Below are 55,329 nucleotides of genomic sequence, written 5' to 3' on the forward strand. Positions count from 1 at the left end.
TCGTACGGGTTGTACTCGACGTCGAGCGCGGGCGGCAGCGTCCAGCCGTCCGCCGTCCAGGTGCCGCCGTGGCTCACGAAGTACGCGGCCTGCCGGGCGCCCGACGACTTGTCCGGCAGGGCGAAATGGTACGCGCCCCGCCTGATTCCGGCCTCGCGCGAGCCGTTGTACTGCTGGTCGAAGTACGGGTTGCGGTAGGTGGTGGACTCGGTGGCCTTGATGTAGACGAACCTGGCGCCCTTCGCCCGGGCGCCCGGCCAGTCGACGTTCTTCTGGTGCGAGGAGACGTCGTGCCCCTTCGGCGGGCTCGCCGCGGACGCGGGGGTCCCGGCGAACGCGGACGTGGCGGTCGCGAGGGCGAGCGCCGCCACGGACGCCGCGAGGACGCGGACGCGGATGTGGACGCGGTGGCGGTGGCGGTGGCGGTGGCGGTGGCGCGACGGTGGTATACGGTCACGGGCCATGTTTCCCCCCGGAATGGCGACGTACAGGAAAAATCGTCCAGAGATTATGGGAAGATCGGCGTATTCTCGGCGATCTTCGGCCAAGCCTGGCCGAGCCGGGGAATGGCCCTCTCTGTGGTGGTTTGCGCTCTACTGGATTCGGGACGTCCGGCCTAAAGTGCCCTGCCGTGCGGGCCGGTTGGGGCGTCGCCTGACAGGATCGGGCCATGGCTGAACAGCGGCGGGACCAGCGTGGCGGACGGGATGGACGGGCCGGCGCACAAGGTGTGTCGGAGCCGCGAAGGCGCGATGCGCGCGCGGAGGAGGCGGACGCCTGGCTCGAACTCGTCGCCACCGCCCGCCGCACGGTCTCCGACGGGCTGGTCGTCGGCACCTCCGGCAACGTCTCCGTCCGCGTCGGCGACACCGTGCTGGTCACGCCGTCGGGCGTGCCCTACGACCGGCTCGGTCCGCACGACGTGACGGGCGTCGACCTCGCCGGCCGCCGGGTGCTCGGCACCCGGGTCCCGACCAGCGAGCTGCCGATGCACCTCGCGGTCTACGCCGGCACCGACGCCGGAGCCGTCGTCCACACCCACGCCGTCCACGCGACGGCCGTCTCCACGCTCGTCCCCGAGCTGCCGGCGATCCACTACATGTCCGCCGCCCTCGGCGGCGCGGTCCGGGTGGCCCCCTATGCGACCTACGGCACCGACGAGTTGGCCGAGAACATGCTCCGCGCCCTGGCCGGCCGCTCCGGCTGCCTCCTCCAGAACCACGGCACGATCACCTACGGCGCCACCCTCACCCAGGCCTACGACCGCACCGCCCAGCTGGAGTGGATGTGCCGCCTGTGGCTGACGGCGTCCGCGGTACCGGGCCTGACCCCGAGCCTGCTCTCCCCGGACCAGGTGGCCGAGGCCGGCGAGAAGCTGAGGGGATACGGGCAGACGGAGGGGTGAACCCCGGCCGGGCGGGAAGGCGGACCCAGTGGCTTCGTCGATTTCTCACTCCTCCACTGGCCGCCGCCGATGTCCGCCCCGACACTGGACAGGTGCGCCCAGTCAAAGTCACGGCCGCTGCCGTCGGTGCCGTACTCGCCGCCGGTGCGGCCGGCGTGGCCGCGGGGCGGTTCGCGAGTGACGCCGCGCTGAAGGCACCGCCCGGCCGGCCGCTGCCCACCGAACCCCGGCTCACCGTGCACGGCACCGCGGCCGGCCGCATCACCCTCACCCGCGACCTCGCCTCGCTGCGCCCCGGCACCTACGGGCTGGCCGGTGACGGCTCGCACGCGGTGGTCGGCGCCGTCCTGGAATCCGCCGCGAACACCGCCGACACCGTCGTACGGCGACTGGAGCGGGTGACCCACGGCACCTTCGAGACCGGCGACCGGGCCTGGCTCACCGCCAACGTCCACGTCGGCAACCCGGGCACGGCCCTGGGCCTGGAGTACGCCGACATCGACCTGCCCGGCGAACTCGGTCCGCTGCCCGCCTGGTTCGTGCCCGGCCACCGGGACACCTGGGTGATCGCGGTGCACGGCCTCGGCACCACCCGTGAGCTCGCCATGAACGTCATGGCGTTCCTGCACGCCCGGCGCCTGCCGGTGCTCGCCCTCGCCTACCGCGGCGACCTCGGCGCCCCGCGCCCGCCGGACGGGCTGAACCACCTCGGTGAGAGCGAGTGGCGCGACCTGGACGCGGCGATCCGCTACGCCGTCCGCTACGGCGCCCGCCGCGTCGTCCTGCACGGCTGGTCCACCGGCGCCACCATGGCGCTGCGCGCCGCCGCCCACTCGGCACTGCGTGAGCGGATCTCCGGCCTCGTCCTGGACTCCCCGGTACTCAGCTGGGAGGCCACCCTGCGTGCCCTCGCCCAGGCCCGGCACACCCCCGAGCCCCTGCTGCCGCTCGCGGTGCGCGCCGCCCAGGGCCGCGCCGGCCTGCACGCCGACCAGGTCGCCGACCCCGTCGCCCCGGACCGGCTCACGGTGCCCACCCTGATCGTGCACGGCCCGGACGACGCGGTGGCCCCCTGGGCGTACTCCCGCTGGCTCGCCGAGCGGCGCCCCGACCTGGTGGCCCTGCACACCGTCCCGGACGCCCCGCACGGCGCCATGTGGAACGCCGACCCGGAGGAGTACGAGGAACGGCTGCGTCGGTTCCTCACGCCCCTGATGTGATGCGCCCCGGCGCGTCCCCTCGGGGGCGCGCCGGGGGAACGCGCGCCGGTGCGAGCGTCCCCTGGCGTCCTGTCGGCGCCCCCGATGTGATTCTTCCCGCACCCGCCGGTCCTTCCCCTCCGCGTCCCGGGCCGCCTCCCGCCCCGAGCCGGTCACCCCGGTTCCAGCCGGTTCCGGAGGTTCCGTTTAACGCCGTACCACTGGCCTGAACGTGCCTCCTCGCCTCCCCTCGCACCCCGTGCGTTGGCCAGCCCCGTCGCCCGCCGTGACATTCCGTTTGGGTTTTCGGACCGTCAACCGGAAGACTGCACCCGTGACGTCCCGTATCCCGCGCGACTCAAGGCTTCGACTCGTCCGAACGCGACCCCTGGCCGCCGCCCCCCGAGCGATGAACCAGCGGCCCGCGCGCCGCCCCGCACCACGCCCGCCGGAGGGCACCCCGGCCCCCGCCGAGCTGGCCAGAATGGCACGCTCCGGCCTGGCCGGCGCGGCCCGCGTCGCCCACTGGGCCGACGCGGCCCTCGGACCGGGCAGCGACGGCGCGACCGCCGACGGCAAGGCCACGCTCTCCGACGCGTCCGCCGAACGCGCGTCCGAGGACCTGGGCCTGACCACCGCTCAGGTCCGCGCCGACTGGGACACCGCCCGCCTCGCAGGACTGGTCGAGGTGCACGGGGACAGCGCCCGCCCCGGCTGGCGCCTGCGCGCCTGGGACCGCGACGACAGCGCCGTGCTGCGCGGCTGGGTCGCCCTCTTCGACGCCTGGTCGCTCGCGCACCCGGAGCCCCCCGAGTTCGAGCCCGCGGCCGTCGCCGAGGTCGTCTCGGCCATGCCCCAGGTGCTCTCCTTCCTCCAGCTGTCCGCCGGTCCCGTCCCGGTCGAGCAGCTCCTGGACCTGCTGGGACAGCGGGTCACCGAACTGCGCACCGAGCGCTGCGAGGTCCCCTACGACACGGAGCACGGCACCGGGACCGCCCGCCCCCTCGCCGCCGTGCGCTCCGCCGACGCCGACCCGGCGGAGCACACCCCGGCCGAGGACCCGGCCCCCGCCGACGAGGCCGAGCTCGCCCCCCTCCTCGACTGGGCCCTGCACGCCCTCGCCTCCGTCGGCGCGCTGACCTACGGCGACGGCCAGGCCACCCTCACCCCGCTGGGCAGCTGGGCGGTCTGGGTCAAGCTGGAGCAGATCTGCGTCGCCGCGCAGAGCCCCGCGGGCAACATCGAGGTCGCCGCCGAGGAGATGCTGCGCGGCTGCGCCCAGCTGCGCCCCAACGCGGCCCGCGCCGAGTACCGCGCCTGGCTCGCCGCCCGCCCCGTCGGCAGCGCCGTCACCGAGCTCGTGGACGCCGCCCGCGGCGAGGACGCCCTGCTGCGCGGCCTCGCCTTCGAGGCGCTGCGCGTCGTCGGCGCCCCCGCCGAACCCGACGTCCGCGCGGTCGTCGACGAGCCGACCCTGCGGCCGTACGCCCTGCTGTGGCTGGCCGAGCACGACGGGGTCGACCCCGAGGACGCCCATGAGGTGCTCACCCGGGAGGAGGCCACCTGGCTCTGGGTGGACACGGCCGCCGCGGTCGCCGACCACGGCGAGGCACCGCTGCTCGTCCGCCACCTGGAGGCGGCGCTGCAGCCCACCGTCCCCGCGCTGCTCGACGAGGTCCGCGCCGTCGGCCATCCGCGCACCGTGCAGGTCCTGGTCGCGCTCGCCGCCGCCCACCCCGACCCGGCGCTGGCCAAGGCCGTCCGCCGGGCCGCCTTCCAGGTGCACACCGGAGGCTGAGCGCGGCCCTGGAAGCGCCGCGAGCTGCCGCGTGCCGCCGGTCAGCCGCGGTGCCGTCGTGGCTGGTCGCGCAGTTCCTACCGCCGGTCTTCGGCCGGGGGTGACTCAGCGCCCCTTGCGGGGCGCTGCCCGAACCGCTCAGGCGGCTATCTCCGGGGCGTACGTGCCGAAGCTCCAGATGTTGCCCTCGACGTCCCGTGCCATGTAGTCGCGCGAACCGTAGTCCTGGTCGGTCGGGGGCATCAGGATCTCGGCGCCGTGGTCGACGGCGCGCTGGTGGTGTGCGTCGACGTCGTCCACGACGATGTACACGCCGGTCGGACCGCCGCCCTCCATCGCCGCGTCGAACCGGCCGCCGCGGCCCCTGGAGCCGAGCATGACCGCGCCGTTGCCCTGCACCAGCTCGGCGTGGAGCACCATCCCGTCCTCGCCCTCGTACACCGACAGTTCGGTGAAGCCGAAAGCCTCCGTCAGCTGCTTGATCGCCGCCTTCGCGTCCGTGTAAAGCAACGACGGATAGATGCTCGGTCGCCCGCCACTCGTGCCCGCCATCCCGATCACTCCCTCGTGCGTCGGTCCCCCGAAAGCCGTCGTTCCGGCCTGGTCCCCAGTCTTGCACCCGGCACTGACAACGCCCCCGGCTCGTGCCGTCGTTGCAGGTCAGCCGCTCACCCGAAGGTGTCGCAGCGCGCCATGCCGCCGCCCCGGCCTTCGTGGTCGTGGCGTGGTGCGCCCACACCCGGCGCAGCAGTCGGACTGCAGTTCCAGCTGCACCGAATTGCTGTGCGCACCCGCCAGGTTGGACCGCGACCCGCGCAACGTGCCCATCAGGTCCTGCACATGCTGCCCGTACCCGTGCGCCACGACGTACGCCTGTCGTGAACGGTCCGCTGCTCGCGCCGAACCCGGACCGCAGCCCGTCGAAGAACCCGAGGTCCGGACAGACACCGTGCGGCACCCGCGCCGCCACGTCGCGCCGATGGCCGGACCGACGCCCGAACGGGCGACCTCCGGCCCCGCCCCCGCGTCACGCCCGTCCGCCCGCCGCGGGCGTGGCTACGCTCTGCGCCTGACCCGTGGCACAGGGGGCCCGGCCGGGCACCGAGGTGGGAAGGAGTGGCCGTTCTGCGGCACAGGAGAACCGCGCCACCCCGCACCGGAGCCCTCCTGGAGCAGTCCGCCACGGCCCGCCGGGAGCGGCCCCCGGCCACCTTCCCGCACCGGCCTGCGAGCGCCCTCCCGAGGACGCCCCCCGCCCGCCGGCCCGTCAAGCGCCTCCTCGCCCTCGCCCTGTTCCTGGCCGCCGGGGTGCTCGCCGTCGCCCACCAGATCCGCCCCGCCCCCTACGGCGACCACCTCACCTCCGGCCCGCCCGCGGACACCGCACGCGCGCGTGGCGGCGTCGTCGAGGCGTACGACGGGCGGACCCTGCGCTGGCGGTACGCGCGCCCGGGCCGGCGCCCGCTCAGCGTGCTGCCCACGCGCGGGCAGACGATCACCGTCTGGGACGACGGACTCGTCACGGACACCGACGGCCGCTCCGTGCGCTGGCACCGCGCCCTGCCCGCGGCGACCGACTGGCTGCGCGCCCGGGGCGGCACCGGCGTCCTGCGCCCCCTGGGCCGCGGCATCCTCGCGGTCGTCACCCCGTCCCGGATCGCCGCGTACCGCACCGCCGACGGCGACCTGCGCTGGGTGCTGCCCGCCCGCACGGGCTGCGCCTTCCGCCCCGAACGTGCCGTACGTCACGGCCACGCCCTGCTCGTCGCCCAGCCGTGCGCGCGGGGCGCCTGGACCGCGCAGCTCGTCGCCGTGGACGACCTGGGCGGAATCGCCCCGCACCGCACTCCGCTAGGCAACGAGCCGCCCCGCGCGGGGCGCACCGAACACCCGCGCACCGAAAAAGCGCTTGCGCCGCCCCGTTAGACTTGGCCCATGGCCATTCTCCTCGCGCATTAGACGGCGGGAACGTCCTCAGCCGCCCACCCGTCACTATCCGTACGCTCTGGAGTCTGTCCGTGATCTCCGCCTCCGGTATCGAGCTGCGCGCCGGTGCGCGCATCCTCATCGAGAACGCCACGTTCCGTGTCGCCAAGGGCGACCGCATCGGTCTGGTCGGCCGCAACGGCGCCGGCAAGACGACCCTCACCAAGGTGCTGGCCGGTGACGGCATCCCCGCCGCGGGTACCGTCACCCGCTCCGGCGAGGTCGGCTACCTCCCGCAGGACCCCCGCACCGGCGACCTCGACGTCCTCGCCCGCGACCGCATCCTCTCCGCGCGTGGTCTGGACGTCCTGATCCGCAAGATGCGCGAGAACGAGCAGCGCATCGCCAACGGCCAGGGCGCCACCCGGGAGAAGGCGCTCAGGCAGTACGAGCGCCAGGAGACCGAGTTCCTCACCAAGGGCGGGTACGCCGCCGAGGCCGAGGCCGCCACCATCGCCGCCGCGCTCAACCTGCCCGACCGGGTGCTCGGCCAGCCCCTGCACACGCTCTCCGGCGGTCAGCGCCGCCGTATCGAGCTGGCCCGCATCCTCTTCTCCGACGCGGACACGCTCCTGCTCGACGAGCCGACCAACCACCTCGACGCGGACTCGATCGTCTGGCTGCGCGACTACCTGAAGACCTACCGCGGCGGCTTCATCGTGATCTCCCACGACGTCGACCTGGTCGAGACGGTCGTCAACAAGGTCTTCTACCTGGACGCCAACCGCTCCCAGATCGACGTCTACAACATGGGCTGGAAGCTCTACCAGCAGCAGCGCGAGGCCGACGAGAAGCGCCGCAAGCGCGAGCGCGCCAACGCCGAGAAGAAGGCCGCCGCGCTGCACTCCCAGGCCGACAAGATGCGCGCCAAGGCCACCAAGACGGTCGCCGCGCAGAACATGGCCCGCCGCGCCGACAAGCTGCTGGCGGGCCTGGACGCCGTCCGCGTCTCCGACAAGGTCGCCAAGCTGCGCTTCCCGGAGCCCGCGCCCTGCGGCAGGACCCCGCTGACCGCCGAGGGCCTGTCGAAGTCGTACGGCTCGCTGGAGATCTTCACCGACGTCGACCTGGCCATCGACAAGGGGTCGAGGGTCGTCATCCTCGGGCTCAACGGCGCCGGCAAGACCACCCTGCTGCGCCTCCTCGGGGGCGTCGAGAAGCCCGACACCGGCGAGGTCATCGAGGGCCACGGCCTCAAGCTCGGCTACTACGCGCAGGAGCACGAGACCCTGGACCCGGACCGCACGGTCCTGGAGAACATGCGCTCCGCGGCCCCCGACATGGACCTCGTCGAGGTCCGCAAGGTGCTGGGCTCGTTCCTGTTCTCCGGCGACGACGTCGACAAGCCGGCCGGTGTCCTCTCCGGTGGCGAGAAGACCCGCCTCGCCCTCGCCACGCTGGTCGTCTCCGCCGCGAACGTCCTGCTCCTGGACGAGCCGACCAACAACCTCGACCCCGCCAGCCGCGAGGAGATCCTCGGCGCCCTGCGCACCTACAAGGGCGCCGTCGTCCTCGTCACCCACGACGAGGGTGCCGTGGAGGCGCTGCAGCCCGAACGGATCATCCTGCTGCCCGACGGCGTCGAGGACCTGTGGGGCGCCGACTACGCGGATCTGGTCGCCCTCGCCTGAGAATCGAGCCCGTCGCCGTGCTGTGATCGAATGCCTGATCCACTGGCTATGGATCATTCGGCCTATCGGTGATCCATCATCTGTGTGAGATCTCCTCGTATCGAGGTGTGTCCTACACCGATTTCGCGGCCGATCCCTTTGTCGACAAGGGATCGGCCCTTCTGCGCGCCTGACCTGGCACTTCACTGAAGAACCCGTTCGGGCTCACGGACGGCCCGTGGCGGAATCACATATTCCGCATGTGGGGATGCGCTCCTGTCGTCACAACGATGTCTCACGGACCTTGCCGAATGGGTGGCCATCACGCCCCGGAGGGGTGATCATGAGGGGACCAGAGCGCACTTCCCATGAGGAGGCACGGGTGGCCGAGACTCTGAAGAAGGGCAGCCGGGTGACCGGCGCCGCGCGCGACAAGCTCGCGGCAGACCTGAAGAAGAAGTACGACTCCGGTGCGAGCATTCGGGCACTGGCCGAGGAAACCGGCCGCTCGTATGGCTTCGTCCACCGGATGCTCAGCGAGTCGGGTGTCACGCTGCGTGGGCGTGGCGGGGCGACGCGGGGCAAGAAAGCCGCGTCCTGACCCCGGGCGGCCCATCGGCTTCGATGGTGGCCACCCGGTCGGTCGAGTGATCGGCCGGGTGGTTACTGTGCAGTCACTTAGCATGCCGTACGGCAATGCGTGATGACCGCACACATCGGAGGCGCCCCATGGCTTCGCCCGACCAGGACCTCGCTCCTGTTCTCGACAAGGACGGCGTACGGCTCACCGTCGACGACGCACTCGCCACGGTGACGCTGACCAACCCGGCCAAGCGCAACGCCCAGAGCCCCGCACTGTGGCGGGCGTTGGCCGAGGCCGGGCGGTCGCTGCCGGGGTCGGTCCGGGTGGTCGTGCTGCGCGGTGAGGGACAGTCCTTCTCCGCGGGCCTCGACCGGCAGATGTTCACGCCGGAGGGGATCCCGGGCGAGCCGACCTTCATCGAGCTCGCGCGCCGTGACGACGCCGAACTCGACGCGTCCATCGCCGAGTTCCAGGAGGCGTTCACCTGGTGGCGGCAGAGCGACATCGTGTCGGTCGCCGCCGTGCAGGGGCACGCCATCGGGGCCGGCTTCCAGCTGGCCCTCGCCTGTGACCTGCGCGTCGTCGCGGACGACGTGCAGTTCGCCATGCGCGAGACGAGCCTCGGGCTGGTGCCCGACCTGACCGGCACGCACCCGCTCGTCTCCCTGGTGGGCTACGCCCGCGCGCTGGAGATCTGCGCGACCGGACGTTACGTCCAGGCCGAGGAGGCGGTGGCCTCCGGGCTGGCGAACGTCGCGGTACCGGTCGGCGAACTCGACGCGGCGGTACGGGACCTGGCCGGGGCGCTGCTGGCCGCGCCGCGGGACGCCGTCGTGGAGACCAAGGCGTTGCTGCGGGGGGCGAGTGGCCGCACGTACGACGAGCAGCGGGCCGCGGAGCGGCAGGCGCAGGCCCGGCGGCTGCGGGACCTCGCGGGTGTGGGCGAGTAGTTCCCCGCGCGCGGGTGGTGGGCTGGTCGTGCGGTTCCCCGCGGGCCGGTGGGGGGTGGTCGCGCGGTTCCCGCGCCCCTGACGGGGCGCTTCAGCTGACGTGCGGCACCAGCACAGCCTCCCCGCGCCCCTGACGGGGCGCTTCAGTCCACGTGCGTCACCAGTACCGACACCGTGGGCCGGTCCTCCAGCGCCTCGCCGACCGCCGTACGTACCCCTCGGGCCACCTCCACGGCCCGCGGGCCGGCGGACAACGCCACCTCCACCCGCACGTGCCGGCGCGGCAGCGCGGCGTCGAAGTGGACCTCCCGGCTCAGTGCCCCCGTCACCCGGGCCACGCCCGGCACCGCCAGCGCCGCCGCCGTCACCCGGGCTCCCTCGGGATCCGATCCCTCCCGGACCGACGGTGGTCGAGGGGTCTGGACGGCCTCCGTCACCGCCGGCTCCTCCTCCAGCAGGTCGGTCACCCGCAGATCCACCTCGGTCACCGCCAACCCCAGCCGTTCCGCGGCCGCCGCCAGTGCCCGGCGCAGCCGGGACGCCGTCGCCGGCAGCGGCTCGGCGGCCGTCGCCGCGAACTCCGCCGACAGCCGTAGCGGCCCCGGCGGCACCGCTCCGGGCGGCGCCGGTACGACGGCCTCCGCCACCTCCGCCGGATCCGCCAGAGCGATCCGCACCGCACCGAGCCGCACCCCCGCCACCCCGGCCGCGGCCCGCCGCAGGACCGCGTCCGCCGCCGACTCCGTGAGCCACGCCCCGTCCTGCGGCCCGCCCAACGGGAGAAGCCTGCCCGGGTCCAGCAGGTGCCGCAGCGTCTCTGTCCGTCGCTCCGCCGTCATTGCTTCAGCCTGCCGCATCTCCGGGGCAGGACAGGACGTCCGCACGTACCGTGGTCGCAGGACGACGACGGGAAGGGACGCACGGCGATGACCGAGATGGCGGCGGAGCCCGAGAAGGACCCGACGGTGGCGACCCGGAGGACGGTCAGGCGCGGCGGCGGCGACCCGGCGGCCCGGGGGCGGACGACGATCGCCGACGGAGTCGTGGAGAAGATCGCCGGACTGGCGGCCAGGGACGTGGTCGGCGTGCACGCGATGGGCAGCGGTCTCGCCCGCACCTTCGGCGTGGTGCGCGACCGGGTGCCCGGCGGCTCCAAGTCCGTGAGCCGGGGCGTGAAGGCGGAGGTCGGCGAGGTGCAGACCGCGCTGGACCTGGAGATCGTCGTGGACTACGGCGTATCGATCGCCGACGTGGCCCGCGCGGTCCGGGAGAACGTGATCGCCGCCGTGGAGCGTATGACCGGTCTCGAAGTGGTGGAGGTCAACATCGCGGTGAGTGACGTGAAGCTTCCGGAGGAAGAGGAAGAAGAGCCGGAGTCCCGGCTCCAGTGACCGCCGACCGGGACCGCTGAGGGGAGCGCACCATGAGTTTGGCCGTCGTCGGCATGATCGCCGGCATGGCGCTGGGCTTCGCCGGGTACTTCGGTGGGTTCGGCGCCTTTCTGCTGGTGGCGGCTCTCGGGGCCATCGGGTTCGTCGTCGGGCGGTTCGCGGAGGGGGACCTGGAACTCGGCGACTTCTTCCGCACCCGTGACGACCGGCGCGACCGCCGGCGATGACCCCCGCGAACGGTGGGACGCGTGGCGGCCCGACGGCCGTGGCGCCCGGCGAGCGGGGCGCCGTCCGGATCGCCGACCGGGTGGTGGCGAAGATCGCCGCGCAGGCGGCCCGCGAGGCGCTCGGCCCCCTCCCGAAGGACGCCGTGCCTCCGCACGCCACCGTGGTCACGCACCACGACACGGCCCGCGTCCGCATCCACCTCGAACTGGACTACCCGTCCGACATCGGTGCCCGGTGCGCGGCCGTGCGTCGACATGTGGTCGAGCGGGTACGCGCGTTGGTGGACATGGACGTCCGGGAGGTCGCCGTCCAGGTCGAACGGCTGCACCCGGACCGGACGCAGGGGAGGGCGTGATGAGCACGGAGCAGACACCGGTCATCGAGAAGCCACCGGCACCGGCCGCCGCACCGCCGGCCGGCCGCGAGCCCCGCTTCTGGTCCCCGCGCCGCGCCCCCGCCATCCTGGTCGCGGTGGTCGTCCTGGTGACCTCGGGCGCCTTCCTGTACGACATCGGCGCCGTACGGGCCCGCCACCCCGCCATGCACTGGCGTCGCCAACTGGCCCGTCAGCTCGCGACGCAGCCGCTCGACGCCACCTGGGTCCTGGTGGGCGCGGGCATCGCCGCGGCCCTCGGCCTGTGGCTGCTCGCCCTGGCCGTCACGCCCGGCCTGCGGGACCTGCTGCCCATGCGCCGCACCCACCCCGACGTCCGCGCCGGGCTGCGCCGTGACGCGGCCGAGCTGCTGCTGCGCGACCGGGCCATGGAGATCTCCGGCGTGCGCCGGGTGCGGGTACGGCTGCACCGGTCCCGCGCCCATGTCCTCGCCGTCTCCCACTTCCGCGAACTCGACGAGGTGCGGGACGACCTGGAGGCGGCCCTGACCGATGCGATCCGCGCCATGGGGCTGGCCCACGCACCCGCCCTGAACCTGCAGGTCATCCGACCCGGCCGGAAGGGGTGACGTCGTGCTCGGCACCGTCAACCGCGTCCTGCTCGCCCTCGCGGGCCTCCTGCTCCTCGCCCTCGGCGGCTCCGTCCTGGCCGTCGGCCTCGGCGCCCCCTCCCCGTCCTGGTGGATCCACCACGGCCGCCACGACGTCCTGCTCACCACGGCCGAGCGCACCCACTGGCGCGCCGAGGGCTGGTGGTGGCCGACGGTCCTGGCCGCACTGGCCGTGCTGTTCCTGCTCTCGCTCTGGTGGCTGACCGCCCAACTGCGCCGGCGCCGCCTGACCGAGGTCCTGGTGGACACCGGAGACGGTGAGGACGCGCTGCTGCGAGGCCGGGCCCTGGAGACCGTCCTGGCGACGGACGCAGCCCACCAGGAGGGCGTCTCCCACGCCCAGGCGGTCCTGAGGGGCACGCGCACGGCCCCGGAGGTACGGGTGTGGCTCCAGCTGGAGCCGGACACGGCCCCGGAGCAGGCCCTGGACGCCCTGACGGCTCAGGCCCTCACCCACGCCCGGGACTCGGCGGCCCTGCCGAAGCTTCCCGCGGAGGTCCGGCTGACCTCGGTGAAGCACCGCGCGGAACGGGTGACCTGACAGGCCGTCCGGGGACGCGCGCACACGGCGGGCGGCTTGCCGTCCGTTCCGCGGGTTTGCGCGGCCTGCTCGTGAACAGGCCGCGGCCCGCGTCGGTCGACCCGCGGCAGGGTCAGAACCCGTGCCGCATCCCCCCGTCCACGGGCACCATGATCCCCGTCAGGTAGGACGCGGCCGGAGACAACAGGAACGCCGCCACCCGCCCGAACTCCTCCGGAGTCCCGTACCGCCGCAACGGAATCCGCGACTCGTGCTCGGCCCGCGTCGCCTCCGGGTCGGCGGACATCGTGTCCAGCTCCCGCACCCGGTCCGTGTCGATCCGGGACGGCAGCAACCCCACCACCCGGATCCCGCGCGGCCCCAGTTCGTCCGCCAGCGACTTGGCGAACCCGGCGAGACCCGGCCGCAGCGCGTTGGAGATCGTCAGCCCGGGAATCGGCTCGTACACCGACGCGGACAGCACGAACCCGATGACGCCGCCGTCCCCCAGCTCGGCCGCGGCCGCGCGGGCGAGCCGTACGGCCCCCAGGAACACCGACTCGAACGCGGCCTGCCACTGCTCGTCCGTGGTGTCGGCGACGAACCCGGCCGGCGGGCCGCCCACGCTCACGAGGATCCCGTCGAACCCTCCGAAACGCTCACGCGCGGCCGCGATCAGCCGCTCCGGCGCCGCCGGGTCCGCGTTGTCGACGCCCACGCCCACCGCGTTCGGCCCCAGTTCGGCCGCCACGTCGGCGGCCCGCTTCTCGTCGCGGCCGGTCACCACGACCTTCGCCCCGTCCGCGACCAGCTCGCGCGCGGCCGCGTGCCCCAGCCCGCGGGTCGCTCCGGTGACGACGTACACCCGGTCCTTCAGTCCAAGATCCATGGCCCCTATCCTGCCTGCTCGCCGCCGAAGAGCGTGACGGCGGTGTTCACCAGTCCGATGTGACTGAACGCCTGAGGGAAGTTGCCCAGCTGACGCCCGGTCTCCGGGTCGTACTCCTCGGACAGCAGCCCCACGTCGTTGACGAGCCCCACCAGCCGTTCGAACAGTTCCTTCGCGTCGTCGGTGCGGCCCGTCATGTGCAGCGCGTCGGCGAGCCAGAACGAGCAGGCGAGGAAGGCGCCCTCGCCGCCGGGCATCCCGTCGACGCCGATCGCGTCGGTGTCGTAGCGGCGCAGGAACCCGCTCTGGCCCAGGTCGTCGCGGATGGCGTCCACCGTGCCGACCACCCGGGGGTCGTCCGGAGGCAGGAAGCCGACGCGCGGGATCAGCAGCAGGGCGGCGTCGAGTTCGCGCGAGCCGTAGTACTGCGTGAAGGTGTTGCGCTTCGGGTCGTAGCCCTTCTCGCACACCTCCCGGTGCACCTCGTCGCGCAGCGCGCGCCATCTCGTCAACTCGCCCTTGAGCTCCGCGTGGTCCTCCAGGGTCCGTACCGCCCGGTCCGCGGCCACCCACACCAGCACCTTGGAGTGCACGAAGTGGCGGCGGCCGCCGCGCACCTCCCACAGCCCCTCGTCCGGCTGCCGCCAGGCCTTCTCCAGGAACTTCATCAGCGCGCACTGGATGGCCCACATGTGCGGCTTGGTGGGCAGACCGGCGGTGCGGGCAAGCGACAGCGAGTCCATCACCTCGCCGTACACGTCCAGCTGGAGCTGGTCGACGGCGCCGTTGCCGACGCGCACCGGTCTGGAGCCGGCGAAGCCGGGCAGCCAGTCCAGTTCGAACTCGGGCAGCCGGCGCTCGCCCGCGAGGCCGTACATGATCTGCAGGTCCGCCGGGTCGCCGGCGACCGCTCGCACCAGCCAGTCGCGCCAGCGCTCGGCCTCCTTGTGGTAGCCGGCCGCGAGCAGGGCGCCGAGGGTGAGGGTGGAGTCGCGCAGCCAGCAGAACCGGTAGTCCCAGTTGCGCACCCCGCCCAGCTCCTCGGGCAGTGAGCTGGTCGCCGCGGCGACGATGCCGCCGGTCGGCTCGTAGCTGAGCGCCTTGAGGGTGATCAGGGAGCGCACGACCGTGTCCCGGTGCGGGCCACGGTAGGTGCAGCGGGCGGTCCAGCGCCGCCAGCCGGTGACGCTGGACCGCAGCGCCTCGTAGGGGTCGACGAGCGGTGGCCGCTGCTGGTGCGAGGGGTGCCAGGTGAGCACGAACGCGACCCGCTCGCCCGCCGCGACGGTGAACTCCGAGTGCGTGCCGAAGTCCTCGCCCCAGGTCCGTACGGACGGTTCGCTGCGCAGCCACACCGAGTCGGGACCGGCGACCGCGACCCGGTGAGCGCCGGAGCGGCGCATCCACGGGATGACCGAGCCGTAGTCGAAGCGGAGCCGGAGCGTGCTGTGCACGGTGACGCGGCCGCTGACGCCCTCGACAATGCGTACGACGTCGGGCGCGTGCTCGCGCTGGGGCATCAGGTCGGTGACGCGGACCGTGCCCTCGGCGGTCTCCCACTCGGTGTCCAGGACCAGGGTGTCGGGCCGGTAGCCGCGCCGGGTGCAGGTCGTGGCGCCGCTGGGGGCGATCCGCCAGTGGCCGTGGTCCTCGTCGCCCAGGAGTCTGGCGAAGCAGGCGGCCGAGTCGAAGCGGGGCAGGCACAGCCAGTCGATGGAGCCGTCCCGGCCGACCAGGGCAGCGGTCTGCTCGTCGCCGATGAGCGCGTAGTCCTCGATGCGTCGGTCCACGGGTGGCGGTTTCCCTGCCGACCGGGGGGCCAATCAGGGGGTGGGCCGGGGGAGTGACGCGGTACGGAGCTCAGACGGCGGCCGGTTCGGCCGCCTCGGCCGTCTCCTGCTCCGCCGCCTCCGCACGCGTGCGTGCCTCCCGGCGGGCCAGCACGAAGAAGCCGTAGGGGACGCCCGCCGCGAACAGCCACCACTGGATCATGTACGCATAGTTCAGCGGCGCGTCTTCCTTGCCCGGGTCGGAAATCTGTTCCGGGGTGTCGCCCTTGGGCTCGGGCGCCGTCTGCTGGATGTAGCCGCCGAGCACCTGCTTGCCGAGCCGGCGCGCCTGCTCCTCGCTGTTGATCAGCATGATCTGCCGGTCGGGCAGGCCCTTGAGGTCCTTGATGCCGCTCGCCGCGGTGGTCTCGTCGGGCATCAGCCGGCCCTGGACGGTGACCTTGCCGGCCGGCGGCGCCGGGACCTTCGGGAAGGTGGTCTGGCTCGGGGCGTCGGACGGGATCCAGCCCCGGTTGACCAGCAGCACCTTGCCGTCGGTCAGCACGAAGGGGGTGAGAACGTGATAGCCGACCTCGTCGTCCGAGTTGGTACGGCGGCGCACGACGACCTCGTCGGCGGTGTCGAAGGTGCCGGTCGCGGTGACGGTGTGGTACCGCTCCTTGCGGGTCACGGCGTGCCCCGGCTCGGTCACCTGTTCCACCGGTACCGGCTTGGCGCCGAGGGCGTCGGCGACCAGCTGGTTGCGGGCGCTGCGCTCCTCGTACCGGTGCTTCTGCCAGATCCCGAGCCGGATCATCGTCGGGATCAGAAGCAGCGAGATGAGGGTGAGGATCACCCACTGCCGAGTCAACAGGAAGCGGTACACCCCACGACCGTACAACTCGGTCGTGGGGCGCGTTCGGGCGGGTACCGGGTCAGACGCGGTCGACGATGCCCGCCTTCCCGGCCTCCCGGGCGCAGTGGGCGCCGCAGAACCACTGGTTGTCCGCCTCCACGCCCTGGCCGATGATCGAGACCTTGCAGTGCTCGCAGAGCGGTGCCATGCGGTGGATCGCACAGGAGAAGCAGTCGAAGACATGGACCGCGCCCTGCGCGTGCACCTCGAAGGTCATTCCGTAGTCATTTCCGCAAACTTCACATTTCGCCATGCGCCACAGGGTGGGCGGTCGGCCGCGCGCGGGCGAGCGGGCGCCGGGCGAGTCGTGCGGCAATCACCCGTCCGTACGGCCCCCGCGGACTGATGTACGGACCGCGCGGGCGGTCACTGCTCCGTGGCCGGCGCCACGTCCCGCAGCAGCTGCCCGAAGGCCGCCTCGTCGACCACGGGCGTCCCGAACCGGCGGGCGTTGAGGACCTTCGAGGTGCCCGAGTCCGGGTCGTTGGTGACGAGCAGGCTGGTGAGCCGGGAGATGCTCGTCGAGACGTGCAGACCGGCCTCGACGGCCCGGTCCTCGAGGAGCTCCCGCTCGATCGAGGTGTCCCCGGAGAACGCCACCCGCATACCCTGCTTGAGCGGCCCGCCGTCCTCGTACCGGCCCGGGTTCGGGTAGGGGCACGCCGGGCGCCTGCGGGACGGCCGCCAGCCGCCGGGCCGGTAGCCGGCGTACCCGCCGCTCGCCTGGGGCCCGATCCGGGGGGTGTCGGACCACTCGGTCAGGGGGCGGCACTCCAGGAGCGGCAGCCGTACGTTGCCCGCCGCCGCGGCCCGCAGACTGGGCCGGAACGCCTCCGCGAGCACGCGCGCGTCGTCCAGCGCGTGGTGCGCCCGCCGCTGCACGACACCGAAGTGCGCCGCCAGGGTCTCCAGTTTGTGGTTGGGCAGCGGCAGGTCCAGCTCCTTGGCGAGCGCGATCGTGCACAGCCGCTGCCGCACCGGGGCCTCGGCCTTCGCGCGCGCGTACTCCCGTGCGATCATCTGCCAGTCGAAGACCGCGTTGTGCGCGACCAGCACCCGGCCGTCCAGCTGGGCCGAGAACTCCTCCGCGATGTCGGTGAAGAGCGGCGCGCCTTCGAGCACCTCGCTCGTCAGGCCGTGGATCCACACGGGACCCGGGTCGCGCTCGGGGTTGACCAGCGTGTACCAGTGGTCCTCGACCTCGCCGCGCTCGTCCAGCCGGTAGACGGCCGCGCTGATTATCCGGTCGTCCCGGGCCAGTCCGGTGGTCTCCACGTCGACGACGGCGTACCCCTCGGGGTACGCGGCCGGCCACGGGGTGCCGGGGGACACTGCGGTCGTACGGTCTTCGAGCATGGTCATTGAGGATACGGGCCCGCACCGACAGCCCGGACCGTCAGGCCGCCCGTCGTGGCCGCCCGTTCGCACGTCCTGATGCCTCGTCCGTCCTGACGGCCCGTCGCACGGCTGCGGATTTTGTCCGGATCGCCCTTCGCGCGGCTATGGACCTTTTCGCCGCCCGGTGCAAACGTGCTCCCCGCCATGAGCACGGACGGCCGACGGAAGGGCGGTACGGCGGATGGCACACGTACGGTACGGCGCTCGGACCGGGGCGGAGATCGCAGCCGCGCGCACCACGAAGCTCCCGGACGTCTGGTCCACCGGGGTGGTGGCCGTCTGGGAGACCGACCCGGACGCGGTCGCGGCCGTCCTGCCGCCGCCGCTCAAGCCGGCCGGCCGGCCCCTGGCCCGGGTCAGTGTCAGCAAGGTCGAACTGCCCGGATACCCGCTCGGCGCCGGCTCGTTCGCGGTCGCCGCCGCGCACGGCGCGGTCGAGGGCTGGTACCCGCTGGTCATGCCGATGACCCATGAACGCGCCCTCACCGGCGGCCGTGAGGTCTTCGGCGAGCCCAAGAAGCTCGGCGAGGTGACCGTCGAGCGGGAGGGCGCGCGGATCCGCGCGGTCCTGGCCCGGCACGGCGTCGCCTTCGTCGAGGTGCGCGGCACGGTGGACGGCCCGCTGCCGCTGCCCGAGCCCGCCCCGAAGACCGATTTCTACTTCAAGTTCCTCCCGGCGGTGGACGGTTCGGGCTTCGACGGCGACCCGCTGCTGGTCCACTGCGTCCGCGAGGAGAAGGTCCGCAGGCTGGAGCGCGTCACCGGCGAGGTGATCCTCCGCGAGTCGGCGTACGACCCGGTCGCCGACCTGCCGGTGCTGCGCCTGCTGGACCTCACCCTCGGCGAGAAGACCAGCGGCCAGCGCGGCCGGATCGCCGAACGGGTCGACGCACAGGCCCTGTTGCCGTACGTCCACCAGCGCTACGACGACCCGCGCCAGGTCCACGACGCGCCCCCGCAGGACAGCGAGGGGAGCGGGTCCTGATGGAGCTGCGCGAAGGTCAGGTCGCCGTCGTCACCGGCGCGGCGAGCGGCATCGGACTCGCGATGTCCCGGCGGTTCGCCGCCGAGGGGCTGAAGGTGGTCCTCGCCGACGTGGAGCCGGCCGCCCTGGAGAAGGCCGCCGCCGGACTGCGCGCGGAGGGCGCCGACGTGCACGCGCGCGTGGTCGACGTCGGCGTCCGCGAACAGGTCCTGGAGCTGGCCGAGTCCGCCTACGACACCTACGGCGCGGTGCACGTCCTCTGCAACAACGCCGGGGTCGGCTCGGGCGCCGAGGGACGTATGTGGGAGCACGAACCGAACGACTGGAAGTGGGCGTTCGAGGTCAACGTGTGGGGCGTCTTCCACGGCGTCCAGGCTTTCGTGCCCAGGATGATCAAGTCGGGTCAACCCGGTCATGTGGTCAATACGTCCTCCGGCGACGGCGGTATCGCCCCGCTGCCCACGGCTTCCGTGTACGCGGTCACGAAGGCGGCCGTCGTCACGATGACCGAGTCCCTGTACGCCCACCTCAGGGCGGAGCACGCGCGCGTGGGCGCCTCGGTGCTCTTCCCGGGGCCGCACATGCTGCGCACGGGCCTGTGGGAGTCGCACCGCAACCGCCCCGACCGCTACGCCAAGCAACGGCCGCGCCGGACGCCGTACCGCAGCCTCGACCAGTGGGAGGCGGCGATGCGGGCGGCGGGCAAGGAGGTCGCCTTCACGCCCGTCGAGGAGGTCGCCGGCTTCGTCGTGGCGGGCATCCGCGCGGACCGCTTCTGGCTGCTCCCGGAGAGCGGGCACAGCGACGCCCAGATCCGGGCCAGGGCCCGCTCGATGCTGGACCGGACGAACCCCTCGTACCTCGAAAGCTTCATCCTGGACTGAACGGACTGCACAGGGGGCAGTGGTGACCGCGTACGACGACCCGTACCTGATCATCTCCTCCGACTGCCACGCCGGGCTGCCCACCGAGGAGTACCGGCCCTATCTGGACGCCCGGTTCCACCGGGACTTCGACGAGTTCCTCGCCGGGCGCGAGCGCCGCCGGGAGGAGATGACCCGGCTCGGCATCCGCAACGAGGCGTTCGCGGCCAAGTGGTTCCAGGACAACGAGGAGGGGCTGCGCGGAGGCTGGGACGCCGGGCAGCGGGTGAAGGAGCTGGACGGCGACGGGGTGGCCGCCGAGGTGGTCTTCCCGGACGCCGACGCGGTGGACAGCCGGACCGCCGCGCCCTTCGGGGTCGGCCTCGGCCTGTCCGGGGACCACGACCCGGAGCTCGGCATGGCCGGTGCGCAGGCCCACAACCGCTGGCTGGCCGACTTCGTGTCCGAGCACCCCGAACGGCACTGCGGGGTGGCCCTGCTGCCCGTCACGGCCCCGGCGGACCGTGTGGTCGCCGAGGTGCACCGTGCGAAGGAGTCCGGCCTCGGCGCCCTGATGATCCCCGCCCTGTGGGTCGACAAGGAGCCGTACCACGACCGGCGTTACGACCCCGTCTGGGCGGCCGCCGCCGAGTGCGGGATGCCGGTCCTCACCCACTCCGGCGCGGCCCCGCGCCACGAGTACGGCGACCATCTCGGCATCTACGTCAGCGAGGTGACGTGGTGGCCGGCCCGCCCGCTGTGGTTCCTGCTCTGGTCCGGCGTCTTCGAACGCCATCCCGAACTGCGCTTCGGCATCGCGGAGTCGGGCTGCTGGTGGCTGCCGAACCTGCTGTGGTTCATGGACCGCCTCTACCTCGGCGCGCACGGCGGCAAGAAACTCTCCCCCTTCGAGGAGATGAAACGCCCGCCGCACGAGTACCTGGACCGGCAGGTCTTCGTCTGCGCCACCAACACCAAGCGCCGCGAACTCGCCCAGCGCTACGAGATCGGCGTCGACAACATCCTGTGGGGCAGCGACTTCCCGCACCCCGAGGGCACCTGGCCCGACACGCGCGCGTGGCTGCGCCGCACGTTCCACGACATCCCGGTGACCGAGACCCGCCGGATGCTCGGCCTCGCGGCGGCCGAGGCCTTCGGCTTCGACGTGGACCGCCTGACCCCCCTGGCCCGGCGCATCGGCCCCACTCCGTCGGACCTCGGCCAGCCGGCCGACCAGGCGGCCGTGGCGGCGTCCTGGGCGCGCTCGCGCGAGGTGGGCCGCCACTGGCTGACCGGCCACGACTTCCCGGCGCTGGGGGTGACGTCGTGAGCGACGACCGCTACACGGTGATCTCGGCCGACTGCCACGCGGGGGCGGATCTCCTCGACTACCGCCCCTACCTGGAGAAGCGGTACCACGACGACTTCGACGGCTGGGCGGCGACGTACGTCAACCCGTACGAGGACCTGCTCGCCGACTCGGCGGACCGGAACTGGAACTCCGCGCGGCGGCTCGCGGAGCTGGAGGAGGACGGGATCGTCGCGGAGGTGATCTTCCCGAACACCATCCCGCCGTTCTTCCCGTCCGGTTCCCTCATGGCCCCCGCGCCGACGGCGGCGGAGTTCGAGCACCGCTGGGCGGGCCTGCGGGCCCACAACCGCTGGCTTGCCGACTTCTGCGCCGCGGCGCCGGGGCGCCGGGCGGGCGTCTTCCAGATCCTCCTCAACGACGTCGAGGAGGCGGTGAAGGAGATCCGGTGGGCGGCCGGGGCGGGCCTGAAAGGCGGCCTGATGCTCCCCGGCACCCCGCCCGGCTCGGGCCTGCCCGAACTGCACGCGCGCGTGTACGACCCGATCTGGGCCGTCTGCGCGGAACTCGGCGTCCCCGTCAACCACCACGCGGGCTCCGCCTCCCCGCCGCTCGGCGACGAACCGGCGGCCCGCGCGGTCTTCATGGTCGAGACGACCTGGTTCTCGCACCGCGCGCTGTGGCACCTGGTCTTCGGCGGCGCCTTCCGCCGCCATCCGGAGCTGAGACTGGTCCTGACCGAACAGGGATCCGGGTGGATTCCCGGGGTCCTGGCCATGCTCGACTACTACCACGGCCGCCTGCTGGCGGCGGCGCGGGCGACGACCGCGGAGGCGAAGTTCGGGGCCGGCCTCGCGGAGGCGACGGGCAGGCCGCCCTCCGAGGTGTGGCACGAGAACTGCTTCGTCGGCGCCAGCTTCATGCGCCCGCACGAGGTGCCGCTGCGCGACCGCATCGGCCTGGACAAGATCATGTGGGGCAGCGACTACCCGCACGACGAGGGCACGTACCCGTACACCCGGGAGGGCCTGCGCTTCGCCTTCGCCGGCGTCCCGCAGGACGAGCTCGCCGCGATGCTCGGTGGCAACGCGGCCCGCGTGTACGGCTTCGACCTGGACCTCCTGGACCCGATCGCGGCGAAGGTGGGACCGACGGCGGCGGAGATCGCCGAACCGCTGCCGGACCCGCCGGCGGACGCGACCAGTCCGGTGTTCGCGCGAGGGGCCTCCGTCCGGGTCTGGTGACGTCGGTGCGGCGCCGATCGGCCCCGGGGTGCGATCCTCCCTGCTGTGACCGAACCTACGCACGACGACGAGGCCCACGGGGGAGCGCTCGGCTCCCGGCTGAACTGGCTGCGGGCGGCCGTCCTGGGCGCGAACGACGGCATCGTGTCGACGGCGGGCATCGTCGTCGGCGTCGCGGGCGCCACCGCCGACCGCAACACCCTGCTGACGGCGGGCCTGGCGGGCCTGCTCGCCGGATCCATGTCGATGGCGGCGGGGGAGTACGTCTCGGTGTCCACCCAGCGTGACTCCGAGCTCGCCGCGCTGGCGCTGGAGAGGCGGGAGCTGAAGGAGCAGCCCGAGGCGGAGCTGGAGGAGCTGACCGAACTCCTGGAGCGCCGCGGCCTGTCCCGGGAGGTGGCCCGCGAGGCCGCGGTCCAGCTGACGGAACGCGACGCCCTGAGGGCCCACGCGAGGGTCGAGCTGGGCATCGACCCCGACGAGCTGACCAACCCCTGGACGGCGGCCCTCGCCAGCTTCCTGGCGTTCACCGTGGGGGCGCTGCTCCCGCTGCTCGCGATCGTCCTGCCGCCCTCCGACTGGCGGCTCCCGGTGACGGTGGGCTCGGTGCTGGCGGCGCTGGTCCTGACCGGCTGGGCCAGCGCCCGCCTGGGAGCGGCCGCGGTGGGCCCGGCGGTGCTGCGCAACGTCCTGGGCGGAGCGCTGGCCATGGGGGTCACGTACGCGGCGGGCAGGCTGCTGGGGGCGGCCGGGGTCTAGCCCGTTGGCGGAGATCGCCAACAAGCAAGCGCATACCGACGGGAATACTTGTGGGTAACAACGTCTAGCCGCGGTCGACCGACGGTTCTACGGTGCCCACATGCCGAACCTGCCCGATGTCGTGACGTGGTCGATACCCGCCTTCGTGCTGCTCACCGTGATCGAGGTGATCAGCTACCGCATCCATCCCGACGACGACGAGGCCGGGTACGAGGCCAAGGACGCGGCCACGAGCATCGGCATGGGACTGGGGTCGCTCGTCTTCGACTTCGTGTGGAAGATCCCGATCGTCATGATCTACACGGCGGTGTACGAACTGACCCCGCTGCGCGTCCCCGTCCTGTGGTGGACGGTCCCGCTGATGCTGCTCGCGCAGGACTTCTTCTACTACTGGTCCCACCGCGGTCACCACGTCATCCGCATCCTGTGGGCCTGCCACGTCGTCCACCACTCCAGCAAGAAGTTCAACCTCTCCACCGCGCTGCGCCAGCCATGGACCTCGCTGACCGTCTGGCCGTTCTACGTCCCGCTGGTGGCCGTGGGGGTGCACCCGGCCGCACTCGCCTTCTGCTCCTCCGCCAACCTGGTCTACCAGTTCTGGATCCACACCGAACGCATCGACAAGATGCCCCGGTGGTTCGAGTTCGTCTTCAACACGCCGTCCCACCACCGCGTGCACCACGCCTCCCAGGGCGGCTACCTGGACCGCAACTTCGGCGGGATCCTGATCGTCTGGGACCGGCTGTTCGGGTCCTGGGTGGCGGAGACCGAGCGGCCCGTGTACGGGTTGACCAAGAACATCAACACGTTCAACCCCGTCAAGGTGGCCACCCACGAGTACGTCGCGATCGCCAAGGACATCAGGGCCGCGCGCACCTGGCGGGAGCGGGCCGGGCGGGTGTTCCGGGGGCCGGGCTGGGCGCCGGCGCCCGCCGTGGCGCAGACCGAGGAGTCCGTGGCCGCGTGAGGGCGTCCCGGGAGCTGCTCGCCGCCTTCGCCCTCGCCCTCTTCCTCGACCTCGCCTTCCTGGCCCTCGGCTTCCGCACCGGGCACGTCGTCGCCAAGGTGCTCCTGATGCCCCTGCTCGCCGCGTCCGCCGCCCGCGCGGGCGCCCCGCGGCTCCTCGTCGCCGCCCTGCTGTGCGGCTGGGGCGGCGACGTCCTGCTCCTCTCCGGCGCCGACCCCGCCTTCATGGCGGGCATGGCCTCCTTCGCCGCCGGGCACGTCTGCTACCTCGTCCTCTTCCGCCGCCAGGGCCCGCCACACGCGCGTGCGCGTCTGCTCGGCCTCGCCTACGCGGCAGCCCTCGTCACCCTGGTCGCCCTGCTCTGGCCCGACCTGCCGGCCGGCCTGCGCGTCCCCGTGGCCGGCTACAGCACCCTGCTCACCGCCATGGCGTACACCGCCGCCACCCGGCTCGGCCCGGCGGCCGCCCTCGGCGGCGCGCTCTTCATGCTCTCCGACACGCTGATCGCGACCGGTGTCGCCGACTGGCCGCAGCTGCCGCGCCCCGACTTCTGGATCATGCTCACCTATGCGGCGGCACAGTTCCTGCTGGTCCGTGGCACCCTCGACGCGCGCCCAGTCCCGGCCGCGGCGTACCGTGAAGTGCGCTCGACCACCCCCTGAGCGCACCCACGCCACCGCACGAGAAGGACCCTCGCCATGCGCGCCACCACCATCCACGCCCCGTTCGACATGCGCGTGGAGGACGTGCCCGAGCCCGTGGTGCAGCTGCCCACCGACGCCGTCGTACGGGTACTGCGCGCCTGCATCTGCGGCAGCGACCTGTGGGCCTACCGGGGCGAGGCGGCCCGGCAGCCGGGGCAGCGCATCGGCCACGAGTTCCTCGGCGTGGTCGAGGAGACCGGCTCCGAGGTGGGCACCGTGCGGCGCGGCGACCTCGTGGTCGCCCCCTTCATGTGGTCCGACGGCGTCTGCGACTACTGCCGCGAGGGCCTGACCACGTCCTGCGAGCACGGCGGCTTCTGGGGCTCCGTCGGGTACGACGGCGGCCAGGGCGAAGCCGTGCGGGTCCCGTTCGCCGACGGCACCCTGGTCCAGCTGCCCAAGGACGCCGCCTCCGACGACCACCTGCTCTCCGCCCTGCTGACCCTCTCCGACGTCCTCGGCACCGGCCACCACGCGGCCCTCGGCGCGGGCGCCCGGCCCGGCGCCACGGTCGCCGTCGTCGGGGACGGCGCGGTCGGCCTGTGCGCCGTGCTGGCCGCCAAGCGGCTGGGCGCCGAGCGGATCATCGCGCTGGGCCGGCACGAGGTGCGCACCGACATCGCGCGCCGCTTCGGCGCCACCGACGTCGTCGCCGAACGCGGGGACGCCGCCGTGGACGCCGTCCGCGCACTCACCCGGGGCCAGGGCGCGCACGCCGTCGTCGAGGCCGTGGGCACCGAGCAGTCCATGCGGACGGCCGTGGAGATCACCCGTGACGGCGGCGCGATCGGCTTCGTCGGCGTCCCGCACGGCAGCGGCACCGGACTGGACCTCAACGTCATGTTCGACCGGAACATCGCCCTGCGCGGCGGTGTCGCCCCGGTCCGCGCCTACATCCCCGACCTGCTTCCCGACGTCCTCGACGGCACGATCGACCCGTCACCGGTCTTCGACCTCACCGTCGGCATCGAGGGCGTGCCCGACGGCTACAAGGCGATGGACGAGCGCACCGCCCTGAAGGTGCTCGTGACGAACGGCTGAATCAAGGATCAAGCCCCTTTGATCAAGTCCATCTGATCGGCAGCGGCAGCGCCGTCAGCACCCCCGACACCGCGACCACCACCCCCAGCACGGCCACCTCGGCCCGGGCGGGGACGTACGCGGTGAGCGGGTCGGCCGCCCGGCGCAGCCGGTACCGGGCCCACAGCGCGAGCAGCGCGACGGCGGCGACGAGGATCACCTTGGCCAGCAGGGTGCGCCCGTACGCCGTCGTCGTCAGCTGGTCCAGGACCGTGCCCGCGGGCATCCGCCGCAGTGAACTCCACACGCCCGTCGCGGTGACGGCCGCGAGCAGCACGGCGGCCACGCGCGCGTAGAGCCCGAGCAGCGCCGCCCCGGCCTCCCGGCCGCGCCACCGGCGCAGCATGCGCAGCGCGTGCAGCAGACCGCCCGCCCACAGCGTCGCGCACGTCAGATGCACCAGGGTCAGGGCGGAACCGAGCAACGGGCTGTGCTCGGGCGCGGGATGGGCGCGCAACGCCTCGGCGACGGCCACCGCCGCCAGCGGCCACACCTGGGTCGCCGGGCGGCGCGAGCGGGCACACAGGCCGGCCAGCAGAAAGGCGTTGACCTCGACGAGCGCCAGCCTGCCGTCGCGCGAGCCGTACAGGCCGCCCACGTCGATGTCGGCGAGCGAGCGCGGCACCAGGTTGCCCGTGGACACGACCGACGCGAGTCCCAGGGCGGCGGCGAATCCGGCGGCGGCCGCGAACACCGCCCAGTTGGCGGGACGTTCGGGCGGCGCGTCCGGCAGCCGGCAAACCAGCCGTTCCACGAGCAGCTCACCCGCCGGCACGCACAGGGCGGCGAACAGCACCCCCCGTAGCAGGGCGATACCGCCCACCCCGGGCGCCGCGGCCTCCCCGGTGCCCCGCAGCGCGGCGGACGGCCCGAGCAGCGGTACCAGCGCGGCCAGGGCCACCAGGACCAGGACGGCGACGGCCCGCCAGGTCCCGGGGCGTCCCGCGGAGCCGCTCGCGGCCACCTCGGCGGTCGGTCGTGTCAACGGCCCCCCTGATCTCCACCAGCCATGACAGAAGCGGGCAAGTACAGGAAAACAGCTGACGGAACGGCATACCACCCGTTCCTGCGTTTCCGGCCGCCCTGGCGCGCACGCTCACCCCTGGCGAGCCGGGTCCGTCCTCACCCGGGGCCCCGCGGTCATGCCCAGCGGGCCGGGCTAGACCCCCACGGCACCGGCGGCCGGGCCCAGTCGGCCGGGCCGCCCTCGAAGGACAACGGCGGACGCGCGTACCGCAGCCGCCCCAGCGGGCTGTCCGTCCCGGCGAGCCACGCGTCCGGCCCCTCGTACGGCTCGCCGGCCGCGGGTCCCGGCTCCAGTTCCTCCGTGAGCCACCGCGCGGTCCGCGCCAGCGCCAGCCGTACGAACCTGCCGGCCCCGTCGTACGACTGCTCGGTCAGGGCCCGCAGCACCCCTGCCGCCAGCAGGTAGCCGGTGCCGTGGTCCAGGGCCTGCGCGGGCAGCGTGCCCGGCCGGTCCGCCGGGCCCTCGGTCTCCGCGATGCCGGTGGCGACCTGCACCAGGCTGTCGAAGCCGCGCCGCCCGCCCCACGGCCCGTACGCGCCCCACGCCGACACCTGGGCCACGACCAGGCCCGGCCGCCGCTCGGCCAGCGCCTCGGGGGAGAGCCCTAACCGGTCCAGGGCGCCCGGCCGGTAGCCGGTGACCACGACGTCCGCCGAGCCCAGCAGCTCCTCGAAGGCGGCCCGGTCCGTCGCCAGGTCCAGCCTCGCCGAGCGCTTCCCGAAGCCCGTGTCGGCGTGCTGGTCGGGGAGTTCGGGCAGCCAGGGCGCGTCCAGGCGCAGGACGTCGGCGCCCAGCAGCCCGAGGGTGCGGGTGGCGACCGGTCCGGCGAGGACCCGGGTCAGGTCCAGGACGCGCAGCCCGGCGGCGGGCAGTAGGGGAGCGGCGCCGGCGTCGAGCGGCGAAAGCACGCGCGCACGTGCCGTGTCCAGGCGGCCGCGCTCGACGAGGGGCCGCTCGGCCACGGCGGCTGCCTGCTCGTGCCCGGCCCACTCGCCTGGGGAGCGCAGCGCCACGGCGAGTCCGCCGGCGGAGTAGACCGTGTTCTCCACGTCCAGCGCGCGCCGCCCGGCGATCCGGGCGGCGGCCTCCTCCGGGGAGGCGTGCTCCGGCAGGCCGAGCGCACGCAGCAGCCGAGCACCGTGGTGGGGGTAGTTGGCATGGGTGCGCACCCATCCGTCCGCCGCGCGCCAGAACCGGGACAACGGGGCGAACTGCACGGGTGCACGCCCGTCGAGCAGCAGGTGCCGCTCGCTGGTGAACGCCGCCGCCACGGCCCCGTCGTCCACCCGGACCCGGGGCACCTCCGGGGCCCCGGTCCGCCGTGCCGCCAGCTCGGCGGCGGCCAGCGTGCAGGCGCCGACGCAGGCGCGGGCGAGCTGGCGCACCGGAAGGCGCGCCGGGAGGGTGCTCTCGCGTGTCACGGCGGTGACACGCGAGAGCAGTGACGGATCGCCGCCCAGTGCGGACCACGCACAACTGATTCCAGTCATGACTGCACTATGCATTATTGACTGGATCAATACATGTGCCTCGGTACCTCAGTACCCCGGTGCTACCTGGTCACCGCCGCCAGGGCGTCGGCCGTGCCCCAGCCGTAGAAGCCGTTGTGGTTCCGGGACCCCTCGCACACCGCGTCGACCTTGCCGTCGCCGTTGATGTCGTACGGGTCGGTGCACGGCGTGGCGGTCGCCTCGGCGTACAGCAGGGCCTTCACCAGGGCCGCGGAGGCGTGTGGGTGGGTCGACTTGATCAGCGCGGCGACGCCGACGACGTGCGGGGTCGCCATCGACGTACCGGCCATGTAGCCCCACTTGCCGCCCGGCAGCGGGCCGAGGATCAGGCCGCTGGTGGCAGGGGGCTCCGGCGCCTGGTAGGCCGTCGAGTCGCCGCCGGGTGCGGCGATGTCGATGACCCCGAGACCGTAGTTGGAGAACGACGACTTCAGGCCCTTCGCGCCGGTCGCCGCGACCGTGACCACACCGGGCAGCTGGGTCGGGATGTCGAAGCACTTGTGCGGGTCGATCACCCGGTCGACGGGCGTGCCGTCGTTCGGCGAGACCGGGTCGGTGATCGAGTGGGAGGCCAGGTCGTAGCTCTCGTTGCCGGCCGCCGCGACGTTGACCGTGCCCTTGCGCTCCGCGAACTGCGAAGCCCGGGTGATCGCGTCGACGAGCGCCTTCTGGTTCGGGTCGTCGGTGCAGTTGAAGTACCAGGGGTCGGTGTAATAGCTGTTGTTGGTGACGTCGATGTGATGCTCGGCCGCCCACACGAAGCCGCAGACCACGGCCTCCGTGTAGAAGTACCCGGCGGTGGTGGCGACCTTGATGCCGGCCACCTTGACGCCCGGTGCCACACCGGTGATGCCGACCCCGTTCCTGGCGCCCGCGATCTCGCCCGCGACGTGCGTGCCGTGCGGGCTCTCCGCCGCGGTGGGCCGCCAGGCGCCGTACGTCGTGTCCGGCTTGCCCGAGACGCAGTTGGTGGACTGCGAGGCGGAGAAGTTGGGGGCGATGTCCGGGTGGGTGTCGTCCACGCCCGTGTCGATGACGGCGACGGTGACCTTCGAACTGCCCAGGGTCTTCTCGTGCGCCTTGTCCGCCTTGATGGCGGGCAGGTCCCACTGCAGCGGCTCCAGCGGGTCCTGCCCGTCGGCCGCCTGTGCGCCCGCCTCCGCGACCTGCTCGGAGCTGAGCACCTCCGGTGCGCCGACGTCGGTGGTCGACTGGGCGGGCAGCGGCGCGTTGCGGGTGTTCCCGGCCGAGTCCACGCCGGGCACCTTCCGTATGGTCTCGGCGAAGTCGGCGTTCGACGAATGGGCGACTATCACGCCGATCTCGTCGTACGCGATCACCACCGAACCACCGGCCCGTGCGATCGCCTTCTGCACGCGCTCGGAAGTGCCGTGTCCGGGACGGACGTTGACGACGTAGCTGAGGGACGTCGTGTCATCAGCGGCGGCCGCGGACGTGGCCGCCGCGCCGGTGTCGGCGGCGGACGCCGTGACATTGGGCAGGAAGGCGAGGGCCGTGGCCATGGCCATGCCGAGCGGGAGGGCGAGGACGCGACGGTGGCGCGGCTGGGGCGCGGTCATCTGAGGTCTCCAGTTCGTTCGCTGAGCGGGCGTGCCGTGCGGGAAGTCCTGCTCTGCGGTGCCTACTTGACCGCGCGGAGCGCGTCGACGACACCGGATCCGTAGAAGCCGTTGACGTGCTTGCCGCCCACGCAGGTGGCGTCGACGACGCCGTCGCCGTCCCCGTCGTACGGGCCCGCCGGGCAGCCCGGGTTGTCCGCCTCGGCCTTCAGGAGGGCCAGCAGCTGGGCCGGAGCGGCATGCGGGTGCGTCGACTTCAGCAGCGCGGCCACCGCGGCCACGTGCGGGGAGGCCATCGAGGTGCCCTGGAGGAAGCCGTACTGGTCGTTCGGCAGGGTGGACAGGATGCGGCCGTTCTTCGACGGTGTGTCCGGGATCTGGTACTTGTCGCCGCCCGGGCCGGCCACGTCGACGACGCCCCGGCCGTAGCTGGAGTAGTACGACTTCGTGTCGTTGACGCCGACCGCGCTCACGGTGACCACGCCGGGCAGCTGGGTCGGGATGTCGAAGCACTCGTGCGGGTCGACCGTCCGGGTGGTGGCCGTCGAGTCGTCCGGGCTCGAGGTGTCCGTGAGGGCGTGCGAGTCGAGGTCGTCGTTCGAGTTGCCCGCCGAGGCCACGTTGAGCGTGCCCTTGCGCTGGGCGTACAGCTGCGCCCTGTTGACCGCGTCAACGATGGCACGCTGATCGGGGTCGTCCATGCAGTTGTACAGCCATGGGTCAACGTAGTAGCTGTTGTTGGTGATCTCGATGCCGTGGTCGGCGGCGAAGACGAAGGCGCAGACCACGCTCTCCGGGTAGAACAGCTGCGTCGCGTCGGGCTGGGCCACCGTGATGCTCGCGACCTTCACGCCCGGTGCCACGCCGGCCACGCCGATCCCGTTGCGGGCCGCGGCTATCTCACCGGCGACGTGGGTGCCGTGGTAGTGGTCGGCGTCCGCCGGCCGCCAGGCGCCGTAGGTCGTGTCCGCCTTGCCGCTCACGCAGTTGGCGGACTGCGAGGCGGAGAAGTTCGGGGCGATGTCCGGGTGGGTGTCGTCGACGCCGGTGTCGATGATGCCGACGGTCACCGAGCGGCTCCCCGGGTTGACCGCGGCGGCCTTGTCGGCGCCGATCGCCCGCAGGTCCCACTGGTCGGCCTCAAGAGGCTCCTGGCCCGCTGTCGCCCGCTGCTCGACCCGGGCGGCCGCCGCCTTCGACAGCACCTGTACGGCGCCCTCGTCCGTGGTCCCCGCCGCGCTCAGCGCGGCCGTCCGGGTGGCACCCGCCGACTGCACCCCGCGCACCGCCCGCAGCGCCGCGCCGAAGTCCGGGTTCGCCGAGTGCACGACGATCACGCCGATCTTGTCGTACGTCGCGATGATGGTGCCGCCGTTGCGGGCGACCGCCCGCTGCACCGACTCGATCGTGCGATGGTCCGTCGTGGTGTTGACGACGTAGGCCAGGTTCGGGCCGCCCGCAGCCCGGGCCGCCGGGGCGGGCGGCGAGGCCGCCGAGGCCGCCGTCGGCAGGAGGCCGAGCGAGGCGGTCAGCGACAGGACGACAGGGACGGCGAGCGCCAGCCCGCGTCTGGAACGCAGATGAGCCATGGGGTCTCCACATCATCCGGGACATCAACCGAAAACGGGCCCGCCCAGGACGCGCGTGCTGCTTGGGCAGGTACATGACGGGTGGTGCAGGGCCGAAGCTATCTCCCGCACTCGCCGGCCAGCAATGACCGGAGGTGACTTGCACCGACGACTTCCGAAAGAACCCGGGCGAGTTGAACCTGACCACGCGTGGCGCCGTGACCTCGGGGAGGGAGCCACAGCAGGATCGAGGCCCCCCGTCGGAATCACGCACCGGAGTCGCACCATCACTCCACGTGTGTGGTCCACATGTCTGTGAGGTCAGAATCCGCATGTCCGTATCGCGAGGAGACTCCGTGGCCACCGAGACACCACCACCCTCGAACACGCAGACCCGGCACCCCTCCGGCGAGGAGTTCGCCGAGGTGCAGCAGAGTCCGGAGTTCGCCGAACTGCGGCGCTCCCACCGCTCCTTCGCCTTCCCGCTGACCCTCGCGTTCATCGCCTGGTACCTGCTGTACGTCCTGCTCTCCAACTACGCGGACGACTTCATGGGCACCAAGGTCGTCGGCAACATCAACGTGGCCCTGGTCCTCGGCCTCGCCCAGTTCCTCACCACGTTCCTCATCGCCTGGTGGTACGCCCGGCACGCCGCCGCCAAGCTCGACCCCAAGGCCGAGGCCATCAAGTCCCGGATGGAGGGCGGCGCATGAGCCCCGCGATCACGATGGCGGCCGGCGAGGCCAGTGAGCACCGGACGCTGATCATCACCCTGTTCGCGGTGTTCGTCGCCGCGACGCTCGTCATCACGGTCTGGGCGGGCCGCCAGACCAAGGACGCCGCCGACTTCTACGCGGGCGGCCGCCAGTTCACCGGCTTCCAGAACGGCCTCGCCGTCTCCGGCGACTACATGTCCGCCGCGTCCTTCCTCGGCATCGCCGGCGCCATCGCCCTGTTCGGCTACGACGGCTTCCTCTACTCCATCGGCTTCCTGGTCGCCTGGCTGGTCGCCCTGCTCCTGGTCGCCGAGCCGCTGCGCAACTCCGGCCGCTACACCATGGGCGACGTGCTCGCCTACCGCATGCGCCAGCGCCCGGTCCGCACCGCCGCCGGCACCTCCACGATCGTCGTCTCGATCTTCTACCTGCTGGCCCAGATGGCGGGAGCGGGCGTCCTCGTCTCCCTGCTCCTCGGCATCACCAGCGACGGCGGCAAGATCGGCATCGTCGCCCTGGTCGGCGTCCTGATGATCGTCTACGTCACCATCGGCGGCATGAAGGGCACCACCTGGGTCCAGATGGTCAAGGCCGTGCTGCTCATCGCGGGCGCCCTGCTGCTGACCTTCATGGTCCTGGCCAAGTTCCACTTCAACGTCTCCGACCTGCTCGGCAAGGCCGCCGACAACAGCGGCAAGGGTGCCGCCTTCCTGGAGCCCGGCCTGAAGTACGGTGCCACCGGCACCAGCAAGCTGGACTTCCTCTCCCTCGGCATCGCCCTGGTCCTGGGCACCGCCGGACTGCCGCACATCCTGATCCGGTTCTACACCGTGCCCACCGCCAAGGCCGCCCGGAAGTCCGTCCTCTGGGCGATCGGCCTGATCGGCGCCTTCTACCTGATGACCCTCGCCCTCGGCTTCGGCGCGGCCGCGCTGATCAAACCCGACGAGATCATCGCCTCCAACAAGTCCGGCAACACCGCGGCCCCCCTCCTCGCCCTCCACCTGGGCGGTGTCGACTCCAACTGGGGCGCGATCCTGCTGGCCACCATCTCCGCGGTGGCCTTCGCGACCATCCTCGCCGTGGTCGCGGGCCTCACCCTGGCGTCCTCGTCGTCCTTCGCGCACGACATCTACGCCAACGTCATCAAGAAGGGCCAGGCCACCGAGAAGCAGGAGATCAACGCGGCCCGCTACGCCACCGTCGGCATCGGTGCGGTGTCGATCGTGCTCGGCGCCCTGGCCCGCGACCTCAATGTCGCCGGCCTGGTCGCGCTCGCCTTCGCGGTCGCCGCCTCCGCCAACCTGCCGACCATCCTCTACAGCCTCTTCTGGAAGCGGTTCACCACCGCCGGAGCCCTCTGGTCGATCTACGGCGGCCTGGTCACCGCGGTCGGCCTGGTGCTGTTCTCGCCGGTGGTGTCCGGAAAGGAGACGTCGATGTTCCCGGGCGTCGACTTCCACTGGTTCCCGCTGGAGAACCCGGGCATCGTCTCGATCCCGGTCGGATTCCTCCTCGGCGTCGTGGGCACTCTGCTCTCCAAGGAGGCCCCGGACGCCGCCAAGTACGCGGAACTGGAGGTACGGTCCCTGACCGGCACCGGAGCGCACTGAGCTTCGTACGACCGGCCGCGTCGACGGGACCGTAGGATCCTACGACGCGGCCGCGTCGTTCCTCGTGGCATCAGGTCTCTCCCGATGTCAGTGCCGTCACGTAGGCTCACAAGTGACGGCAGAGATCCGATCCGCAACGAGGGAGGGGGCCCGCGTGCTCATCGACACCTACGGCCGGGTGGCCACCGACCTGAGAGTCTCGCTGACCGACCGGTGCAACCTGCGCTGTACGTACTGCATGCCCGAGGAGGGCCTGCAGTGGCTGGCCAAGCCCGACCTGCTCACGGACGACGAGATCGTCCGGCTGGTCGACATCGCCGTCCGGCTGCTGGGCGTCGAGGAGGTCCGTTTCACCGGCGGCGAGCCGCTGCTGCGCCCGGGCCTGGTCGGCATCGTCGAGCGCGTGGCGGACCTGGCCCCCCGCCCCCGGATGTCCCTGACGACCAACGGCATCGGCCTGCGCCGCACCGCGACGGCCCTCAAGACGGCCGGCCTGGACCGGGTCAACGTCTCCCTGGACACCCTCCGCCCCGAGGTCTTCAAGACCCTCACCCGCCGCGACCGCCACCAGGACGTCCTGGACGGCCTCCGGGCCGCCCACGACGCCGGCCTCACCCCGGTCAAGGTCAACACGGTCCTGATGCCCGGCCTGAACGAGGACGAGGCCCCCGACCTCCTCGCCTGGGCGGTGGCGCACGACTACGAGCTGCGCTTCATCGAGCAGATGCCGCTCGACGCCCAGCACGGCTGGAAACGCGACAGCATGGTGACGGCCGGGGACATCCTCGCCTCGCTCCGCACCCGCTTCGACCTCACCCCCGAGGGCGCCGACGACCGCGGTTCGGCCCCGGCGGAGCGCTGGCTGGTCGACGGCGGCCCGCACCGCGTCGGCGTCATCGCCTCGGTCACCCGCCCGTTCTGCGCGGCCTGCGACCGCACCCGCCTCACGGCCGACGGCCAGATACGGACCTGCCTGTTCGCACGGGAGGAGACGGACCTGCGCGGCGCCCTCCGCTCGGGCGCGCCGGACGAGGAGATCGCCCGCAGGTGGCGGCTGGCGATGTGGGGAAAGAAGGCGGGGGCGGGACTGGACGATCCGAAGTTCGTGCAGCCGGACCGGCCGATGTCAGCGATCGGCGGCTAGCCCGGCGCACCCGGCCTACCCGTCCTGCTCGGACGATTCCCACTCCCGCAACAGCACGACGTCCTTCAGGAACCCCCGCACGCCCAGGAATTGGGAGAGATGCTCCCGGTGCTCCTCACAGGCGAGCCAGGTCTTGCGCCGCTCCGGCGTGTGGATCTTCGGGTTGTTCCACGCCAGCACCCACACCGCGGCGGCGCGACAGCCCTTCGCTGAACAGACAACGTCACTCATTGCTTCGTCTCGCACTGCTTCGTCCCGCACAAAAGCCCCGCAAACAAGGCGACGCCGAGCAGCCACGGGGGGAGCTGCCCGGCGTCGGTCCGTCGCTCCGACGGGGGATGCGGAGCGCGTACGCAGTATGTCACGGGTCACCCTTGGCCCGGCACTGGAACAGCACGATAGATCTGAGCATTTCTTGAGCTTCGGGCGGCGTCGCCGCCCGTGCGCGCCGCCTCCCCGAGCTCAGACCGGCTCCGCCCGCTCGCCGCTCACGGTTCCCGCCGCCGGGTCCGCCACCACGTCCTCCGGGACGGGTTCCGCCTGCGTCCCCTCCGCCCGCGGCGGCGCGATCATCAGCCGCGTCGGCGCGATCCCGAAGGTCGACGGGAGCGACTTCGGCTGCTCCCGTCCGGCGTTGGCGATGACGACGGCGACGTAGGGGAGCAGCGCCCCCAGCACCAGGGCCACGACGGCGACGTACCGTTCGACGTTCCACAACGTCACCGCGAGGATCACCGACATGGTCCGGATGCCCATCGAGATGACGTACCGCCGCTGCCGGCCGCGTACGTCCTCCGCCAGGCCGGTACGGGCTCCGGTGATCCGGAACACCTGGACGTTGCCGTCACCGCGCTGCTTCCGCATCACATTCCACCATCCGCCCGCATCGGACTCTCCCCGGCCCCTACCCGGTCCGCACCCGCTCGGGGAACCGGGTCAGGACCTTTCCCACGGTACGCCGCGCCTGCGCCGCCTTCGAGACCGGGTCGCCCTCCCGCCTGCGCGAACGGCCTGCGCCGTAGCGCGTACGGCGCCACCGACATGCGCCGTACGGCGTACGGGCCGAGACTTGGCGTAATGCTCACGTCGAGCCGTACGAGGAGGCAGCCATGGGCTGGTTGTGGGCGATCATCGTGGGTTTCGTGCTGGGCATCATCGCGAAGGCGGTCATCCCGGGCAAGCAGCACAGCCCTCTGTGGCTGACGACCATCTTCGGCATCCTGGGCGCCATCGCGGGCAACGCGATCGCCCGCGCGGTCGGCGTGGCGGCGACCCCCGGCATCGACTGGACCCGTCACCTGTTCCAGCTGGTGGCGGCGATCATCATCGTCTTCCTGGGCGACATGGCGTACACGGCGACCCTGGGAAAGCGCAAACAGCGCATCTGACGCGCCCCGGGCTCACAGCGCCCCGAACTTCACAGCGCCCCGAACTTCACAGCGCCCCGAACTTCACAGCGCCCCGAAAGGGGCGCGGGGAACTACGCGGCCGGCCACAACGCACGGCACTCGGCAGCGCACCCGCACCCCCACGGCGCTCACGAACCGACGACCTCCACGGCCGCCAGATTCTTCTTCCCCCGCCGCAGCACCAGCCACCGCCCGTGCAGCAACTCGTCCGCGGCGGGTACCGCGTCCTCGGCGGTCACCTTCACGTTGTTCACGTAGGCCCCGCCCTCCTTCACGGTCCGCCGCGCGGCGGACTTGGACGCCACCAGCCCGACCTCGGCGAACAGGTCGACCACCGGCCCCAGCTCGCCGACCTTGACGTGCGGCACCTCGGACAGCGCCGCCGCCAGCGTCCGGTCGTCCAGCTCCGCCAGCTCGCCCTGCCCGAACAGCGCCCTGGACGCGGCGATCACCGCAGCGGTCTGGTCGGCTCCGTGGACGAGCGTCGTCAGCTCCTCGGCCAGCGCCCGCTGTGCCGCCCGCGCCTGCGGACGCTCCTCGGTCTGCTTCTCCAGCTCCTCGATCTCCTCGTGGGACTTGAAGCTGAAGATGCGCAGGAACTTGGAGACGTCCCGGTCGTCGGCGTTCAGCCAGAACTGGTAGAAGGCGTACGGAGTGGTCATCTCCGGGTCGAGCCAGACCGTGCCGGACTCCGTCTTGCCGAACTTGGTGCCGTCGGCCTTGGTGATCAGCGGCGTGCCCAGGGCGTGCACCACGGCGTCGGGCTCGACCTTGTGGATCAGGTCGGTGCCCGAGGTGAGGTTGCCCCACTGGTCGCTGCCGCCGGTCTGCAGCGTGCAGCCGTACCGCCGGTACAGCTGGAGGAAGTCCATGCCCTGGAGGATCTGGTAGCTGAACTCCGTGTAGCTGATGCCCTCCTGGGACTCCAGCCGCCGGGCCACGGCCTCCTTCGCGATCATCTTGTTCACGCGGAAGTGCTTGCCGATGTCGCGCAGGAACTCGATGGCCGACAGGCCCTGCGTCCAGTCCAGGTTGTTGACCATGACCGCCGCGTTCGGACCCTCGAAGTCCAGCAGCGGAGCGATCTGGGCGCGCAGCCGCTCCACCCACTGGGCGACGACCTCGGGCGCGTTGAGCGTGCGCTCGGAGTTCGGCTTCGGGTCACCGATCAGGCCGGTGGCACCCCCGACCAGGCCCAGCGGGCGGTTCCCCGCCTGCTGGATCCGGCGCATCGTCAGGATCTGCACGAGGTTGCCGAGGTGCAGGCTGGGCGCGGTCGGGTCGAAACCGCAATAGAACGTGACGGGACCGTCCGCGAACGCCTTGCGCAATGCGTCCTCGTCCGTGGAGAGGGCGATGAGCCCCCGCCACTTCAGCTCGTCGACGATGTCCGTCACGGTTCTCGTATCTCCTTGGGTGGTCTTGTCAGCAGGTACGAGGTTATACGCCCTGGCTGACAGAGCTCATATTGAAGTCGGGCACCCGCAGCGCGGGCATCGCAGCCCTAGTGAACCAGTCGCTCCACTCCCGCGGCAGCGTCTTTTCCGTGCGCCCGGCCTCGGTCGCCCGCCCCAGCAGGTCCACCGGCGACTCGTTGAACCTGAAGTTGTTCACCTGCCCGGTGACCTGGCCGTTCTCCACCAGGTAGACGCCGTCCCTGGTCAGGCCCGTGAGCAGCAGCGTCGCCGGGTCGACCTCGCGGATGTACCAGAGGCAGGTCAGCAGCAGCCCGCGCCCGGTGGCGGCGACCATGTCCTCCAGGGACCGGTCCTGGCCGCCGTCCAGGATCAGGTTCCCGCCCGCCGGGGCGACCGGGAGCCCGGTCAGGCCGGCGGTGTGCCGGGTGGTCGTCAGGTGCTTCAGCTCGCCCTGCGACACCCACTCGGTGGCACCGACGGGCAGCCCGTTGTCGAAGACGGACTGGTCGCCGCCGGAGGAGTGCGCGACGACGAAGGGCGCGGACTCCAGGCCCGGCTCGTTCGGGTCGCTGCGCAGGGTGAGTGGCAGGTCGGTCAGCTTCTCGCCGACGCGGGTGCCGCCGCCCGGCTTGGAGAACACCGTCCGGCCCTCGGCCGCGTCCCGCCCGGACGCCGACCACAGCTGGTAGATCAGCAGGTCGGCGACCGCGGTCGGCGGCAGCAGCGTCTCGTACCGGCCGGCCGGGAGGTCCACCCGCCGCTCGGCCCAGCCGAGCCGTACCGCGAGCTCGGCGTCGAGCGCGCCGGGGTCGACGTCCTTGAAGTCCCGCGTGGAGCGACCGGCCCAGGCCGAGCGGGTACGGTCCGGCGACTTGGCGTTCAGCTCCAGCGTGCCGGTGGGCTGGTCGTGCCTGAGGCGCAGCCCGGTCGAGGTGCCCACGTACGTCGACACCAGCTCGTGGTTGGCGAAGCCGTACAGCTCGCGGCCGCCCGCACGCGCGCGTGCGAAGGCCTCGCCGAGCGCCGGGGCGAAGTCGGCGAACACGGCGGAGGAGGTCTCGGCGGGCGCGTCGGTGAAGTCCGGCGCCTCCGGTACGCCGGTGACCAGCGGCTGGGCGTCCTCGGCGGGCCCGGCACCGCGCGCGGCGGCCTCGGCGGCCCGCACCAGCGGCTCCAGGTCGTCGGCGGTCACGGCCGAGCGGGAGACGACGCCCGAGGCCGTGCCCTCCTTGCCGTCCACGGTGGCGACGACGGTGAGCGAACGGCCGCGGGTGACGCCGTTGGTGGTGAGCGCGTTGCCGGCCCAGCGCAGGTTGGCGGTGGAGTGCTCGTCGGCGATGACCACGCAGCCGTCGGCCCGGGACAGTTCCAGAGCACGCTCGACGATCTCGTGCGGCTTGTTGCTACGGGCGCTCATCGACCGGCCTCCTGCGTGGTGTTGAGGATGTTGACGCCCTTGAAGAGGGCCGAGGGGCAGCCGTGCGACACCGCGGCGACCTGTCCCGGCTGGGCCTTGCCGCAGTTGAAGGCGCCGCCGAGGACGTATGTCTGGGGGCCGCCGACGGCCGTCATGGAGCCCCAGAAGTCGGTGGTCGTCGCCTGGTAGGCGACGTCGCGCAGCTGCCCGGTGATCCGGCCGTTCTCGATCCTGAAGAACCGCTGTCCGGTGAACTGGAAGTTGTAGCGCTGCATGTCGATCGACCAGGAGCGGTCGCCGACCACGTAGATCCCGCGGTCGACCCCGCCGATCAGGTCCTCCGTCGCCAGCCCGGCCGGGTCCGGCCGCAGCGACACGTTGGCCATGCGCTGCACGGGGACGTGCCCGGGGGAGTCGGCGTACGCGCACCCGTTGGAGCGGTCGAAGCCGGTCAGCCGCGCGATCCTGCGGTCCAGCTGGTAGCCGACCAGCGTGCCGTCCTTGACCAGGTCCCAGGACTGGGCCGCGACGCCCTCGTCGTCGTACCCGATGGTCGCCAGGCCGTGCTCGGCGGTGCGGTCGCCGGTGACGTTCATCAGTTCGGAGCCGTACTTCAGCTTGCCGAGCTGGTCGAAGGTGGCGAAGGAGGTGCCTGCGTAGGCGGCCTCGTAGCCGAGCGCGCGGTCCAGCTCGGTGGCGTGGCCGATGGACTCGTGGATGGTCAGCCACAGGTTGGAGGGATCGACCACCAGGTCGTACAGACCCGCCTCGACACTCGGCGCCCGCATCTTCTCGGCCAGCAGCTCCGGGATCTGCTCCAGCTCGGCGTCCCAGTCCCAGCCGGTGCCGGTGAGGTACTCCCAGCCGCGGCCGACCGGCGGCGCGATGGTCCGCATCGAGTCGAACTCGCCGCTGGACTCGTCCACCGACACGGCCGTCAGCTGCGGGTGCAGCCGCACCCGCTGCTGGGTGGTCACGGTCCCGGCCGTGTCCGCGTAGAACTTGTTCTCGTGGACGGTGAGCAGCGAGGCGTCGACGTGGTTGACGCCGTTCGCCGCCAGCAGCCGCGCGCTCCACTCCGCGAGCAGCGCCGACTTCTCCTCGTCCGGCACGGTGAACGGGTCGATCTCGTACGCCGAGACCCACGTCTTCTCCTCGTGCACCGGCTCGCCGGCCAGCTCCACCCGCTCGTCGGACCCGGCGGCCTTGATGACCTGCGCCGAGAGCTTGGCCATCGCCACCGCCTGCGAGGCGACCCTGGCGGCCGCGTCCAGGGTCAGGTCCACCCCGGACGCGAAGCCCCAGGTGCCGCCGTGCACGACCCGGACCGCGTACCCGAGGTCGGTGGTGTCCGAGGACCCGGCGGGCTTGGCGTCCCTGAGGCTCCAGGACGCGCTGCGCACCCGCTCGAAGCGGAAGTCCGCGTGCTCGGCCCCCAGCGCACGCGCGCGTGCCAGCGCGGCGTCGGCCAGGGCCCGTAGCGGAAGCGCCGTGAAGGCTTCGTCGATGGAATGAGGCACGGAGGTCTCCCTGCTGTCGTGGCCTGTCCGTCCGATCATGTCGCGCCCGCGTGCCCGTGGACCACAGGTTTCGGCCCGGCGCCGGGCCTTTCTGTAGGGATCCGACAGCGACACCCCCGAGCCACTGTCGGTGCCCGCTTGCCCGCGGCAATGGCGGGACCGATAGGTTTTCGATGAAGCCGCCTGTCATGCCAGCTGTTCGGGCGGGTTGTCAGACCGATCGAAAGGGTGATCCGTTGAGCCGCTCGGTTCTCGTCACTGGAGGCAACCGGGGCATCGGCCTCGCCATCGCCCGTGCTTTCGCCGACAACGGCGACAAGGTCGCCGTCACGTACCGCTCCGGTGAGCCGCCGGCCGTTCTCAAGGAACTGGGTGTCCTGGCCGTCAAGTGCGACATCACCGACTCCGAGCAGGTGGAGCAGGCCTACAAGGAGATCGAGGAGGCGCACGGCCCGGTCGAGGTCCTGGTCGCCAACGCCGGCATCACCAAGGACACCCTCCTCATGCGGATGTCCGAGGAGGACTTCACCTCGGTCGTCGACACCAACCTGACCGGCACCTTCCGGGTCGTCAAGCGTGCCAACCGCGGCATGCTGCGCGCCAAGAAGGGCCGGGTCGTCCTCATCTCGTCGGTCGTCGGCCTCTACGGCGGCCCCGGCCAGGCCAACTACGCCGCCTCCAAGGCCGCCCTGGTCGGCTTCGCGCGGTCCCTCGCCCGTGAGCTGGGCTCGCGCAACATCACCTTCAACGTCGTGGCGCCCGGCTTCGTCGACACCGACATGACCAAGGTGCTCACCGACGAGCAGCGCGCCACCATCGTGTCTCAGGTGCCGCTCGGCCGGTACGCGGAGCCCGAGGAGGTCGCCGCGACGGTGCGGTTCCTCGCCTCGGACGACGCTTCGTACATCACTGGAGCCGTCATCCCCGTTGACGGCGGACTGGGAATGGGTCACTGATCACCATGAGTGGAATCCTCGAGGGCAAGCGCATCCTGATCACGGGTGTGCTGATGGAGTCCTCCATCGCCTTCCACGCGGCCAAGCTGGCCCAGGAGCAGGGTGCCGAGATCATCCTCACCGCGTTTCCGCGGCCCACGCTGACCGAGCGCATCGCCAAGAAGCTGCCGAAGCCCACCAAGGTCATCGAGCTCGACGTCACCAACGACGAGCACCTCGGCCGCCTCGCCGACCTCGTCGGCGAGGAGCTCGGCGGTCTCGACGGCGTCGTCCACTCCATCGGCTTCGCCCCCCAGGACGCCCTCGGCGGCAACTTCCTCAACACGCCGTTCGAGTCCGTCGCCACCGCCATGCACGTCTCGGCGTACTCCCTGAAGTCGCTGACCATGGCCTGCCTGCCGCTGATGCAGAACGGCGGCTCGGTCGTCGGCCTCACCTTCGACGCCCAGTACGCCTGGCCGCAGTACGACTGGATGGGCCCGGCCAAGGCCGCCCTGGAGGCCACCAGCCGCTACATCGCGCGCGACCTGGGCAAGCAGAACATCCGCTGCAACCTCATCTCGGCCGGCCCCATCGGCTCCATGGCCGCCAAGTCCATCCCGGGCTTCAGCGACCTGGCCGCCGTCTGGGACCACCGCTCCCCGCTGGAGTGGGACCTCAAGGACCCGGAGCCGGCGGGCAAGGGCATCGTCGCCCTGCTGAGCGACTGGTTCCCGAAGACCACCGGCGAGATCATCCACGTGGACGGCGGTCTGCACGCCATCGGCGCCTGACCCGCACAGGCTCGTCGAGGCCCGTGTCCCGCGAGGGGCACGGGCCTCACCCGTTCGGCCCACCGGCCGGGTGATCACCCGCCGGGCGGCGCACCCTGGAGACGCGGCGGCACGCCCTGGTTGCGCGTGCACCGCGCGATGCCCCTCCCCAGCCCGGCCGAGGAGGTCCCCCTTGTGCGCCTTTCCCGCAGCCTGGCCCCGGTGACCCTGGCCCTCGCCCTCGTGGTGTCGCTGCCCTGCGCCGCCGAGTCCCACGCGCGCGTGCCGAACGGCCACCAGCCGGCCCCGCAGCTGTTCGGCGCCTCGTGCCGGACCACCGTCCGCGGCTCCCACGTGGTGGCCTACTGCCACAACCCCTACGTCGACACCGACCGGGTCCGGCTGCACATCGAGTGCGCCCAGTGGTGGGACATCGACACCGACGGCCCCCCGGTCGACACCGGCCCGGCGATGACCGTACGGCTCTCCGGCCGCTGCTGGAAGGACGTCCGCGCGGTGTGGATCAGTCACCAGAAGGTGAGCTGAACCGGTCCGGACGGCACAGGAACGGGTAGCTCGCCGCCTCCTTGGCGGCCGCGTCCGCGTCACCCGCGCGGATCGCCTCGACCAGCCGGGTGTGGTCCATGTACGACTGCGGCGTCAGCTCGGCGCCGACGTCCGCGCGCAGCCACTCCCGCAGTACCTCGCCCAGGTCGGCGTACATCGCCGTCAGTACGTCGTTGTGCGAGGCGGCCACCACGGCCAGGTGCAGGGTCGCGTCCGCCGTCACGAAGGCCTCCGCGTCGCCCGACCGCCAGGCCTGCTCGCGGCGCGCCAGGAGGGCGTCGAGCTGCCTGAGGTCCTTCTCCGTGCGGCGGGCCGCGGCCAGCCGGGCGGCCGACGACTCCAGCGTGGAGCGCAGCTCGGCGATGTGCCGGGGGTCGGCCCCGGCGAACCGGCGATGCATCACGCCGGCCAGCTCACTGGTGGCCGAGACATACGTCCCCGAGCCCTGGCGGATGTCCAGCAGGCCGTTGTGCGCCAGCGCCCGGACGGCCTCCCGGACGGTGTTGCGGGCCACCCCGAGCTGCTCGACCAGCTCCGGCTCGGTGGGGATGCGGGAGCCGACCGGCCATTCACCCGAGGTGATCTGGTTCCGCAGCGCGGCGATGACCTGCTCGGACAGCGCCGAGCGGCGCGGATGGCTCAGAGGCATGACACACCTTCGCACGCGAGGGCCCGGCGGGAGTGGCCGGGCCCGCCCGGGGATGGACAACCATTCATCCCATGATTCTATGATAGGCCTCATGGTAGGCAGGGAAACCGAGAACGCGACCCCGACGACAGCACGGACGACGACATCCGGAAGGAGCCCCGTGACCGCCACGCGCGCGTGGACGACACGGCTGGTCGTCGTCGGCATCGTGCTGTCCGCCGTCAACCTCCGGCCCGCCATCACCAGCCTCGGCGCGCTCCTGGAGGAGGTCCGCGACGGCCTCGGCATGAGCGGCAGCGTGGCCGGACTGCTCACCTCGGTGCCCCCGCTCTGCTTCGCCGTCTTCGGTGTCACCGCCCCCCGCCTCGCCCGCCGCTTCGGCCCGGCGGCCGTGGTCTGCGCGGGCATGGCGGCCGTCACGGCCGGCCTGTTGATACGGCCGTACGCCGGGAGCACCGCCGGGTTCCTGGCCGGCAGCGCGCTCGCGCTCATGGGCATCGCGGTCAGCAACGTGCTGATGCCGGTCATCGTCAAGCGCTGGTTCCCCGACCGGGTCGGCTCCATGACCGGCCTGTACTCGATGGCCCTCGCCGCCGGCACCTCGGTGGCCGCCGCGGTGACCGTGCCCCTGACCGACGCCCTCGGCGGCAGCTGGCAGACCGGTCTTGCGGCCTGGGCCGGGCTCGCGGCGGTCGCGGTGCTGCCGTGGGTTCCGCTGGTCCGCGGCCGCGGAACGGCACCGGCACCCGAGGCCGAGGCACCCGCGCGCACGGAGCGGCAGCAGCCCGCCCTGCGGATCACCCGCAGCCGTACCGCCTGGGCGCTCGCCGTGTTCTTCGGGCTCCAGGCCACGGCCGCCTACATCACGATGGGCTGGATGGCGCAGATCTTCCGGGACGCCGGCGTCTCCGCGAGCACGGCCGGACTGCTGCTGGCCGTCACCATGGTGATGGGCGTACCACTGGCCTTCGTCATCCCGCGGGTGGCCACCCGGCTGCCGCACCAGGGCCCGATCGTGATCGCACTCGGCGTCTGCGGCCTCGCCGGATACGCCGGCCTGTACCTCGCGCCCGCGGGCGGCGCCTGGGCCTGGGCCGTCCTGCTCGGCATCTCGAACTGCGCCTTCCCGCTGGCACTCACCATGGTCGGGATGCGGGCCAGGACCGGCGCGGGCGTCGCCCAGCTCTCGGCCTTCGCCCAGAGCACCGGCTATCTGATCTCCATCCCCGGCCCGCTGCTGGTGGGCGTGCTCTACCAGCACAGCGGCGGCTGGGGCCTGCCGATCGCCCTCATGGTCGGCCTGATGATCCCGCAGATGGCCGTCGGCGTTCTGGCCGGCCGTGACCGCATCGTGGAGGACGAGGCGGCCGCGACCGCCTGACCGCCTGAGCCACGCCGGGGCCCCGCCGCCTCCCGCCGCCCCTTGGCACCCCCTGCCGCCCGTGTCCGCCGCTGTCGGCCGTGTCGTGGCCACCCCGCGCGGTCCGTGCCCTCCCGGAGGTGCCAGACTGGCCCCATGCCAGTGCTCGACCCGAACCCCCAGAACGGTCAGAAGAAGATGCTGATCGTCTTCGGCTCGTTCTTCGCCATCTTCATCGTCATCGCTGTCATCGCGACCCTCGCGTCACCCTGACCACGGCCGGCCACCGCCCCCGCGGCGGGGATGGTGGGGCTAGCACCCCCATCCCCTAGGGGGTGAGGGTCAGGGTCAAGTGGGTGGGTCACCGGATGGGGCGGCGACCGCGGATTCCGTAGTTTCGAGGTGTGGCCGCGAGGGCGGCCGACAGACCCCGGATCCATCGGAGGCGATCATGCCGGCCCCAGCGCACACCCGGTCCCACCCGGCGACCCCGGGCAGCGTCGACATCCGGCTCCCCTGGTGGGCGCTGGCCCTTCCGGCGCTCGCCTTCGCCGCCCTGCTGATCCTGATACTCAACCCGGCGGACGCCCAGGCGGCCGGCGGGGACCCCGCCGTCACCCACCTTTTCGAGCGGGCCCAGCAGCTCGTCTCCCGCTAGGCCATGCCGGGGGCGCGGCGCCCCGCGGACCGGGCGGAGGCGCATGTCAACTCCCTGCGCCCGATGGCCTGTTTCATGCGAAGCTGGGTGCCATGAGCGTCGCAGAACCCCGCAGGATTGTCCTCTTCCGCCATGCGAAAGCCGACTGGCCACAGGTGACCGATCACGAGCGACCGCTCGCTGAGCGGGGCCGAATGGACGCCGCCGTCGCCGGACGCAAGCTCGCGGACAGCGGCATCACCTTCGACCTGGCCCTGTGCTCCACCTCCGTGCGCACCCGGGAGACCTGGAAGCTCGCCGTCCACGAGCTCGCGCACCGGCCGAAAACCGTCTACGAGGAGCGGGTGTACGAGGCCTCGCCGGGCGAGCTGATCGCCGTGCTCAACGAGGTGCCCGACGACGTGCAGACCGTCATCCTCATCGGCCACAACCCCGGTGTGCACGGCCTGGCCGAGATCCTCGCCGGCGGCGCGGATGCCGACGCCCGTGAGCGGATGGACCGCCGGGGCTTTCCCGCCGCCGCCTTCGCCGTCCTGACGTACGAGGGCTCCTGGAAGGCCCTGGAACCCGGTGCCGCCACGCTCGCGGACTACTGGGCACCGTCCGAGTGAGACCTGGTACCACCGCACCGCCACCGACGTGACACGACACGGGCCCGGCACCGTGGAGACCGGTGCCGGGCCCGCGGGTCCGGCACCGGCCGGACGGCGCTCAGCTCTCGTCGTGGGTGTCCGCCGCCTCGACCTCTTCGCGGGTGACGCCCAGCAGATACAGGACCGTGTCCAGGAACGGGAAGTTCACCGCCGTGTGCGCGGCCTCGCGGACCACCGGCTTGGCGTTGAAGGCGACCCCGAGGCCGGCCGCGTTCAGCATGTCGAGGTCGTTGGCCCCGTCACCGACGGCCACCGTCTGCACCAGCGGCACGCCCGCCTCGGCGGCGAACCGGCGCAGCAGCCGCGCCTTGCCCGCCCGGTCCACGATCTCGCCGGTCACCCGGCCGGTCAGCTTCCCGTCGACGATCTCCAGCGTGTTGGCCTGGGCGAAGTCAAGGCCCAGCCGCTCCTTCAGGTCGTCGGTGACCTGGGTGAAACCGCCGGAGACGACGCCGACCTGGTAGCCGAGCCGCTTCAGCGTACGGATCAGGGTCCGCGCGCCCGGCGTCAGCCGGACCTCCGCGCGCACCTTCTGCACGACCGACTCGTCCAGCCCCTTCAGCAGTGCCACGCGCGCGTGCAGCGACTGCTCGAAGTCCAGCTCACCGCGCATCGCGGCCGCCGTCACCGCGGCGACCTGGTCCTCGCAGCCGGCGTGCGCCGCGAAGAGCTCGATCACCTCGTCCTGGATCAGCGTCGAGTCCACGTCCATGACGACCAGCCGCTGGGCCCGTCGGTGCAGGCCCGCCGAGACCACCGCGATGTCCACGCCGAGCTCGGCCGCGTCGGAGGCCAGGGCGGTGCGCAGTGGTTCGGTCTCCACGCCGGACACCGCGAACTCGACCGCGGTCACCGGGTACTTGGCGAGCCGGAAGATACGGTCGATGTTGCCGCCGGTCTTGGCGATCCGGGCGGCGATGGCGGCCGTCGACTCGGCGGTCAGCGGGTGGCCGAGGACGGTGACCAGGGAACGGCCGAGGCCGCGCGGGCGGTTGTCGCCGTGGCCGGAGATGATCTCCGCCTGCATCTTCATCGACTCGGCCCAGCTGTGCACGGTGGCCCTGAGGTCGCCCTCGAGCCCCGCCGGGGGGTGGGTCACGAGCGCGCACAGCACCAGGCGGCCACGCGTGACGACCTGCTCGATGTCGACCACGTCGACCATGTAGGCGGCAAGAGTGTCGAAGAGGCCGGCCGTGATGCCCGGCCTGTCCTTGCCGAAAATCTTGACGAGGAGAGTGGGGACCTCGGAGGTCTGCGGATCGCTCATGGTGTAACCAAGGTAACCGGCACGCAGTGCCTGCGGCGCAGGTGGTCCGCCTGACGGACACGGAACAATAGATGTCGGGCCGGTGTCGGACGCCTTGCCGCCGCCCTACGAACGAGCGTGCGTGCGATGTCCGCGGCCGGGGCCGGGACGTACCCCGCCGAGCCTTCACGCACGGTCCGGCGCCCCGACACGCACGCGGCGGACACTCCGTGACCCGCGCGGAAGGCGCGGTCCACGTGCCGGCCTCACCTCCGTGGCCGACCGGGCGGCGGAGGGGGCGGCGGGGGAGGAGGCGGCGGCGGGGGCCCGGCCCCCGGACCGCTCTGGGGACCGTCGGGCCGCCGCGTTCCCGGCCGGGGCCGTGCGGATCGGGGTGGCGGTTCGAAGGGGCGCGCCACGGTGGGGGCGCCGTACACATCGCCCGAGCCGGACGGAGGCGCGTCGGAAGGGCCGCCACCCGCCCGGCTCTCCTCCGGGGTCCGCAGCTCCTCCGGCACCCGGAGATAGGGGTTCGTGTTCGGATTCGGCGGCCGGTACGGCGTACCCGGTACGTACGGCCCCGCCGCCCCGCTCCCGACCAGCCCCGGAGCCCGGTCGGCCCCCTGACGGGCAGGTCCGCCGCCCGCCGCGCCGTCACCCAGTGCCAGCGGAGCCGCCCGTGACCCCGCCGCCCCGGTCACCCATGCCAGCAGCGCGCCCAGGGCTCCCGCCGCGGCACCCCAGACCGCGCCGAGCAGCAGTGCCATGCCCAGCTCCCCGTGCAGCTGGATCCCCGCCCCGAACGCGTCGAAGCCCAGCACCGACAGCGAGGCGTCCACCGACACGTCCGCCAGCCAGGCCAGCAGCGGCAGCGTGAGCGCGGTGGCGATGCCCAGCCGCACGGCACACCGCCCGGCGAAACCGGGCGCCGTCCGCCCCACCGGCGTCCGCACCGCCGTGAACACCCCGGCCAGCAGCATGAGCAGGGCCGCCGCGACCCCCAGCAGCCACACCCGTCCGTCCAGGCCGGCCAGGTGGCCCAGCGTCACCGACTGGTCGGACCTGGAGTTCAGGAGCTCGTCCAGGGGGTGCGGCAGGAACATGGTCAGGACGCCCGTGGCCCTGCCGTCGAAGGGGACGAAGAGCCCGATCGGGATGCCGAGCCAGACGCCGTTCGGGGCGCCGAGCAGGGCCGCGCCCATGATCCGGGCCGGGTGCGGATCGCCGATCGCCGCGTAGGCCGCCGCCGCCCAGCCGGCCGCCACGGCCACCAGCAGCACCGTCACCAGCGCCGAGGCCGCCGGCCGTACCACCCGGTGCACCGCCGCCCAGCCGGGTGGCAGCGGAGTGCGGCGCGAGGCCAGCAGGGCGATCAGCAGGACGCCCGCCGCCCAGCCGAGTCCGCCGAGCAGGGTCGCCGTCGTGTCCACACTGAAGCCGACCGCCGCGTTCGCGTGCACGAGATCGCCGAGGCGGTCCGGCAGCAGTCCGCCGATGTCACCGATGCCGGGGATCTTCAGCCCGCCGCCGCTTCCGCCGCCGCTTCCGCCACCCGTCAGCCTGTCCAGGCCGAGCGCACCGCCGTCGATCGTCACGACGGAGTGCCCCGCCCAGGCCAGTCCGCCCAGGACCGCCACGAACAGCACCACCACCGAGCCCGCACGGGCCAGCAGTTCGGCCGGGGAGATCACAACTCCGGCCGTGCGCAGGGACCGTAAGAAGAACCACGACAAAAGGAGCGCACCGACCAGGCTCACCCCGAGTGGCGTGATCTCGATGGCGGTGGCGGCCTCCGCCCCCTTCAGGCCGAAAGCGGACAGATCCCCGTCAGGGGTGACCGAACCACCCGCCCCGAGCGCCACAACGGCCGCGGTCATCGGGCCCAGTGAGCCCGCCGCGTCGGCCCTCAGCAGATGCAGGCCCAGCGCCGCCGTACCCGCCATACCGATCAACGCCCAGCTCACGGCAGCTGTCGAGGACAGCAGGATGTCGGCCCACGGCAGCCGCCCGCCGTGCCTCCCGTGCTCGGTACCCGTACCGGACGCACCAGTACTCATGGCAGGCCCCCCCGATCCGCAGCCGCGCCGGACCACTCCGCCGCGCTTGTCCCCCTCGCGTGGATTACCACTCTCCGGCCCGGTTTCAACCCCGTCAACGGAAAGAGTTGAAGCGCTCGTCCGAAGCCGCCACAAGGCCCGGCTTTCGGTCAGAGGGCCGAGCCTGAAATAGTTCCCGACGATGTTCGACATCCCTAGACTCCCCGTGGATGGGGTAACTCGGGGGACTACTCATGGGGCTTGGAGTGCCGGAACTCGTACTGGAATCAAACGGACGTACCTGGACGCTCGATCCGTCCAGGTCATACACCCTCGGACGGGATCCGCAGGGGGACATCGTGTTCGACGACGCCAGGGTCTCCTGGCGGCACGCCACGATCAGGTTCGACGGCCGTAGTTGGGTCATCGAGGACCACGGCAGTACCAACGGCACCTTCGTGCAGAGCAGCCGGGTCCAGCGCTCGGAGATCGGCCCGGGCTCGGCCGTCCATCTCGGCAACGCGAACGACGGACCGCGCCTGGGCCTCTCCGGCGCGGCGGCCGTCGTCGCCCAACCGCAGCCCCGGCAGCAGCCGTTCGCGGCACAGGGCGCGGGCGGAGCGGGCTGGTCCCAGCCGCCCGCTCCGCAGCCCTCGGCCGTGCAGCAGCCGGCTCCGCAACAGGGCTGGCAGCAGGCCCCGTCGGTGATCCCGCAGCAGCAGGGCGCTGCGGCGATGGCCTCCGGTGGTGGCGCGGGGGCGCCGCCGGCCTACGGCGACCGCAGCCCGACCACGTTCCACCAGTTCTCGATCGGTCGCGTGATGCGCATCGGCCGTGCCCTGGACAACGAGCTGGTCGTCTCCGACCTGCAGGTCTCGCGGCACCACGCCGAGTTCCACTCCATGCCCGACGGCCGCATGGAGATCCGCGACCTAGGCTCGCACAACGGCACGTACGTCAACGGCATGCCGATCACCAAGGGCGGCAGCGCGCTGCTCGACGCGGACGACATCGTGGGCGTCGGCCACTCCACCTTCCGGATCGTCGGCGACCGGCTCGAGGAGTTCGTCGACACCGGTGAAGTCTCCTTCTCCGCACGCCACTTGACCGTCACGGTCGACGGCGGCAAGCAGATCCTCAAGGACGTCTCCTTCGGTGTCCCGGAGAAGTCCGTGATCGCGGTCATCGGCCCGTCCGGATCCGGCAAGTCGACCCTGCTCAAGGCGCTGACCGGCTACCGCCCGGCCAACGAGGGCGAGGTGCTGTACGACAACCGCAACCTGTACAAGCAGTTCGCCGAGCTGCGCCAGCGCATCGGTCTGGTCCCGCAGGACGACATCCTGCACAAGGAACTGACGGTCAGGAAGGCCCTCAAGTACGCGGCCAAGCTGCGCTTCCCCGCCGACACCACGGCCGAGGAGCGCGAGGCCCGCATCGACGAGGTGCTGCGCGAGCTGAAGCTGGACGTCCACAAGGAGAAGAAGGTCACCTCGCTCTCCGGCGGCCAGCGCAAGCGCGTGTCGGTGGCCCTCGAGCTGCTCACCAAGCCGTCGCTGATCTTCCTCGACGAACCCACCTCGGGCCTCGACCCGGGCATGGACCGCGATGTCATGCAGCTGCTGCGCGGGCTCGCCGACGACGGCCGCACGGTCCTCGTCGTCACCCACTCGGTGGCCGAGCTGGCGCTGTGCGACAAGCTCCTGGTGATGGCGCCGGGCGGCGCGGTCGCCTACTTCGGCCCGCCGGAGGAGGCGCTGAACTTCTTCGGCTACGACACCTGGGCCGACGTCTTCTCCGCCTTCGAGAACTACCGCGACTACGACTGGGCGGGCCGCTGGAAGGGCTCGCAGCACTACCAGATGTACGCCGCGGACATCGACGCCGTTGCCCCGCAGGCCGTACAGATGCCGCCCATGCAGGCGATGAAGCCGAAGAAGCCGCAGGGCTGGATGTCGCAGTTCGCCACGCTCGTGCGCCGGTACGTGTCGGTGATCGCGTCCGACAGGGGCTTCCTGATCCTGACGGTCGTGCTGCCGCTGGTCCTCGGTTCGGTGAGCCTGCTCATCGACTCGGGCAAGGACCTGCTGGTCAACACGGAGATCAATCCGGCGACCAGGCAGCCCGTCCCGAACGGCACGGCCACCACGGTCCTGCTGATCCTGGCGGTGGGCGCCTGCTTCGCCGGTGCCGCGAACTCCGTCCGTGAGCTGATCAAGGAACGGGTCATCTACGAGCGGGAGCGCGCGACCGGCCTGTCCCGCTCCGCGTACCTGATGTCCAAGGTCTTCGTGCTCGGCATCGTCACGGTCCTGCAGGGCCTGCTGGTCGGCGTCATCGGCTTCGCCAGCCGGAAGATCCCGGCGGAGGGCGTGGTCTTCGGCCACCTCACGCTCCTGGAGCTCTGCCTGCCGGTCATGGCGCTCGGCTTCACCTCGATGATGTTCGGCCTGGTGATGTCCGCCCTGGTGAAGACCTCCGAGAAGACCATGCCGCTGCTGGTCATGTTCGCGATCATCCAGGTCGTCTTCACCGGCTGCCTGTTCGCCCTGAACGGCACGGTCGGCGTCAACCAGTTCTCGTACCTGATGCCGTCGCGCTGGGCCGTCGCCGCCGCGGGCGCCACCCTGGACTTCAACGGGATCGCCCCGCCCGGCAAGGGCAAGCCCGACGACCCGCTGTGGGCGCACACCGCCGGCGCCTGGACCCTGGACATGGTCGCCCTGATGGCCCTCGGTGTGGTCTGCGCCTTCCTCGTGGCCCGCTTCCTGCGCCGTCACGAGCCCGAGGTCATGCGCAAGTAGCACGCCGGTGCCCCCAGGACGCCGAAGGGCGGCACCCCGCAGTGGGGTGCCGCCCTTCGGCATGTACGTGAAGAGGTCCGCGCAGGCCTCAGTACGCGCTGTTGACGTTGTCCATCGAGCCGTACCGGTGGGCGGCGTAGTTGCAGGCGGCCGTGATGTTGGCGACCGGGTCGTAGATGTTCCACGAGGTGCCGGCCACGTGGTAGGTGGCGAAGGTCGGCGGGATGACCTGGAGCAGCCCCTTGGAGGGGATGCCGTTGATGGCGTTGATGTCCCAGTTGTTGATGGCGTTGGGGTTGCCGGAGGACTCCCGCATGATGTTGCGGTACAGGCCGTTGTAGGAGCCCGGGATGCCCTTGGAGTGCATGATGTCCAGGGACTGGCGGATCCAGCCGTCGAGGTTGTTGGCGTAGGTCTTCGCGGCGACCTGCTGGATCTGCGGGCGCTGCGCGGACCGGCTGGCGGCCTGCTGGGCGGCGCGCTTGGCGGCGGCCTGCTTGACGGCGGCGGCGTGCTTCGCGTGGGCGGCGTGCAGCTTCTTCGCGTGGGCCTGCTTCACGTGGGCGACGTGGGCCGCGTGGACCTTCTTCGCGTGAGCCGCGTGCAGCTGGTGGGCGGAGGCCTTCGTCTTGGCGGCGATGGCCTCGACCTTGACGCTCTGCAGGGCCAGCCGGTCCGTGACCTTGCCCGTGACGTCCTTGACCTGCGTGGTGCCGTAGGCCGCCTTGGCGGCGGTCTCGGGGGCGCCGGAGGCGGTCGCCTCGGCGTTGCTGGGCACGGCCGAGAAGGCGAGGGCGGCGGCGCCGAGCGTGGCGACACCGGCGAGCGCGATCTTGTGGTGCTTGGTCAGGGTGGGACTGTGGGCGTGCTTGGGCATAGCTGTGGACCTCTTCGAATAGCGCGGAGTCGCTCGTTGTCCGCGGGGGAGACCGGCTCCTCCTGCACGAACACCGCCGGGGGAACCCGCGGTGCTGAGCGACGGCAGCCATTCTTAGCGGCCGCAAAATGCTGTGGCAAAGACGTGACGTACGAACCGCGGTAGTGGAGCCCAGATGGGCAAATCGGGACAGACTGGAACGTCTGCCCCGTTCGCGCCGTGACCCTTTATCTCCTATGTCCGTTCGTACGTGATGTGCGCCCTATGTGCGGCCTCACATCGTCCGTACATCAATCTCACCGGGAGTTGCTGACGCAATCCTCTGTGTGAGGGTCCTCCTGCGGCAGGATGAGGTGCACGTCGCCGAACTCGTGCCACAGGTAGAGACCGCGCAGCGCCTCCTCGTAGCTGCGGTCGACCGCGGGCCGCCCGGCGACCGCCTCCAGCATCAGCAGATGCGAGGCCTCCGGCTCGTGCAGCCCGGTCAGCAGCCCGTCCACCACCCGCACCCCGCGCTCCGGCGTCACCACGAGCTCCGTCCACCCCGCGGCCGCCCGCACCACCCCCTCGCCACCGGCGGCCGACTCCACGGCCCGCACGGCGGTCGTCCCCACGGCGATCACCCTTCCGTCACCCGCCCTCACGTTGTTGATCAGCCGTGCCGACGCCTCCGGCACGGCGAACCGCTCCGCGTACGGCGGTTCGTGGGCCTCCCCCGACGACACCCCCGTGTGCAGTGTGATCGGCGCGAACTGCACCCCACGGCTGACCAGCTCCGCCACCAGCCGCGCCGTGAAGGGCCGGGCCGCACTCGGCATCTCCGCACTGCCCGCCCCGTCCGCCGACGGCAGCGCGAACACCGTCTGGTACACGGACAGCGGCTGGTCCCGGTCCGTGTAGGAGTAACGGATGGGCCGCCCGTGCTCCCGCAGCACCCCGCGCACGTCCGCGGCGGCCCGCGCCCACCACAGCCGCTCACCCCGCGCGCTCAGCGGCTCCTCCAGGAACAGCCGTCCGCCCCCGGGCAGCCGTACCTCAGTCCCCGCGCGTGTACCCGCACGCGCGCGCGTGGTCCCCTTCCCGTCCGGCTCCCGCAGCTCGACCGCCCACCGCCCGTCGTCCCCGCGCGTGGAGAAGTGCACCACCACGCGCGCGTGCCCGACGCGTCCGTCCACGGCCGCCGCCAGCGTCGGCGAGGTGTTCACCACCAGCAGGTCCCCGGCCCGCAGCAGGCGCGGCAGCTCGGCGAAGGCGTGGTGCGACACCGCCGTCCCGCGCGACACCAGCAGCCGCACGGCGTCCCGCTCGAGTCCCGGCCCGCGCTGCTCGGCAGGCACCCGGGCGGACAGCTCCCCGGGCACCCGCGCCACCGTCGTCATCGCCCCTCCACCAGGGCCGGCGCCCCGTACCGCCCGCTCGCCGGCCGCTCGTCCAGGAGCCGAAGGAAGGCCGGTACGACCGACTCCGGCGCAGGCCGTGGATCGTCGTCGTCCGGTACGGCCGCCGCGTACAGCCCGGTCGCCATGTCCCCGGGATCCACCGCCCACACCCGCAGCCCCGGTTCCTCCACGCCGAGCACGGCCGCCAGCTGGTCCAGAGCCGCCTTCGAGGCGCCGTAGCCGCCCCAGGTCTCGTACGCCTCGGCGCCCGCGTCCGAGCTGACCGTGACCACCGCGCCCGCCGCCGACTCGCGCAGCAGCGGCAGCGCCTCCTGGACCAGGCCCAGCGCGGCCACCACGTTCACCTCCAGCGCCCGGCGCAGCCCCGCCAGGGGCAGCTCGCCCAGGCGCACCAGGGGCTCGGCGCCCAGCGCGCTGGCGTTGCTCACCAGCAGGTCCACCCCGCCCAGCTCCCGCGCGGCGGCCACCAGGCCGGCCCGGTGCCCGGCGTCCGTGACATCGCCGGGCAGCGCCGCCACCCGTGTCCCGTGCCCCGCGACGGCGTCCGCCGTCTCCTTCAGTACCGCGGCACCCCTGGCGTCCAGCACCAGATCCCAGCCGCGCGCGGCCAGCGCCTCGGCCAGCGCCCGCCCCAGCCCCTTCGAGGCCCCCGTGATGATCGCTACCGGCATGACAACCGTCCCCTCGGCTCCGTCCGCCCGCGTCGGCGGTGATCCCAACGTAGGAACCGGACCGCCCCGGGCGCCTCGGACGCGGGGCGCAACCAGGCGGGGCCCTTCGGACTAGGCCGCCGGTCCTGGACCCGGGCCCGGGGGGGGGGGGGGGGGGGGGGGGGGGGGGGGGGGGGGGGGGGGGGGGAGGAGAGGGGGGGGGGGGGGGGCGGAGAGGGGCGG

The 55,329-nt window shown here is 72.4% G+C and carries 55 protein-coding genes and 1 pseudogene (1 of these 56 only partly in view); 32 read left to right on the plus strand and 24 right to left on the minus strand.

Translation table 11 applies throughout. The features are described from left to right. A protein-coding gene (locus ACZ63F_RS12595; RefSeq protein WP_469710396.1) for a lysozyme crosses the window boundary here: on the minus strand, positions 1-464 show its 5' portion. 331 nt of this gene lie to the left of the window's left edge; only the first 464 of its 795 coding nucleotides appear in the window; its start codon is at positions 462-464; its stop codon lies off the left edge, out of view. Positions 465-670: 206 nt separating this feature from the next. On the opposite strand from ACZ63F_RS12595, the gene ACZ63F_RS12600 reads away from it, so the two are divergent. The 3 genes from ACZ63F_RS12600 to ACZ63F_RS12610 all read left to right on the plus strand — a co-directional run bounded on the left by ACZ63F_RS12600 (position 671) and on the right by ACZ63F_RS12610 (position 4,402). Continuing rightward, on the plus strand, positions 671-1,405 hold the full coding sequence (locus ACZ63F_RS12600) for a class II aldolase/adducin family protein (RefSeq protein WP_469710398.1): 735 nt from the start codon (positions 671-673) through the stop codon (positions 1,403-1,405). 92 nt (positions 1,406-1,497) lie between these two features. Further along, complete coding sequence (locus ACZ63F_RS12605; RefSeq protein ID WP_469710400.1) at positions 1,498-2,625, plus strand: alpha/beta hydrolase; 1,128 nt, start codon at positions 1,498-1,500, stop codon at positions 2,623-2,625. A 313-nt stretch (positions 2,626-2,938) separates the two neighbouring features. After that, positions 2,939-4,402, plus strand: coding sequence for a hypothetical protein (locus tag ACZ63F_RS12610; RefSeq protein WP_469710402.1), 1,464 nt, complete (start codon positions 2,939-2,941; stop codon positions 4,400-4,402). Between the two features lie 138 nt (positions 4,403-4,540). On the opposite strand, the gene ACZ63F_RS12615 is transcribed toward ACZ63F_RS12610, so the two are convergent. Both ACZ63F_RS12615 and ACZ63F_RS12620 read right to left on the minus strand, forming a co-directional pair. Beyond that, positions 4,541-4,954: a VOC family protein gene (locus ACZ63F_RS12615; RefSeq protein WP_352360447.1), complete on the minus strand. Its 414-nt coding sequence runs from the start codon at positions 4,952-4,954 to the stop codon at positions 4,541-4,543. A 157-nt stretch (positions 4,955-5,111) separates the two neighbouring features. Then, a pseudogene (locus tag ACZ63F_RS12620) lies at positions 5,112-5,339 on the minus strand (neutral zinc metallopeptidase); the annotation flags it as partial. A 179-nt stretch (positions 5,340-5,518) separates the two neighbouring features. On the opposite strand from ACZ63F_RS12620, the gene ACZ63F_RS12625 reads away from it, so the two are divergent. The 4 genes from ACZ63F_RS12625 (at position 5,519) to ACZ63F_RS12640 (ending at position 9,531) form a co-directional block, all read left to right on the plus strand. Continuing rightward, positions 5,519-6,328, plus strand: a complete 810-nt coding sequence (locus ACZ63F_RS12625; RefSeq protein ID WP_469710405.1) for a PQQ-binding-like beta-propeller repeat protein — start codon at positions 5,519-5,521, stop codon at positions 6,326-6,328. 92 nt (positions 6,329-6,420) lie between these two features. Continuing rightward, the gene (locus tag ACZ63F_RS12630) at positions 6,421-8,019 is read left to right on the plus strand and encodes an ABC-F family ATP-binding cassette domain-containing protein (RefSeq protein WP_469710407.1); all 1,599 of its coding nucleotides are present in this window, start codon (positions 6,421-6,423) and stop codon (positions 8,017-8,019) included. A gap of 361 nt (positions 8,020-8,380) precedes the next feature. After that, on the plus strand, positions 8,381-8,599 hold the full coding sequence (locus tag ACZ63F_RS12635) for a helix-turn-helix domain-containing protein (RefSeq protein ID WP_046727957.1): 219 nt from the start codon (positions 8,381-8,383) through the stop codon (positions 8,597-8,599). A 128-nt stretch (positions 8,600-8,727) separates the two neighbouring features. After that, entirely contained in the window at positions 8,728-9,531 is an 804-nt protein-coding gene (locus ACZ63F_RS12640; RefSeq protein WP_390639408.1) for an enoyl-CoA hydratase/isomerase family protein, read from the plus strand. Positions 9,532-9,674: 143 nt separating this feature from the next. Here the strand turns inward: ACZ63F_RS12640 and ACZ63F_RS12645 are convergent, their stop codons facing one another. Next, the gene (locus ACZ63F_RS12645; protein WP_469710410.1) at positions 9,675-10,370 is read right to left on the minus strand and encodes a nucleopolyhedrovirus P10 family protein; all 696 of its coding nucleotides are present in this window, start codon (positions 10,368-10,370) and stop codon (positions 9,675-9,677) included. An 87-nt stretch (positions 10,371-10,457) separates the two neighbouring features. On the opposite strand from ACZ63F_RS12645, the gene ACZ63F_RS12650 reads away from it, so the two are divergent. Genes ACZ63F_RS12650 through amaP form a run of 5 tightly spaced genes read left to right on the plus strand, consistent with a single transcriptional unit; the run spans position 10,458 to position 12,696 of the window. Beyond that, on the plus strand, positions 10,458-10,922 hold the full coding sequence (locus ACZ63F_RS12650; RefSeq protein ID WP_469710412.1) for an Asp23/Gls24 family envelope stress response protein: 465 nt from the start codon (positions 10,458-10,460) through the stop codon (positions 10,920-10,922). A 32-nt stretch (positions 10,923-10,954) separates the two neighbouring features. Continuing rightward, the gene (locus tag ACZ63F_RS12655; protein ID WP_469710414.1) at positions 10,955-11,149 is read left to right on the plus strand and encodes a hypothetical protein; all 195 of its coding nucleotides are present in this window, start codon (positions 10,955-10,957) and stop codon (positions 11,147-11,149) included. Continuing rightward, the gene (locus ACZ63F_RS12660) at positions 11,146-11,505 is read left to right on the plus strand and encodes an Asp23/Gls24 family envelope stress response protein (protein ID WP_469710416.1); all 360 of its coding nucleotides are present in this window, start codon (positions 11,146-11,148) and stop codon (positions 11,503-11,505) included. Before ACZ63F_RS12655 ends, ACZ63F_RS12660 begins: the two co-directional genes overlap by 4 nt. Continuing rightward, on the plus strand, positions 11,505-12,113 hold the full coding sequence (locus ACZ63F_RS12665; RefSeq protein ID WP_469710418.1) for a DUF6286 domain-containing protein: 609 nt from the start codon (positions 11,505-11,507) through the stop codon (positions 12,111-12,113). Before ACZ63F_RS12660 ends, ACZ63F_RS12665 begins: the two co-directional genes overlap by 1 nt. A gap of 4 nt (positions 12,114-12,117) precedes the next feature. Continuing rightward, positions 12,118-12,696, plus strand: a complete 579-nt coding sequence (gene amaP, locus ACZ63F_RS12670) for an alkaline shock response membrane anchor protein AmaP (RefSeq protein ID WP_469710420.1) — start codon at positions 12,118-12,120, stop codon at positions 12,694-12,696. A gap of 112 nt (positions 12,697-12,808) precedes the next feature. Here amaP and ACZ63F_RS12675 read toward each other — a convergent pair whose 3' ends face one another. The 5 genes from ACZ63F_RS12675 to ACZ63F_RS12695 form a co-directional block, all read right to left on the minus strand. After that, on the minus strand, positions 12,809-13,564 hold the full coding sequence (locus ACZ63F_RS12675) for an SDR family oxidoreductase (protein WP_469710421.1): 756 nt from the start codon (positions 13,562-13,564) through the stop codon (positions 12,809-12,811). Positions 13,565-13,569: 5 nt separating this feature from the next. After that, the gene (locus ACZ63F_RS12680) at positions 13,570-15,354 is read right to left on the minus strand and encodes a glycoside hydrolase family 15 protein (RefSeq protein WP_469710423.1); all 1,785 of its coding nucleotides are present in this window, start codon (positions 15,352-15,354) and stop codon (positions 13,570-13,572) included. Positions 15,355-15,424: 70 nt separating this feature from the next. After that, the gene (locus tag ACZ63F_RS12685) at positions 15,425-16,219 is read right to left on the minus strand and encodes an SURF1 family cytochrome oxidase biogenesis protein (protein WP_457726321.1); all 795 of its coding nucleotides are present in this window, start codon (positions 16,217-16,219) and stop codon (positions 15,425-15,427) included. A 49-nt stretch (positions 16,220-16,268) separates the two neighbouring features. Next, on the minus strand, positions 16,269-16,502 hold the full coding sequence (locus ACZ63F_RS12690; RefSeq protein WP_089101588.1) for a hypothetical protein: 234 nt from the start codon (positions 16,500-16,502) through the stop codon (positions 16,269-16,271). 113 nt (positions 16,503-16,615) lie between these two features. After that, complete coding sequence (locus tag ACZ63F_RS12695; protein WP_469710425.1) at positions 16,616-17,605, minus strand: DEDDh family exonuclease; 990 nt, start codon at positions 17,603-17,605, stop codon at positions 16,616-16,618. Between the two features lie 223 nt (positions 17,606-17,828). On the opposite strand from ACZ63F_RS12695, the gene ACZ63F_RS12700 reads away from it, so the two are divergent. The 8 genes from ACZ63F_RS12700 to ACZ63F_RS12735 all read left to right on the plus strand — a co-directional run bounded on the left by ACZ63F_RS12700 (position 17,829) and on the right by ACZ63F_RS12735 (position 25,519). After that, positions 17,829-18,632 (plus strand): acetoacetate decarboxylase family protein, encoded by an 804-nt coding sequence (locus ACZ63F_RS12700; RefSeq protein WP_469710427.1) that lies wholly within the window; start codon positions 17,829-17,831, stop codon positions 18,630-18,632. Beyond that, positions 18,632-19,516, plus strand: coding sequence for an SDR family NAD(P)-dependent oxidoreductase (locus tag ACZ63F_RS12705; RefSeq protein WP_469710429.1), 885 nt, complete (start codon positions 18,632-18,634; stop codon positions 19,514-19,516). The genes ACZ63F_RS12700 and ACZ63F_RS12705 overlap by 1 nt, the downstream gene beginning before the upstream one ends. A gap of 22 nt (positions 19,517-19,538) precedes the next feature. After that, positions 19,539-20,825: an amidohydrolase family protein gene (locus tag ACZ63F_RS12710; protein ID WP_469710432.1), complete on the plus strand. Its 1,287-nt coding sequence runs from the start codon at positions 19,539-19,541 to the stop codon at positions 20,823-20,825. Then, positions 20,822-22,048 (plus strand): amidohydrolase family protein, encoded by a 1,227-nt coding sequence (locus ACZ63F_RS12715; RefSeq protein ID WP_469710433.1) that lies wholly within the window; start codon positions 20,822-20,824, stop codon positions 22,046-22,048. The genes ACZ63F_RS12710 and ACZ63F_RS12715 overlap by 4 nt, the downstream gene beginning before the upstream one ends. Before the next feature lie 45 nt (positions 22,049-22,093). Further along, positions 22,094-22,807 (plus strand): VIT1/CCC1 transporter family protein, encoded by a 714-nt coding sequence (locus ACZ63F_RS12720; RefSeq protein ID WP_352360413.1) that lies wholly within the window; start codon positions 22,094-22,096, stop codon positions 22,805-22,807. A 100-nt stretch (positions 22,808-22,907) separates the two neighbouring features. Beyond that, entirely contained in the window at positions 22,908-23,774 is an 867-nt protein-coding gene (locus ACZ63F_RS12725) for a sterol desaturase family protein (RefSeq protein WP_469710436.1), read from the plus strand. Further along, the gene (locus ACZ63F_RS12730; protein WP_469710438.1) at positions 23,771-24,436 is read left to right on the plus strand and encodes a lysoplasmalogenase; all 666 of its coding nucleotides are present in this window, start codon (positions 23,771-23,773) and stop codon (positions 24,434-24,436) included. Before ACZ63F_RS12725 ends, ACZ63F_RS12730 begins: the two co-directional genes overlap by 4 nt. A 36-nt stretch (positions 24,437-24,472) precedes the next feature. Beyond that, the gene (locus ACZ63F_RS12735; protein WP_351958511.1) at positions 24,473-25,519 is read left to right on the plus strand and encodes a zinc-dependent alcohol dehydrogenase family protein; all 1,047 of its coding nucleotides are present in this window, start codon (positions 24,473-24,475) and stop codon (positions 25,517-25,519) included. Between the two features lie 22 nt (positions 25,520-25,541). Here the strand turns inward: ACZ63F_RS12735 and ACZ63F_RS12740 are convergent, their stop codons facing one another. The 4 genes from ACZ63F_RS12740 to ACZ63F_RS12755 all read right to left on the minus strand — a co-directional run bounded on the left by ACZ63F_RS12740 (position 25,542) and on the right by ACZ63F_RS12755 (position 31,265). Continuing rightward, entirely contained in the window at positions 25,542-26,543 is a 1,002-nt protein-coding gene (locus tag ACZ63F_RS12740) for a CopD family protein (RefSeq protein ID WP_469710442.1), read from the minus strand. Between the two features lie 155 nt (positions 26,544-26,698). After that, positions 26,699-28,075, minus strand: a complete 1,377-nt coding sequence (locus tag ACZ63F_RS12745; RefSeq protein WP_469710444.1) for a CoA transferase — start codon at positions 28,073-28,075, stop codon at positions 26,699-26,701. A gap of 62 nt (positions 28,076-28,137) precedes the next feature. After that, the gene (locus ACZ63F_RS12750; protein WP_469710446.1) at positions 28,138-29,676 is read right to left on the minus strand and encodes a S8 family peptidase; all 1,539 of its coding nucleotides are present in this window, start codon (positions 29,674-29,676) and stop codon (positions 28,138-28,140) included. 62 nt (positions 29,677-29,738) lie between these two features. Next, complete coding sequence (locus tag ACZ63F_RS12755) at positions 29,739-31,265, minus strand: S8 family serine peptidase (RefSeq protein ID WP_469710448.1); 1,527 nt, start codon at positions 31,263-31,265, stop codon at positions 29,739-29,741. A gap of 335 nt (positions 31,266-31,600) precedes the next feature. Between ACZ63F_RS12755 and ACZ63F_RS12760 the strand changes: the two genes are divergently transcribed. The 3 genes from ACZ63F_RS12760 to moaA all read left to right on the plus strand — a co-directional run bounded on the left by ACZ63F_RS12760 (position 31,601) and on the right by moaA (position 34,717). Next, complete coding sequence (locus ACZ63F_RS12760) at positions 31,601-31,957, plus strand: DUF485 domain-containing protein (protein WP_352360401.1); 357 nt, start codon at positions 31,601-31,603, stop codon at positions 31,955-31,957. Further along, positions 31,954-33,573 (plus strand): solute symporter family protein, encoded by a 1,620-nt coding sequence (locus ACZ63F_RS12765; RefSeq protein ID WP_469710450.1) that lies wholly within the window; start codon positions 31,954-31,956, stop codon positions 33,571-33,573. The genes ACZ63F_RS12760 and ACZ63F_RS12765 overlap by 4 nt, the downstream gene beginning before the upstream one ends. 154 nt (positions 33,574-33,727) lie before the next feature. After that, on the plus strand, positions 33,728-34,717 hold the full coding sequence (moaA, locus tag ACZ63F_RS12770) for a GTP 3',8-cyclase MoaA (RefSeq protein WP_469710452.1): 990 nt from the start codon (positions 33,728-33,730) through the stop codon (positions 34,715-34,717). 15 nt (positions 34,718-34,732) lie between these two features. Here the strand turns inward: moaA and ACZ63F_RS12775 are convergent, their stop codons facing one another. Together ACZ63F_RS12775 and ACZ63F_RS12780 are read right to left on the minus strand one after the other, a co-directional pair. Then, complete coding sequence (locus ACZ63F_RS12775) at positions 34,733-34,948, minus strand: hypothetical protein (protein ID WP_469710454.1); 216 nt, start codon at positions 34,946-34,948, stop codon at positions 34,733-34,735. Between the two features lie 231 nt (positions 34,949-35,179). Then, complete coding sequence (locus ACZ63F_RS12780) at positions 35,180-35,581, minus strand: DUF3099 domain-containing protein (RefSeq protein WP_469710456.1); 402 nt, start codon at positions 35,579-35,581, stop codon at positions 35,180-35,182. Positions 35,582-35,826: 245 nt separating this feature from the next. Here ACZ63F_RS12780 and ACZ63F_RS12785 point away from each other — a divergent pair, with 245 nt between their 5' ends. Further along, positions 35,827-36,105: a GlsB/YeaQ/YmgE family stress response membrane protein gene (locus ACZ63F_RS12785; protein ID WP_469710458.1), complete on the plus strand. Its 279-nt coding sequence runs from the start codon at positions 35,827-35,829 to the stop codon at positions 36,103-36,105. Positions 36,106-36,254: 149 nt separating this feature from the next. On the opposite strand, the gene tyrS is transcribed toward ACZ63F_RS12785, so the two are convergent. The 3 genes from tyrS to ACZ63F_RS12800 are packed head-to-tail and all read right to left on the minus strand — an operon-like array spanning position 36,255 to position 40,481. After that, on the minus strand, positions 36,255-37,523 hold the full coding sequence (tyrS, locus tag ACZ63F_RS12790; RefSeq protein WP_469710460.1) for a tyrosine--tRNA ligase: 1,269 nt from the start codon (positions 37,521-37,523) through the stop codon (positions 36,255-36,257). A gap of 43 nt (positions 37,524-37,566) precedes the next feature. Further along, on the minus strand, positions 37,567-38,961 hold the full coding sequence (locus ACZ63F_RS12795) for a metallopeptidase TldD-related protein (protein WP_469710462.1): 1,395 nt from the start codon (positions 38,959-38,961) through the stop codon (positions 37,567-37,569). Further along, positions 38,958-40,481 carry a TldD/PmbA family protein gene (locus ACZ63F_RS12800; protein WP_469710464.1) on the minus strand — a complete coding sequence of 508 codons (1,524 nt, stop codon included), beginning with the start codon at positions 40,479-40,481 and terminating at the stop codon, positions 38,958-38,960. Before ACZ63F_RS12800 ends, ACZ63F_RS12795 begins: the two co-directional genes overlap by 4 nt. A 236-nt stretch (positions 40,482-40,717) precedes the next feature. On the opposite strand from ACZ63F_RS12800, the gene fabG reads away from it, so the two are divergent. From fabG to ACZ63F_RS12815, 3 genes are all read left to right on the plus strand, one after another. Continuing rightward, entirely contained in the window at positions 40,718-41,437 is a 720-nt protein-coding gene (gene fabG / locus ACZ63F_RS12805; RefSeq protein WP_469710465.1) for a 3-oxoacyl-[acyl-carrier-protein] reductase, read from the plus strand. A 5-nt stretch (positions 41,438-41,442) separates the two neighbouring features. After that, positions 41,443-42,210 (plus strand): enoyl-ACP reductase FabI, encoded by a 768-nt coding sequence (gene fabI / locus ACZ63F_RS12810; protein WP_046727988.1) that lies wholly within the window; start codon positions 41,443-41,445, stop codon positions 42,208-42,210. Between the two features lie 174 nt (positions 42,211-42,384). Next, the gene (locus ACZ63F_RS12815) at positions 42,385-42,735 is read left to right on the plus strand and encodes a hypothetical protein (RefSeq protein WP_469710467.1); all 351 of its coding nucleotides are present in this window, start codon (positions 42,385-42,387) and stop codon (positions 42,733-42,735) included. On the opposite strand, the gene ACZ63F_RS12820 is transcribed toward ACZ63F_RS12815, so the two are convergent. Further along, positions 42,713-43,405 (minus strand): FadR/GntR family transcriptional regulator, encoded by a 693-nt coding sequence (locus ACZ63F_RS12820; protein ID WP_351958527.1) that lies wholly within the window; start codon positions 43,403-43,405, stop codon positions 42,713-42,715. The genes ACZ63F_RS12815 and ACZ63F_RS12820 overlap by 23 nt on opposite strands. Before the next feature lie 79 nt (positions 43,406-43,484). Between ACZ63F_RS12820 and ACZ63F_RS12825 the strand changes: the two genes are divergently transcribed. The 4 genes from ACZ63F_RS12825 to ACZ63F_RS12840 all read left to right on the plus strand — a co-directional run bounded on the left by ACZ63F_RS12825 (position 43,485) and on the right by ACZ63F_RS12840 (position 46,034). Further along, the gene (locus ACZ63F_RS12825) at positions 43,485-44,786 is read left to right on the plus strand and encodes a CynX/NimT family MFS transporter (RefSeq protein ID WP_469710470.1); all 1,302 of its coding nucleotides are present in this window, start codon (positions 43,485-43,487) and stop codon (positions 44,784-44,786) included. 135 nt (positions 44,787-44,921) lie between these two features. Beyond that, positions 44,922-45,038 (plus strand): SGM_5486 family transporter-associated protein, encoded by a 117-nt coding sequence (locus ACZ63F_RS12830; protein ID WP_089107830.1) that lies wholly within the window; start codon positions 44,922-44,924, stop codon positions 45,036-45,038. Positions 45,039-45,216: 178 nt separating this feature from the next. Next, positions 45,217-45,423, plus strand: coding sequence for a hypothetical protein (locus ACZ63F_RS12835; RefSeq protein ID WP_469710472.1), 207 nt, complete (start codon positions 45,217-45,219; stop codon positions 45,421-45,423). Between the two features lie 92 nt (positions 45,424-45,515). Next, on the plus strand, positions 45,516-46,034 hold the full coding sequence (locus tag ACZ63F_RS12840) for a SixA phosphatase family protein (protein WP_352360384.1): 519 nt from the start codon (positions 45,516-45,518) through the stop codon (positions 46,032-46,034). A 100-nt stretch (positions 46,035-46,134) separates the two neighbouring features. On the opposite strand, the gene serB is transcribed toward ACZ63F_RS12840, so the two are convergent. Next, complete coding sequence (gene serB, locus ACZ63F_RS12845) at positions 46,135-47,343, minus strand: phosphoserine phosphatase SerB (protein WP_469710475.1); 1,209 nt, start codon at positions 47,341-47,343, stop codon at positions 46,135-46,137. A gap of 245 nt (positions 47,344-47,588) precedes the next feature. Beyond that, a complete protein-coding gene (locus ACZ63F_RS12850; protein ID WP_469710477.1) occupies positions 47,589-49,379 on the minus strand; it encodes a streptophobe family protein in 1,791 nt (596 codons plus the stop codon). A 245-nt stretch (positions 49,380-49,624) separates the two neighbouring features. On the opposite strand from ACZ63F_RS12850, the gene ACZ63F_RS12855 reads away from it, so the two are divergent. After that, on the plus strand, positions 49,625-52,159 hold the full coding sequence (locus tag ACZ63F_RS12855) for an ABC transporter ATP-binding protein/permease (RefSeq protein ID WP_469710547.1): 2,535 nt from the start codon (positions 49,625-49,627) through the stop codon (positions 52,157-52,159). Between the two features lie 88 nt (positions 52,160-52,247). On the opposite strand, the gene ACZ63F_RS12860 is transcribed toward ACZ63F_RS12855, so the two are convergent. From ACZ63F_RS12860 to ACZ63F_RS12870, 3 genes are all read right to left on the minus strand, one after another. Beyond that, positions 52,248-53,036, minus strand: coding sequence for a transglycosylase SLT domain-containing protein (locus ACZ63F_RS12860; protein WP_469710479.1), 789 nt, complete (start codon positions 53,034-53,036; stop codon positions 52,248-52,250). A gap of 296 nt (positions 53,037-53,332) precedes the next feature. Further along, entirely contained in the window at positions 53,333-54,415 is a 1,083-nt protein-coding gene (locus tag ACZ63F_RS12865) for an S-adenosylmethionine:tRNA ribosyltransferase-isomerase (protein ID WP_469710481.1), read from the minus strand. Then, the gene (locus ACZ63F_RS12870) at positions 54,412-55,107 is read right to left on the minus strand and encodes an SDR family NAD(P)-dependent oxidoreductase (protein WP_469710483.1); all 696 of its coding nucleotides are present in this window, start codon (positions 55,105-55,107) and stop codon (positions 54,412-54,414) included. The genes ACZ63F_RS12865 and ACZ63F_RS12870 overlap by 4 nt, the downstream gene beginning before the upstream one ends. Between the last annotated feature and the right edge of the window lie 222 nt (positions 55,108-55,329).

It is taken from the genome of Streptomyces sp. NPDC104761 (assembly GCF_055583445.1).

Bases quoted from the DNA above. Each gene is read 5' to 3' on its own strand.
- ACZ63F_RS12600 (WP_469710398.1), top strand. From the start codon at position 671: ATGGCTGAACAGCGGCGGGACCAGCGTGGCGGACGGGATGGACGGGCC.
- ACZ63F_RS12615 (WP_352360447.1), bottom strand. From the start codon at position 4,954: ATGGCGGGCACGAGTGGCGGGCGACCGAGCATCTATCCGTCGTTGCTT.
- ACZ63F_RS12640 (WP_390639408.1), top strand. From the start codon at position 8,728: ATGGCTTCGCCCGACCAGGACCTCGCTCCTGTTCTCGACAAGGACGGC.
- ACZ63F_RS12645 (WP_469710410.1), bottom strand. From the start codon at position 10,370: ATGACGGCGGAGCGACGGACAGAGACGCTGCGGCACCTGCTGGACCCG.
- ACZ63F_RS12650 (WP_469710412.1), top strand. From the start codon at position 10,458: ATGACCGAGATGGCGGCGGAGCCCGAGAAGGACCCGACGGTGGCGACC.
- ACZ63F_RS12655 (WP_469710414.1), top strand. From the start codon at position 10,955: ATGAGTTTGGCCGTCGTCGGCATGATCGCCGGCATGGCGCTGGGCTTC.
- ACZ63F_RS12660 (WP_469710416.1), top strand. From the start codon at position 11,146: ATGACCCCCGCGAACGGTGGGACGCGTGGCGGCCCGACGGCCGTGGCG.
- ACZ63F_RS12665 (WP_469710418.1), top strand. From the start codon at position 11,505: ATGAGCACGGAGCAGACACCGGTCATCGAGAAGCCACCGGCACCGGCC.
- ACZ63F_RS12675 (WP_469710421.1), bottom strand. From the start codon at position 13,564: ATGGATCTTGGACTGAAGGACCGGGTGTACGTCGTCACCGGAGCGACC.
- ACZ63F_RS12690 (WP_089101588.1), bottom strand. From the start codon at position 16,502: ATGGCGAAATGTGAAGTTTGCGGAAATGACTACGGAATGACCTTCGAG.
- ACZ63F_RS12695 (WP_469710425.1), bottom strand. From the start codon at position 17,605: ATGCTCGAAGACCGTACGACCGCAGTGTCCCCCGGCACCCCGTGGCCG.
- ACZ63F_RS12700 (WP_469710427.1), top strand. From the start codon at position 17,829: ATGGCACACGTACGGTACGGCGCTCGGACCGGGGCGGAGATCGCAGCC.
- ACZ63F_RS12705 (WP_469710429.1), top strand. From the start codon at position 18,632: ATGGAGCTGCGCGAAGGTCAGGTCGCCGTCGTCACCGGCGCGGCGAGC.
- ACZ63F_RS12725 (WP_469710436.1), top strand. From the start codon at position 22,908: ATGCCGAACCTGCCCGATGTCGTGACGTGGTCGATACCCGCCTTCGTG.
- ACZ63F_RS12735 (WP_351958511.1), top strand. From the start codon at position 24,473: ATGCGCGCCACCACCATCCACGCCCCGTTCGACATGCGCGTGGAGGAC.
- ACZ63F_RS12745 (WP_469710444.1), bottom strand. From the start codon at position 28,075: ATGACTGGAATCAGTTGTGCGTGGTCCGCACTGGGCGGCGATCCGTCA.
- ACZ63F_RS12750 (WP_469710446.1), bottom strand. From the start codon at position 29,676: ATGACCGCGCCCCAGCCGCGCCACCGTCGCGTCCTCGCCCTCCCGCTC.
- ACZ63F_RS12755 (WP_469710448.1), bottom strand. From the start codon at position 31,265: ATGGCTCATCTGCGTTCCAGACGCGGGCTGGCGCTCGCCGTCCCTGTC.
- ACZ63F_RS12765 (WP_469710450.1), top strand. From the start codon at position 31,954: ATGAGCCCCGCGATCACGATGGCGGCCGGCGAGGCCAGTGAGCACCGG.
- ACZ63F_RS12775 (WP_469710454.1), bottom strand. From the start codon at position 34,948: ATGAGTGACGTTGTCTGTTCAGCGAAGGGCTGTCGCGCCGCCGCGGTG.
- ACZ63F_RS12780 (WP_469710456.1), bottom strand. From the start codon at position 35,581: ATGCGGAAGCAGCGCGGTGACGGCAACGTCCAGGTGTTCCGGATCACC.
- ACZ63F_RS12785 (WP_469710458.1), top strand. From the start codon at position 35,827: ATGGGCTGGTTGTGGGCGATCATCGTGGGTTTCGTGCTGGGCATCATC.
- ACZ63F_RS12795 (WP_469710462.1), bottom strand. From the start codon at position 38,961: ATGAGCGCCCGTAGCAACAAGCCGCACGAGATCGTCGAGCGTGCTCTG.
- fabI (WP_046727988.1), top strand. From the start codon at position 41,443: ATGAGTGGAATCCTCGAGGGCAAGCGCATCCTGATCACGGGTGTGCTG.
- ACZ63F_RS12820 (WP_351958527.1), bottom strand. From the start codon at position 43,405: ATGCCTCTGAGCCATCCGCGCCGCTCGGCGCTGTCCGAGCAGGTCATC.
- ACZ63F_RS12825 (WP_469710470.1), top strand. From the start codon at position 43,485: ATGATAGGCCTCATGGTAGGCAGGGAAACCGAGAACGCGACCCCGACG.
- ACZ63F_RS12830 (WP_089107830.1), top strand. From the start codon at position 44,922: ATGCCAGTGCTCGACCCGAACCCCCAGAACGGTCAGAAGAAGATGCTG.
- ACZ63F_RS12835 (WP_469710472.1), top strand. From the start codon at position 45,217: ATGCCGGCCCCAGCGCACACCCGGTCCCACCCGGCGACCCCGGGCAGC.
- ACZ63F_RS12840 (WP_352360384.1), top strand. From the start codon at position 45,516: ATGAGCGTCGCAGAACCCCGCAGGATTGTCCTCTTCCGCCATGCGAAA.
- serB (WP_469710475.1), bottom strand. From the start codon at position 47,343: ATGAGCGATCCGCAGACCTCCGAGGTCCCCACTCTCCTCGTCAAGATT.
- ACZ63F_RS12850 (WP_469710477.1), bottom strand. From the start codon at position 49,379: ATGAGTACTGGTGCGTCCGGTACGGGTACCGAGCACGGGAGGCACGGC.
- ACZ63F_RS12860 (WP_469710479.1), bottom strand. From the start codon at position 53,036: ATGCCCAAGCACGCCCACAGTCCCACCCTGACCAAGCACCACAAGATC.
- ACZ63F_RS12865 (WP_469710481.1), bottom strand. From the start codon at position 54,415: ATGACGACGGTGGCGCGGGTGCCCGGGGAGCTGTCCGCCCGGGTGCCT.
- ACZ63F_RS12870 (WP_469710483.1), bottom strand. From the start codon at position 55,107: ATGCCGGTAGCGATCATCACGGGGGCCTCGAAGGGGCTGGGGCGGGCG.